General features: G+C 38.6%; 58 protein-coding genes, 1 pseudogene and 1 riboswitch (1 of these 60 cut by a window edge). Of the genes and pseudogenes, 24 read left to right on the top strand and 35 right to left on the bottom strand.

All coding sequences use genetic code 11. The features are described 5' to 3' along the window. The 6 genes from AC1Q6O_RS06785 to AC1Q6O_RS06760 all read right to left on the bottom strand — a co-directional run. Positions 1 to 174 carry the 5' end (the start) of an S-methyl thiohydantoin desulfurase domain-containing protein gene (locus AC1Q6O_RS06785; protein ID WP_089985031.1) on the bottom strand. It extends 870 nt beyond the left edge of the window, so 174 of the gene's 1,044 nt are visible here — the first part of the coding sequence; it begins with the start codon at positions 172 to 174; its stop codon lies beyond the left edge, outside the window. Positions 175 to 190: 16 nt separating this feature from the next. Further along, positions 191 to 1,765 (bottom strand): OPT/YSL family transporter, encoded by a 1,575-nt coding sequence (locus tag AC1Q6O_RS06780; protein ID WP_089985033.1) that lies wholly within the window; start codon positions 1,763 to 1,765, stop codon positions 191 to 193. A gap of 22 nt (positions 1,766 to 1,787) precedes the next feature. Next, positions 1,788 to 2,540, bottom strand: coding sequence for an IclR family transcriptional regulator (locus AC1Q6O_RS06775; RefSeq protein WP_008180206.1), 753 nt, complete (start codon positions 2,538 to 2,540; stop codon positions 1,788 to 1,790). Positions 2,541 to 2,552: 12 nt separating this feature from the next. Further along, on the bottom strand, positions 2,553 to 4,232 hold the full coding sequence (locus AC1Q6O_RS06770) for a hydantoinase B/oxoprolinase family protein (RefSeq protein WP_107921822.1): 1,680 nt from the start codon (positions 4,230 to 4,232) through the stop codon (positions 2,553 to 2,555). Between the two features lie 3 nt (positions 4,233 to 4,235). Next, positions 4,236 to 6,272 (bottom strand): hydantoinase/oxoprolinase family protein, encoded by a 2,037-nt coding sequence (locus tag AC1Q6O_RS06765; protein WP_239354453.1) that lies wholly within the window; start codon positions 6,270 to 6,272, stop codon positions 4,236 to 4,238. A 441-nt stretch (positions 6,273 to 6,713) separates the two neighbouring features. Continuing rightward, positions 6,714 to 8,393: a formate--tetrahydrofolate ligase gene (locus AC1Q6O_RS06760; protein ID WP_492401010.1), complete on the bottom strand. Its 1,680-nt coding sequence runs from the start codon at positions 8,391 to 8,393 to the stop codon at positions 6,714 to 6,716. Between the two features lie 213 nt (positions 8,394 to 8,606). On the opposite strand from AC1Q6O_RS06760, the gene AC1Q6O_RS06755 reads away from it, so the two are divergent. After that, positions 8,607 to 8,807 carry a cold-shock protein gene (locus AC1Q6O_RS06755; protein WP_008180199.1) on the top strand — a complete coding sequence of 67 codons (201 nt, stop codon included), beginning with the start codon at positions 8,607 to 8,609 and terminating at the stop codon, positions 8,805 to 8,807. Positions 8,808 to 8,910: 103 nt separating this feature from the next. Here AC1Q6O_RS06755 and AC1Q6O_RS06750 read toward each other — a convergent pair whose 3' ends face one another. After that, complete coding sequence (locus AC1Q6O_RS06750; protein WP_008180197.1) at positions 8,911 to 9,696, bottom strand: VOC family protein; 786 nt, start codon at positions 9,694 to 9,696, stop codon at positions 8,911 to 8,913. 157 nt (positions 9,697 to 9,853) lie between these two features. Here AC1Q6O_RS06750 and AC1Q6O_RS06745 point away from each other — a divergent pair, with 157 nt between their 5' ends. Beyond that, on the top strand, positions 9,854 to 10,339 hold the full coding sequence (locus AC1Q6O_RS06745; RefSeq protein ID WP_008180194.1) for a flavin reductase family protein: 486 nt from the start codon (positions 9,854 to 9,856) through the stop codon (positions 10,337 to 10,339). An 84-nt stretch (positions 10,340 to 10,423) separates the two neighbouring features. Here the strand turns inward: AC1Q6O_RS06745 and AC1Q6O_RS06740 are convergent, their stop codons facing one another. The 5 genes from AC1Q6O_RS06740 to AC1Q6O_RS06720 form a co-directional block, all read right to left on the bottom strand. After that, positions 10,424 to 10,615, bottom strand: coding sequence for a YezD family protein (locus AC1Q6O_RS06740; RefSeq protein ID WP_225316224.1), 192 nt, complete (start codon positions 10,613 to 10,615; stop codon positions 10,424 to 10,426). Between the two features lie 33 nt (positions 10,616 to 10,648). Next, positions 10,649 to 10,743, bottom strand: a riboswitch (SAM riboswitch). 170 nt (positions 10,744 to 10,913) lie between these two features. Continuing rightward, positions 10,914 to 12,008, bottom strand: coding sequence for a DUF418 domain-containing protein (locus AC1Q6O_RS06735; RefSeq protein ID WP_342532493.1), 1,095 nt, complete (start codon positions 12,006 to 12,008; stop codon positions 10,914 to 10,916). Further along, complete coding sequence (locus tag AC1Q6O_RS06730) at positions 11,992 to 12,600, bottom strand: TetR/AcrR family transcriptional regulator (protein ID WP_239354451.1); 609 nt, start codon at positions 12,598 to 12,600, stop codon at positions 11,992 to 11,994. The genes AC1Q6O_RS06735 and AC1Q6O_RS06730 overlap by 17 nt, the downstream gene beginning before the upstream one ends. A gap of 96 nt (positions 12,601 to 12,696) precedes the next feature. Continuing rightward, positions 12,697 to 13,371, bottom strand: coding sequence for a phosphopantothenoylcysteine decarboxylase domain-containing protein (locus AC1Q6O_RS06725; RefSeq protein WP_089985043.1), 675 nt, complete (start codon positions 13,369 to 13,371; stop codon positions 12,697 to 12,699). Between the two features lie 74 nt (positions 13,372 to 13,445). After that, the gene (locus AC1Q6O_RS06720; RefSeq protein WP_043990703.1) at positions 13,446 to 14,324 is read right to left on the bottom strand and encodes a LysR family transcriptional regulator; all 879 of its coding nucleotides are present in this window, start codon (positions 14,322 to 14,324) and stop codon (positions 13,446 to 13,448) included. Between the two features lie 134 nt (positions 14,325 to 14,458). On the opposite strand from AC1Q6O_RS06720, the gene AC1Q6O_RS06715 reads away from it, so the two are divergent. Beyond that, positions 14,459 to 15,358, top strand: a complete 900-nt coding sequence (locus AC1Q6O_RS06715; RefSeq protein WP_089985046.1) for a DMT family transporter — start codon at positions 14,459 to 14,461, stop codon at positions 15,356 to 15,358. A 226-nt stretch (positions 15,359 to 15,584) separates the two neighbouring features. On the opposite strand, the gene AC1Q6O_RS06710 is transcribed toward AC1Q6O_RS06715, so the two are convergent. Together AC1Q6O_RS06710 and AC1Q6O_RS06705 are read right to left on the bottom strand one after the other, a co-directional pair. After that, positions 15,585 to 16,034, bottom strand: a complete 450-nt coding sequence (locus AC1Q6O_RS06710) for a general stress protein (RefSeq protein ID WP_171365453.1) — start codon at positions 16,032 to 16,034, stop codon at positions 15,585 to 15,587. Positions 16,035 to 16,229: 195 nt separating this feature from the next. Then, positions 16,230 to 16,670 (bottom strand): Dps family protein, encoded by a 441-nt coding sequence (locus AC1Q6O_RS06705; protein WP_008181825.1) that lies wholly within the window; start codon positions 16,668 to 16,670, stop codon positions 16,230 to 16,232. Between the two features lie 234 nt (positions 16,671 to 16,904). Between AC1Q6O_RS06705 and pepF the strand changes: the two genes are divergently transcribed. Further along, a complete protein-coding gene (pepF, locus tag AC1Q6O_RS06700) occupies positions 16,905 to 18,722 on the top strand; it encodes an oligoendopeptidase F (RefSeq protein ID WP_089985048.1) in 1,818 nt (605 codons plus the stop codon). Positions 18,723 to 18,949: 227 nt separating this feature from the next. Beyond that, positions 18,950 to 19,933 (top strand): SEC-C domain-containing protein, encoded by a 984-nt coding sequence (locus tag AC1Q6O_RS06695; RefSeq protein ID WP_089985049.1) that lies wholly within the window; start codon positions 18,950 to 18,952, stop codon positions 19,931 to 19,933. A 68-nt stretch (positions 19,934 to 20,001) separates the two neighbouring features. Here the strand turns inward: AC1Q6O_RS06695 and AC1Q6O_RS06690 are convergent, their stop codons facing one another. After that, a complete protein-coding gene (locus AC1Q6O_RS06690; protein WP_012293843.1) occupies positions 20,002 to 20,193 on the bottom strand; it encodes a zinc-finger domain-containing protein in 192 nt (63 codons plus the stop codon). Positions 20,194 to 20,384: 191 nt separating this feature from the next. On the opposite strand from AC1Q6O_RS06690, the gene AC1Q6O_RS06685 reads away from it, so the two are divergent. The 4 genes from AC1Q6O_RS06685 (at position 20,385) to AC1Q6O_RS06670 (ending at position 23,312) form a co-directional block, all read left to right on the top strand. Beyond that, positions 20,385 to 20,777: a ribonuclease HI family protein gene (locus AC1Q6O_RS06685; RefSeq protein ID WP_089985051.1), complete on the top strand. Its 393-nt coding sequence runs from the start codon at positions 20,385 to 20,387 to the stop codon at positions 20,775 to 20,777. A 257-nt stretch (positions 20,778 to 21,034) separates the two neighbouring features. Beyond that, on the top strand, positions 21,035 to 21,832 hold the full coding sequence (locus tag AC1Q6O_RS06680) for an amino acid ABC transporter substrate-binding protein (RefSeq protein ID WP_090001779.1): 798 nt from the start codon (positions 21,035 to 21,037) through the stop codon (positions 21,830 to 21,832). Between the two features lie 65 nt (positions 21,833 to 21,897). Further along, the gene (locus tag AC1Q6O_RS06675) at positions 21,898 to 22,554 is read left to right on the top strand and encodes an amino acid ABC transporter permease (protein ID WP_089985054.1); all 657 of its coding nucleotides are present in this window, start codon (positions 21,898 to 21,900) and stop codon (positions 22,552 to 22,554) included. 11 nt (positions 22,555 to 22,565) lie between these two features. Continuing rightward, positions 22,566 to 23,312, top strand: a complete 747-nt coding sequence (locus AC1Q6O_RS06670; protein ID WP_342532482.1) for an amino acid ABC transporter ATP-binding protein — start codon at positions 22,566 to 22,568, stop codon at positions 23,310 to 23,312. 30 nt (positions 23,313 to 23,342) lie between these two features. On the opposite strand, the gene AC1Q6O_RS06665 is transcribed toward AC1Q6O_RS06670, so the two are convergent. Next, the gene (locus AC1Q6O_RS06665; RefSeq protein WP_342532481.1) at positions 23,343 to 24,236 is read right to left on the bottom strand and encodes a LysR family transcriptional regulator; all 894 of its coding nucleotides are present in this window, start codon (positions 24,234 to 24,236) and stop codon (positions 23,343 to 23,345) included. A 139-nt stretch (positions 24,237 to 24,375) separates the two neighbouring features. Between AC1Q6O_RS06665 and AC1Q6O_RS06660 the strand changes: the two genes are divergently transcribed. The 5 genes from AC1Q6O_RS06660 to AC1Q6O_RS06640 all read left to right on the top strand — a co-directional run bounded on the left by AC1Q6O_RS06660 (position 24,376) and on the right by AC1Q6O_RS06640 (position 29,043). Next, positions 24,376 to 25,386 (top strand): alpha/beta fold hydrolase, encoded by a 1,011-nt coding sequence (locus AC1Q6O_RS06660; RefSeq protein WP_239354450.1) that lies wholly within the window; start codon positions 24,376 to 24,378, stop codon positions 25,384 to 25,386. Positions 25,387 to 25,462: 76 nt separating this feature from the next. Further along, positions 25,463 to 26,284: a MerR family transcriptional regulator gene (locus AC1Q6O_RS06655; RefSeq protein WP_043990832.1), complete on the top strand. Its 822-nt coding sequence runs from the start codon at positions 25,463 to 25,465 to the stop codon at positions 26,282 to 26,284. 19 nt (positions 26,285 to 26,303) lie between these two features. Then, entirely contained in the window at positions 26,304 to 27,488 is a 1,185-nt protein-coding gene (locus AC1Q6O_RS06650; RefSeq protein ID WP_043990831.1) for an MFS transporter, read from the top strand. A 105-nt stretch (positions 27,489 to 27,593) separates the two neighbouring features. Beyond that, a complete protein-coding gene (locus tag AC1Q6O_RS06645; protein WP_008181814.1) occupies positions 27,594 to 28,172 on the top strand; it encodes a DUF3862 domain-containing protein in 579 nt (192 codons plus the stop codon). 256 nt (positions 28,173 to 28,428) lie between these two features. Continuing rightward, entirely contained in the window at positions 28,429 to 29,043 is a 615-nt protein-coding gene (locus AC1Q6O_RS06640) for a C40 family peptidase (protein ID WP_239354449.1), read from the top strand. Between the two features lie 39 nt (positions 29,044 to 29,082). On the opposite strand, the gene AC1Q6O_RS06635 is transcribed toward AC1Q6O_RS06640, so the two are convergent. Both AC1Q6O_RS06635 and AC1Q6O_RS06630 read right to left on the bottom strand, forming a co-directional pair. Beyond that, a complete protein-coding gene (locus AC1Q6O_RS06635; RefSeq protein WP_089985175.1) occupies positions 29,083 to 30,273 on the bottom strand; it encodes an MFS transporter in 1,191 nt (396 codons plus the stop codon). A 5-nt stretch (positions 30,274 to 30,278) separates the two neighbouring features. Further along, positions 30,279 to 30,677 carry a MarR family winged helix-turn-helix transcriptional regulator gene (locus tag AC1Q6O_RS06630; RefSeq protein ID WP_008181866.1) on the bottom strand — a complete coding sequence of 133 codons (399 nt, stop codon included), beginning with the start codon at positions 30,675 to 30,677 and terminating at the stop codon, positions 30,279 to 30,281. A 163-nt stretch (positions 30,678 to 30,840) separates the two neighbouring features. On the opposite strand from AC1Q6O_RS06630, the gene AC1Q6O_RS06625 reads away from it, so the two are divergent. After that, positions 30,841 to 31,395: a DJ-1/PfpI family protein gene (locus tag AC1Q6O_RS06625; protein ID WP_089985061.1), complete on the top strand. Its 555-nt coding sequence runs from the start codon at positions 30,841 to 30,843 to the stop codon at positions 31,393 to 31,395. A 35-nt stretch (positions 31,396 to 31,430) separates the two neighbouring features. On the opposite strand, the gene AC1Q6O_RS06620 is transcribed toward AC1Q6O_RS06625, so the two are convergent. The 5 genes from AC1Q6O_RS06620 to AC1Q6O_RS06600 all read right to left on the bottom strand — a co-directional run bounded on the left by AC1Q6O_RS06620 (position 31,431) and on the right by AC1Q6O_RS06600 (position 34,334). Further along, positions 31,431 to 31,751: a DUF3889 domain-containing protein gene (locus tag AC1Q6O_RS06620; RefSeq protein WP_008181862.1), complete on the bottom strand. Its 321-nt coding sequence runs from the start codon at positions 31,749 to 31,751 to the stop codon at positions 31,431 to 31,433. Positions 31,752 to 31,839: 88 nt separating this feature from the next. Further along, a complete protein-coding gene (locus tag AC1Q6O_RS06615) occupies positions 31,840 to 31,971 on the bottom strand; it encodes a hypothetical protein (RefSeq protein ID WP_004269370.1) in 132 nt (43 codons plus the stop codon). 22 nt (positions 31,972 to 31,993) lie between these two features. Beyond that, complete coding sequence (locus AC1Q6O_RS06610; RefSeq protein WP_025115069.1) at positions 31,994 to 32,218, bottom strand: hypothetical protein; 225 nt, start codon at positions 32,216 to 32,218, stop codon at positions 31,994 to 31,996. A 128-nt stretch (positions 32,219 to 32,346) separates the two neighbouring features. Next, positions 32,347 to 33,183 carry a type II pantothenate kinase gene (gene coaW, locus AC1Q6O_RS06605; RefSeq protein WP_089985063.1) on the bottom strand — a complete coding sequence of 279 codons (837 nt, stop codon included), beginning with the start codon at positions 33,181 to 33,183 and terminating at the stop codon, positions 32,347 to 32,349. A gap of 416 nt (positions 33,184 to 33,599) precedes the next feature. After that, positions 33,600 to 34,334, bottom strand: coding sequence for an SDR family NAD(P)-dependent oxidoreductase (locus AC1Q6O_RS06600; protein ID WP_008181884.1), 735 nt, complete (start codon positions 34,332 to 34,334; stop codon positions 33,600 to 33,602). A 228-nt stretch (positions 34,335 to 34,562) separates the two neighbouring features. Here AC1Q6O_RS06600 and AC1Q6O_RS06595 point away from each other — a divergent pair, with 228 nt between their 5' ends. Beyond that, positions 34,563 to 35,384 carry a squalene/phytoene synthase family protein gene (locus tag AC1Q6O_RS06595; RefSeq protein ID WP_239354448.1) on the top strand — a complete coding sequence of 274 codons (822 nt, stop codon included), beginning with the start codon at positions 34,563 to 34,565 and terminating at the stop codon, positions 35,382 to 35,384. 331 nt (positions 35,385 to 35,715) lie between these two features. On the opposite strand, the gene AC1Q6O_RS06590 is transcribed toward AC1Q6O_RS06595, so the two are convergent. After that, positions 35,716 to 36,204 (bottom strand): metal-dependent hydrolase, encoded by a 489-nt coding sequence (locus AC1Q6O_RS06590; protein WP_008181459.1) that lies wholly within the window; start codon positions 36,202 to 36,204, stop codon positions 35,716 to 35,718. 161 nt (positions 36,205 to 36,365) lie between these two features. Here AC1Q6O_RS06590 and AC1Q6O_RS06585 point away from each other — a divergent pair, with 161 nt between their 5' ends. From AC1Q6O_RS06585 to AC1Q6O_RS06575, 3 genes are all read left to right on the top strand, one after another. Continuing rightward, positions 36,366 to 37,592 (top strand): ferredoxin reductase family protein, encoded by a 1,227-nt coding sequence (locus tag AC1Q6O_RS06585; protein ID WP_239354446.1) that lies wholly within the window; start codon positions 36,366 to 36,368, stop codon positions 37,590 to 37,592. 385 nt (positions 37,593 to 37,977) lie between these two features. After that, positions 37,978 to 38,604 (top strand): nitroreductase family protein, encoded by a 627-nt coding sequence (locus AC1Q6O_RS06580; RefSeq protein WP_089985068.1) that lies wholly within the window; start codon positions 37,978 to 37,980, stop codon positions 38,602 to 38,604. Between the two features lie 344 nt (positions 38,605 to 38,948). Then, positions 38,949 to 39,434: a hypothetical protein gene (locus AC1Q6O_RS06575; RefSeq protein WP_008181464.1), complete on the top strand. Its 486-nt coding sequence runs from the start codon at positions 38,949 to 38,951 to the stop codon at positions 39,432 to 39,434. 28 nt (positions 39,435 to 39,462) lie between these two features. Here AC1Q6O_RS06575 and AC1Q6O_RS06570 read toward each other — a convergent pair whose 3' ends face one another. Together AC1Q6O_RS06570 and AC1Q6O_RS06565 are read right to left on the bottom strand one after the other, a co-directional pair. Then, positions 39,463 to 40,185 carry a DUF1835 domain-containing protein gene (locus AC1Q6O_RS06570; RefSeq protein WP_239354444.1) on the bottom strand — a complete coding sequence of 241 codons (723 nt, stop codon included), beginning with the start codon at positions 40,183 to 40,185 and terminating at the stop codon, positions 39,463 to 39,465. Continuing rightward, positions 40,074 to 40,526: a hypothetical protein gene (locus tag AC1Q6O_RS06565; protein WP_237068760.1), complete on the bottom strand. Its 453-nt coding sequence runs from the start codon at positions 40,524 to 40,526 to the stop codon at positions 40,074 to 40,076. Before AC1Q6O_RS06565 ends, AC1Q6O_RS06570 begins: the two co-directional genes overlap by 112 nt. Positions 40,527 to 40,668: 142 nt before the next feature. Here AC1Q6O_RS06565 and AC1Q6O_RS06560 point away from each other — a divergent pair, with 142 nt between their 5' ends. Beyond that, positions 40,669 to 41,838, top strand: a complete 1,170-nt coding sequence (locus tag AC1Q6O_RS06560; protein ID WP_043990802.1) for a pyridoxal-phosphate-dependent aminotransferase family protein — start codon at positions 40,669 to 40,671, stop codon at positions 41,836 to 41,838. A gap of 104 nt (positions 41,839 to 41,942) precedes the next feature. Here AC1Q6O_RS06560 and dsdA read toward each other — a convergent pair whose 3' ends face one another. Both dsdA and AC1Q6O_RS06550 read right to left on the bottom strand, forming a co-directional pair. After that, positions 41,943 to 43,271 (bottom strand): D-serine ammonia-lyase, encoded by a 1,329-nt coding sequence (gene dsdA, locus AC1Q6O_RS06555; RefSeq protein ID WP_090001765.1) that lies wholly within the window; start codon positions 43,269 to 43,271, stop codon positions 41,943 to 41,945. Then, a complete protein-coding gene (locus AC1Q6O_RS06550) occupies positions 43,261 to 43,734 on the bottom strand; it encodes a YaiI/YqxD family protein (protein WP_008181474.1) in 474 nt (157 codons plus the stop codon). The genes dsdA and AC1Q6O_RS06550 overlap by 11 nt, the downstream gene beginning before the upstream one ends. 175 nt (positions 43,735 to 43,909) lie before the next feature. Here AC1Q6O_RS06550 and gdhA point away from each other — a divergent pair, with 175 nt between their 5' ends. The 3 genes from gdhA (at position 43,910) to AC1Q6O_RS06535 (ending at position 46,979) form a co-directional block, all read left to right on the top strand. After that, positions 43,910 to 45,283, top strand: coding sequence for an NADP-specific glutamate dehydrogenase (gene gdhA / locus AC1Q6O_RS06545; RefSeq protein ID WP_036124917.1), 1,374 nt, complete (start codon positions 43,910 to 43,912; stop codon positions 45,281 to 45,283). 222 nt (positions 45,284 to 45,505) lie between these two features. Continuing rightward, positions 45,506 to 46,192: a phosphoribosylaminoimidazolesuccinocarboxamide synthase gene (locus AC1Q6O_RS06540; protein ID WP_089985071.1), complete on the top strand. Its 687-nt coding sequence runs from the start codon at positions 45,506 to 45,508 to the stop codon at positions 46,190 to 46,192. Between the two features lie 133 nt (positions 46,193 to 46,325). Beyond that, positions 46,326 to 46,979: a Yip1 family protein gene (locus tag AC1Q6O_RS06535; RefSeq protein ID WP_089985073.1), complete on the top strand. Its 654-nt coding sequence runs from the start codon at positions 46,326 to 46,328 to the stop codon at positions 46,977 to 46,979. Between the two features lie 39 nt (positions 46,980 to 47,018). Here AC1Q6O_RS06535 and AC1Q6O_RS06530 read toward each other — a convergent pair whose 3' ends face one another. The 6 genes from AC1Q6O_RS06530 to AC1Q6O_RS06505 form a co-directional block, all read right to left on the bottom strand. Further along, the gene (locus AC1Q6O_RS06530; protein WP_089985075.1) at positions 47,019 to 48,767 is read right to left on the bottom strand and encodes a methyl-accepting chemotaxis protein; all 1,749 of its coding nucleotides are present in this window, start codon (positions 48,765 to 48,767) and stop codon (positions 47,019 to 47,021) included. Positions 48,768 to 48,994: 227 nt separating this feature from the next. Continuing rightward, positions 48,995 to 50,197: an NAD(P)-dependent malic enzyme gene (locus AC1Q6O_RS06525; RefSeq protein ID WP_089985076.1), complete on the bottom strand. Its 1,203-nt coding sequence runs from the start codon at positions 50,195 to 50,197 to the stop codon at positions 48,995 to 48,997. A 395-nt stretch (positions 50,198 to 50,592) separates the two neighbouring features. Beyond that, a complete protein-coding gene (locus AC1Q6O_RS06520; protein WP_342532464.1) occupies positions 50,593 to 51,423 on the bottom strand; it encodes an MBL fold metallo-hydrolase in 831 nt (276 codons plus the stop codon). A 14-nt stretch (positions 51,424 to 51,437) separates the two neighbouring features. Next, on the bottom strand, positions 51,438 to 51,665 hold the full coding sequence (locus AC1Q6O_RS06515) for a hypothetical protein (protein WP_492401009.1): 228 nt from the start codon (positions 51,663 to 51,665) through the stop codon (positions 51,438 to 51,440). A 71-nt stretch (positions 51,666 to 51,736) separates the two neighbouring features. Continuing rightward, the gene (locus AC1Q6O_RS06510; protein WP_089985081.1) at positions 51,737 to 52,546 is read right to left on the bottom strand and encodes a sulfurtransferase; all 810 of its coding nucleotides are present in this window, start codon (positions 52,544 to 52,546) and stop codon (positions 51,737 to 51,739) included. A gap of 10 nt (positions 52,547 to 52,556) precedes the next feature. Beyond that, complete coding sequence (locus AC1Q6O_RS06505) at positions 52,557 to 56,168, bottom strand: dynamin family protein (RefSeq protein WP_107921805.1); 3,612 nt, start codon at positions 56,166 to 56,168, stop codon at positions 52,557 to 52,559. A 264-nt stretch (positions 56,169 to 56,432) separates the two neighbouring features. On the opposite strand from AC1Q6O_RS06505, the gene AC1Q6O_RS06500 reads away from it, so the two are divergent. After that, entirely contained in the window at positions 56,433 to 56,855 is a 423-nt protein-coding gene (locus AC1Q6O_RS06500; protein WP_089985083.1) for a DUF4183 domain-containing protein, read from the top strand. Positions 56,856 to 57,346: 491 nt separating this feature from the next. Here AC1Q6O_RS06500 and AC1Q6O_RS06495 read toward each other — a convergent pair. Continuing rightward, a pseudogene (locus tag AC1Q6O_RS06495) lies at positions 57,347 to 57,671 on the bottom strand (hypothetical protein); the annotation flags it as partial.

Here is a 57,671-nt window from a genome sequence, read left to right as displayed (position 1 = left end):
CACTAAATCTTGGCCATCTAATTCTGTCAGATCGACTAATTGAGGATCCCCGGCTGCAAAAATTTCCTCCAACAGTTTGAGTCCTTCCTCTAGGAGGCCACCTCCGCCTCCGCCAAGGATTGCACCTCCATACACAGCAGCAATTCCATCCTCATACGTTAATACTTTTGCCATCGAGCATTACTCCTTTCTATTTCCCTATTTTTAGAATAGAAGAGAAGAAGCTGTATAAAGCATCCCCAGCAATAACACCTGCTGCAAAGACAGTCATTTCAGATTCTCTCTTACCTTTCGTCACGTATGTGAAAATAACACGAAGTAAGATACCTGCTAATACCGCCCATCCAGCAATCGGATTGATCAGTAATAAACCTGTAGCAAAAAGAATACCCATTTGTCGTTTCGAGCCACCAATCAATTGGATCAATGCCCCTGGAATTGCCCAAATCATTAGTTGTTTCGCTACATCCCCTGTAACACCAGATTGAATAGTTGCCGCATAAACATGGTTAACAGGCGCTACTAAATCTTGTGCAAAATAGGATTTGTAGGATAGTAAAACAACAATAGCAGAAATCGAGAACGCCAACATACCAGCGATCATTTGCTGTTTACGCCCTTCTTTTTCTAGTGCCGGATCACTACCATTTCCACGCAGAATAAAACCAGTTTTTAAATCATAGCCCATATCCGCAAATGCAACCCCTGTAGCTGCACTATAACCTGCTAACAAAGCAAGAGCTGGTGCAGGGAAGCCTATTAAAATACCAACAATCAATGTAATAAATGCCACTGCAAACGCTGGGAACCAACCCGCATGCATGGCCGCAATACCAACGATCAACTCATGGACAAATGCTGCGATTGTGGCAAAGAGAATAAATCCTATTAACATCCCAAATGACATATGTGTGATAATGCCGCCTAAAACAGCTATTAATAAGGCAATGGCTAAATAAGCAATAAACCCAACACCAAAGGCTTGGCGAATTTCTTTTGCATCTTTCGAATAGATTAACTCTTCTGACTTTTTAATCGATTTTTTATTTAGTAAAGCAAAGGCTACTTGGAAAAGTGCCACAATCCCAGCACCAATCATAACCCCATGCGGGATATAATAAGCATTTAAGTCAACATTAAATAATTGAACCGAATAGCCTCTTAGTAAAAGCCCAATCCCAAACATCGTAAGCGCCCAAATATTACCGATAAACGCTACCCCAAAAGCTGACATTGGAATTTTTAGAACTGATCCCACGATACCGATTAATACACCACCAACTAATACTTTGGCATTTTTACCGCCTTTATCGCCAGCCTTAATTGCTTCAGCTGTCGCAATCCCTGGTGGCCAAGTACCTGCTGCTGGGAAAATTTTTGTATCGAAAAATTTATATAATAATAAAGCATCCACAAACATCGCTAAAATAACACCGATAAACAACGGTAATACTAAATTTTCATAGCCCAAAACGTATGGAATACCAATTGGCAACATTAAGCTACTCGCTGCACTAAATGTTGCGGCTGAAATGGCCGTTTGGATTATATTTTGTCTATGCACCGATTTAAATGCAATGAGCTTGCCAATTGGAATTCTTCCTAGAATCATCGCAAATATTGCCCCTACGATAGATGTATTGGCAGAAATTCCTAAAGTCGTAATCAGCTGTATCCCGATAATGGCCCCAATGACTGATGTTAAAATAATCATTAGTAGCGTTACAGGCTCCAAAGCCCGTGGGTGTAATACTTTATTATTCATACTGTCAGCTCCCCTATTGCTGTTATAGTTTTGAAATATGCGATTGTATCTGATGAACTACTTTCACTAACTGGTCAAGCATATATTTCTCCCTTTGATCATCTATATCGTATACTAACCCAGAAATTGTAAGAGATGCGATGATTTCTTTTTTATAGTTGAATAACGGTACACTGATGCCAAAAGCGTGTTCATTGTATTCACCAACGGTTACACACCATTTATTTTGGCGTATACTTTGTAGCTCTTCCCTTAATGTCTCAAGAAATTCATTATGCTCCTCTTTCGATTGCTTGCTTTGAAAAAATGCTATTAATTCAAGCTGTCTATCCTCTTCTAAAAAGGCGAACATGACTTTACAGGAAGCACCGATGTAAAGGGGTGTCTTTGTTCCTAAAGACACCGCATACTTTACATTTTTATTACTTTCGGCAATTTTTGTTGTGACACCATATTCATTGTCCATATAAGTGAGAAACACCGATTCGTTTATTTCACTTGCAAGATTTTGCATTAATTCATAAATAGTCGAGTGTGGGTCCATTGTATGTGAGAGCACATCATAAAAAAGGAACATTTTGTAGCCTAATTTATACTTTTTCGTGCCTTCATCCTGAATTAAATAACCCGTTTCTGTAAATGTATGAATGGCTCTTTGTACGACACTTGTCGGCATTTTCATCATGCGCGAAATTTCACGAACACCTAATGCATTTTCTGTCGTCGCAAAACACTCTAGTATATCTAATGAGTTTTTTAATGTCTTGACAGTCATTCATTTCTCCCTTTAAGCGTTTTGATAACCGTAGTGCTTTTTTGCTACTTCTACAGAAATATATTCATTTAACACATCACGCTCTATAGCCTCTTTACTTCTTTCAAGTGGATTACCATAGCCACCACCTGTTGCTGTAACTAGCTCAATACGATCGCCTTTTTGCAATTCATAATTGGCTAGTACGCCAACTGGTCCAATTGTGGAACCATCCTTTTTATGAACGATTAAATAGTTATGAGACCCTTCGCCTCCTCCACTTAAACCGAATGGAGCGAATTGGTGTCTCCCTAAGTTGACTGAAACCTTTTGACCATCATTATTGATGGTATATACACGACGTACACCTAAGCCACCTCTAAACTGGCCTGTACCTGCACCGTCACAGTTTAAGCTATATTCATCAATTTGAATGCCATATTTCGTTTCGGCAATTTCCACAGGTAGATTATAAGTTTCACCATCTCCCATACAATATTGCCCGCTTTGACCATCTTCATCATTCGATGCTCCCCAACCACCAACAGATGGTTCAACGATAAGGAATGACTCATCATTTTCAGGATTTTTACCTGTCAGAATAAATGTACAAACGGATTGTAAGTGTCCTGCTGATAATCTTTCTGGTAAATGTGGCGCAAGTGCTTTCCAAATTAAATCTGCTGCCCCAATACGTGCCTCAAAGTTCATGGATACTGGATGTGGGCGCTTAGCAGAGACAATGGAATTTTCATCCGTTAAAATAGTTAAGCGTTTAAAGACTCCCTCATTAATGACATCAATATCACCTAGTAATGCTAGGAACATGACACGCACACTTGCCATTAAACCAAATTTGGAACAGTTTACTGGCACATTCACCGCTGGGTGGGAGCCTCTAAAATCACAAATAAATTCTTCATTACTAATCGTTACTTTCACTTTAATCGGGTATGGTCCGCCCTTTAATGGATCTCCCTCAATAAAGTCCTCCGCGTAAAACTCACCTTTTGGCAAATGCTGAAGCTCTAGCTCTACAATTTTTTCACCCTTGTCCAATAGTTTTTGAATGGACAAGCTCACCGATTCAGCACCAAACTTCTGACAAAGCTCTGTAATTCGCCTTTCGCCTGTTTTTAAGGCCGCTACTTGTGCAAACATATCGCCGATAGATAGCTCTGGCAAACGAACATTCATCGAGATAATCTCATAAATGGCTTCGTTCAATTCACCTTTATGATAAAGTTTAACACCTGGCAGTTGTAGACCTTCCTGATAGATTTCATTAGAATTACTTGTAAATGAACCAGGATCCATGCCCCCAACTTCTGTCCAGTGTGCTTTATTGGCAGAGTAAGCAATGATTTCACCATTATAAAAAATCGGAAGCACTAAGCCAACATCGGATAAATGCGAGCCTCCCCCTACATACGGGTCATTAATAATAATGACATCGCCCTCATGTAACTTTTGTCCATGATCGAATTTTTCAATTACTCGCTGCACCATTGGACTTAGCATACCAATAAAGCTTGTAACACCATTTCCTTGGCTAATTAAGTTACCCTGTGCATCTGTTAAACCGCAGGCATAGTCTAATACTTCATAGATGACGGGACTCATAGAAGAGCGTGCTAGAGCGACAAACATTTCATCCCCTATGGCTAGCAATGAATCCTGAATAATCTCTACAGCAAAAACGTCTTTTTTCATGATTTATTTCCCCTCCATCTCTACAATCAAATTGCCATATTTATCAATTTCTATGGATTGCTTCTCATTGATTACGACTGTAGATGTTGGGTTTTCAACGATAGCAGGACCTGCAATGACATACCCAGGAGCAAGCTTTTGCTGGTCATAAACATTGACTTCAACCCAACCCTTTTCTTTCACATATAAGTTGCGCTTTGTTTTGATACATGTTGACACATCAATATGAGAGAAATCTAATTCTTTAAATTGAACAGCCTCATCTTTTCCATAGATGGTAATGTGTAGATTTACTAATTCAATTGGAGTAGTTGGCAAATCGAATGAAAATTCTTGTTTATGTTTTACATGGAACGCTTCAGCCAATTGAAGAAGCCCTTCATCATCAATCGTGATATTCGATGCGTTCAATTTGACTGCATGCTCTTGGCCTTTATAACGTAAATCATAATTAATTTCGAAATAATAATGCTCTTTCGATAAAGGTGCGTCAGCATAGGCACTTTCAATAGCTTGATCAATATTCGCTTGAATTTCCGCAAGATGCGCGTGATCAAAGCCCATTAAACTTGTTTGGATATAGTCTTGTCGATATTCTGTCATCATCATTCCTAATGCTGAAAAGACAGAAGAGCCATAAGGTATAATGACCTTTTTCATGCCTAATTCCTCTGCTAAATTAATAGCGTGTAGTGGACCACCACCGCCAAAGGCAACCATTGTAAAGTCTTCTGGATCATAGCCTTTACGAATGGAAATGAGCTTCAACGCATTTAACATATTGGAATTCGCAATATCTAATATACCTTGCGCTGCTTCTTCCGCTGAAACATTAAATGGTTTCGCAATCGCTTCAACAAGTGCTTCCTCTACTTTGTCGATAGAAATTGGATTATCGAAGTTTGCTAATGATAATCTTCCTAAATAAACATTAGCATCCGTAATCGTTGGCTGTGTATTGCCTAGCCCATAGGCTACTGGACCTGGGTTTGCCCCAGCAGAATCCGGACCAACCTTTAAGGAACCGAACTGATCCACACGAGCGATAGAGCCCCCACCATTGCCGATTTCAACAATATCTACAACTGGAGTTTTAATTGGATAGCCAGCAAATTTTTCATTTCTTTCAATATAGTAATCTGTCGTAACGTTTACTTTGCCATCTGTAATAAGTGAGCATTTCGCTGTCGTACCACCCACATCAAAGGCAATAATATTGGACTCATTTAGAAGCTCACCTAATTTTGCTGCCCCAAACATTCCTGCTACAGGGCCAGACTCGACTAGATTGATTGGTAACTCCATAGCTTTATCAAAGCTTGTTGTCCCACCATTTGATTGCATAATTTTTAAATGATCCGTAATACCAACTGTGCTCAATTTTTCTTTTAAGCTTTTTAAATAAGCGTGAGCAATGGGCTTCACATATGAATTTAAAACCGTTGTATTTGTTCTTTCATATTCACGATATTCCTTAATCGTTTCGCTTGAAAGTGTAATATACACCTCGGGCCAAATTTTTACTATTTCTTCTTTTAATTGCTGCTCATGAATGGGATTTTTATAGCCATGAATAAGCGAAATGGCAATTGCCTCTACACCTGATTCCTTAAATTGACGGACAATCTCTCCAACTTCGTTCCTATTAAGCGCTTTCATAATATTTCCTTTAAAATCAATGCGTTCATCGATTTCTTGTCGTAAATAACGCTCTACAAATGGCTCTGGCTTTTTATATTTAAAATTATATAAGTCTGGTCGGTTACCACGTGCAATTTCTAAAATATCACGGAAGCCTTTTGTTGTAATTAATCCGACTTTGCCACCTTTTCTCTCTGTTAATGTATTAATAATTACCGTAGAACCATGAATAAACGATTCCATGAGAGAATCCTCTGTTACATGTCGTCCTAATACGTTTAATATCCCATCCTCAAAATGCCCTGGCGTCGTATGCCCCTTGTCAAAATGAAGATTTCCTTTCTCATCTGTATAAACTAGGTCGGTAAAAGTACCGCCAATATCTGTTGCGATTTTCAAGACTCCATCCCTCCGTGTCCCTATAATCGGAACAGTGTTCCGAATTAGAATTAAGTAAATTATATTTAAAATAAAAAGAAAATTCAATGTATTTTTTAAATAAAAATTCATTTGACAATTGCTTCTCTTTGTAAAAATCCGCTTTTTCCTTCCAATAACAGAGAACTATTGATAAAAAATACCAAACACATTTATATAAGGAAGCTTCTCGAGTTTTTAATCGCATGAAAAAAAATCCTAGTTTTCAACTAGAATCGTAAATTTTCTAAAAAAAAATGGCGATGATGAATGTTTCGACAGGTTATCAAGTATAGAAGGAAGATATCAGAATCCTTTTTAGTGGCATTTGAGGAAGGAGATGTTAAAATGACTAGGCTTTTAAATCAGCTAAAAAATAAAAAAAGCTGCACCTCTGTTAAAGGGCAGCTTTTCAACATTTATTTAGAACAATCCTACCGCATGTCCGTCATTATCGACATTCATGCGTAAAGCTGCAGGAGCTTTTGGTAGTCCTGGCATTGTCATAATATCGCCTGTCAGACAAACTAAGAAACCAGCACCAAGCTTTGGAATCACCTCACGAATTGTGACCGTGAAGCCTTCTGGACGTCCAAGTAAGCTAGGCTGATCGGATAAAGAGTATTGCGTTTTCGCCATACAAATTGGTAGAGAATCCCAGCCAAATTTTTCAATTTGAGCCATTTGTTTTTTAGCTTGGTCTGTGAATTGAACATCTTTTCCACCATATACCTTTTGTACAATGGTACGCACTTTTTCTTCAATGGACTCTGTTACATCGTATAATGGTGAGAAGTTGTTTTCTTCTTCCAACACAGCTAGTACTTGTTCAGCTAAGGCTACTCCACCTTTACCGCCCTCTTCCCAGACATTTGTTCGGGCAATACGTACATGATTTTCTTGGCACCAGTTTAGAACGGCCTCTAGCTCTGCCTCTGTGTCTGTAATGAAACGATTTAATGCAATAATCGGTTCAACATCAAATGTACGTACCGTGTCGACGTGTTTAGCTAAATTTTCAATCCCTTGGAGCAGGGCTTCCACATTTTCACCGACAAGTGATGTTTTTGGAACACCACCATGCATTTTTAGTGCACGAATCGTTGCTACGATCACAACGGCACTTGGCTTAAAGCCTGCTTTACGAGCTTTAATGTTCATGAACTTTTCAGCACCTAAATCAGAGCCGAAGCCTGCTTCTGTCACCACAATATCAGCTAGCTTACGAGCAGTTTGTGTCGCCATAATGGAATTACAGCCATGGGCAATATTAGCAAATGGACCACCATGTATAATAGCTGGTGTCCCTTCTAATGTTTGTACTAAGTTTGGCTTAAAGGCATCCTTCAATAATAATGTTAAGGCACCCTCTACCTGTAAATCACGCACAAAAACAGGCTCGCGCTCAAATGTGTAGCCAATTACAATGCTAGCGATGCGCTCCCGTAAATCCTCAATGCTTGTTGCTAAACAGAACACTGCCATAATTTCGGAGGCAACCGTAATATCAAAGCCGTCTTCACGTGGCATGCCTTGAACAGGCCCTCCTAATCCGACAATCACTTTCCGTAATGAACGATCATTCAAGTCCATCACACGTTTCCAAATAATACGTCGTGGATCAATGTTTAAGACATTCCCTTGGTGGATATGATTATCAATAAATGCGGATAAAGCATTATTGGCTGTTGTTATCGCGTGAAGGTCACCAGTGAAGTGTAAGTTAATATCCTCCATTGGTACTACCTGTGCATAGCCTCCGCCTGTTGCGCCACCTTTTACGCCCATTACTGGACCAAGAGATGGTTCACGTAAAGCTACCATCACTTTCTTATTTAATTGATGAAGGGCATCAGCTAGTCCTACAGTCACAGTCGACTTCCCTTCACCTGCTGGGGTTGGACTAATAGCTGACACTAATACAACCTTTGCGTCCTCACCTTGAGCTGTAATTTTTAATGGGTCTATCTTCGCTTTGTAGCGGCCATACTGCTCAAGTGCATCCTCTGGAATACCTGCAGCATTGGCAATTTCCGTAATAGGTTTGATCACTGCTTGACTCGCGATTTCTAAATCTGTTAATGGTTGATTTTTCGTTGTCATTTGGCATCCTACTTTCTATGTTGTTCATTTCCATTATAGTCTTAATTGTGAAAAAAAAGAAAGTCAGATATGCTAGCATTCCGACAATCAATTGACATTTTTGTTCAATTCATGTATGTTCTAAGAGAAAATGCATTTTTTTCACATTTTCTCATTGATAGCACGACTTCTTTAACTTTATCTTACTTTCAAGCGCATTGGAGGCGAATGCTTATGCAACATGGGATCGTAAAGTGGTTCAATAATGAAAAGGGTTATGGCTTTATTGAATGTGATGATGGAGAAGATGTATTTGTACATTTTACGGGCATCCAGGAGGAAGGCTTCCGTACACTTGAAGAAGGTCAAAAGGTTTCATTTGATGTTGTGGAAGGCAATCGCGGCCCGCAAGCATCAAATGTTGTAAAATTATAAGCTAGAATATAGTAAGTGGATGAAGTATTTGAAAATGGCTCAATCCACTTTTTGCATGTTTGCACATAAAAATCCACTTCAACGATTGAAGTGGATTTTTAATTTATTTATTAATCCAATAAAAAGCACCTGGACACACTAATGTTTCCTTTGTTCGGTGTGGATCCTTTAATGTTACACCGATTGGCCCTTCTTTTAAATGACCGAGCGTCATGCTAGATGCTGAGGCTTCCTCATAAAAATCCAAGCGCATATTCGCTAGCTGTAGAGACATAAACTGCTCATGCTGCTCAAACTCGGGTAGTTGTAATACTTTCTGCCAAAGCTGCACCGTCTCCTCCACATCCTTGACAAAAAACTGAATGGATTCCATTGTAATGGCTTGTTTTTCATCAATCGCGCCACTAGCCTTTAATTGAGCCAAACGCTCCTCATCTCCATCTGCCCATTCAATTAAGAAAGGAAAATCCACTGAAAGGCCAGGTCTGCCAAAATGCAATAGCTTCCATTCGATTATCGTGCCGTCTGGTCTTGTGCGGCTACAAGCATCGGGACCATATACTTCATAGCCCAATGCACGCAATCGTTGACCATCGTCTTCAATATTTTTGGTGCGCAAGGCAATTCGTGAAAATCCTTGGCGCTCACGATCACGTTTAAACGTATAATGTAGGGAATATGGGTACAGGGCCGCTTGCTCAAATAAATCACGATCATAAATAGCGATTTGTTCAATATAGCTTAAGCCAAAATAACTTAGCGTATTGTAAGTCCCCCACATCGTGTGTTGACCACCGTTCACTGTATGGACATTTCGTTTATTGAAGAAAACCTTTATATTTTCCGGTGATTCTACTTGATGTACCAGATGATCAAAATATAAAGTCATGGCAATTCCCCTTTCTTTCCCCCATTAGCTTTACCTGGATGTGTAATTGATTTAATATTTACTTAAGAAAAGGAGTTACTATATGGTATGAAAAAAGTGCAATTTACCTACTAACTCCGTTAACTAATTTATTACTAACTATAAAGAGGTGATTTGAATGACAGATCATGTTGCTGCTTTTAAATTGGCATTAGGTAACTATCCTACAGGTGTAACAGTTGTTACAGCTTGTCATGAAACGAATCCAATTGGCTTAACCGTCAATTCTTTTGCATCTGTTTCTATTGATCCACTACTTATTTTATGGTCACTTGATAAAAAATCTCAGCTCCATCCTTACTTTATGAGTGCGGAAAAATTCGCTGTCAATATTTTAGCAAGTGATCAAGAGCAATTATGTACATTATTTGCAAGTAAAGTCCCAGATCGCTTTGCTCAAGCAAAATGGTCTACTTCTTCTTTAGGACTACCGATTTTACATGATACAGCAGCTATTTTACAATGTAAATCCTTTCAGCAAATAGATGCAGGTGATCATACTATTTTTATTGGCCAGGTGCTAGATATTACAAACTCTCAAAAGGAGCCCCTTCTCTATCATCGCCGTCATATCGGTCAGATTCCAAAAAGCTTCTATAGCTAATTGCCATAAAAAAAGGGCCACTTGTAAGCAACGGAAACCATGCTTATTGGTGGCCTTTTCACATCGTTCAACTGAAATGATCCTTTATTTCTTCTGAGGAAATCTCTGCTTTTCAAGCCTATTAATTTGAACAATTACACCATCCTGAATCGTAATATGCACTTCACCAAATTCAAGATTTTGAATGGCCTTTGCAATAGCCTCTAATTTCTTATCTTCTACCTTTGCCGACTGAGCCATACGATACACCCCTTCTTTTTCATCCTTGTTGTACAAAAGAGGCCAATGCATCAAACTGATTGATAGCCCCTCCTATCTCTCAGATACATCGGTTGGAAGTGGCACCTATGTTTCGGTTGCCGAGGCTTCATTGGGCCAAGTCCCTCCACCTATCTTGATAAGAGTACTGCGTTTCTTGAAAATAATTCTATAATTCTGTAATAAGATTGTCAATATAAAATATTAGAAAACCTAGCTGAATACTTTGTAATGATTATTTTAGATTAGAAAACTATCTATATCTAAAGTATTTTATGCCTAATCAACGAGAAATAGATGGCAATCCATTAATTTATTACGAACTCCATTTCCTCATCAAGAATTCAAGGGGACCTCGACGATGTTTAGCTCTCCACCAGACAGAAACAAGCACACATCCTACAAAGTAACAGCAGGCATATAGCATGGAAAAGGTAAGCGTCTGATTCTCCAACTTTTGGCAAACAATTAATATTCCAATCCCAATAAAAACATGGCCGACATAATGCGTTAAAGACAATTGTCCCGTAAAGATCAAAGCTTCAATTACTTTATTTTTACATGTCTCAACAAGATAGATGGAGCCCACGATAAGGACAATTGCCGACGCTGAGTTAGATAGAACATACATCATATTCGGTGGAATCGGTCCCGTATCAAATAAATACAATGCACTCTCTACATCTAATAAATGGATCGTTGTCATCTTAATAAATATCGTTGAAAAAGTCTCCGTCATTATGACTAGCAATAAGCCCATCACCAATAAGATTTTTCGTAATGAACGATTAGTTAAATCTAATGTGCCGATTACCATGCCAATTAGAAAGAAACAAATCCAGGGAAATAGTGGATGATAGCCATTAAACATCAAATTTCTTATAAATCCTGCCGGTGTCCAAAAATCAAGATACTCTAGTAATACATATGTTGGATGCCACCCAGCGAAGTAATTAAATTGAATTTGGAGCCATTGTGAAAGGATGAGGATGACACCGATTATGAACATCATCATTTTCTTGGATTGGGCAATCAAACATGCGGCAACAAACATATACACGCCATAATAATGTAAGATATCTCCTGTCCAGCCTACTGCATATAGGACTATTCCTATCACGAATAACAAAAACGACCTCTTCCACAAAGTAAGTCGATTCTTACGAAGAAGTATTGGGTCCTTAGTCTCTCTAGCCTGACGAGTCATTAAAGCTGTTCCTATTCCTGCTAGCATGACAAATACGGCCGAGGCACGCCCCTCAAATAGATTTTGTAAGGCCATCAACCATGTTGAACCATTCGTTGTAGAACCCGTTATGACTCCAAAATTGACAATGAACATACCAAACATGGCGAGAGCTCTTGCAAAATCAAGACCTTCAATGCGCCGATTATCATCTCTTATTGCCATCTTCGCCTCCTTGGATAACACTATGCACAGCCTCCTTCCAAATAGCTCTGTAGTCCAATTGGTTACCTGTTAACATGAAATTACCGATATTATCATAGACCAAGGCTAGCATCTGTGCCTTTGCTTCTATAGTGGGAGTATCCTCTAGAACCCCTAGCTCCACGCCATATTGTAGGACTTCCACAAAGCTTGTTAAAAAGCTGGTTTCTAGCTCTACTAATTGTTTCTTATAGCTTTCATCGCGAGCTGCTAATAGTACATATTGGTTAAATATTTTATTAAAATAAGGATCCTTGCCCTGCGCCTCAATAGACTTATAGCCCAGCTCGAGTACTTCCTCCTTGAAATTAACGCGAGAAAGCTCTTTATAATCCACAGCGACATCTTGTTGAATTACTTTATACAGTTCATCAAATAAGTAAGTGATTAATTGATCCTTTGATTGAAAATAATAATAAATGGCTGGTTTTGATATACCGACCTCTGCAGCAATCATGGCTAAGCTTGTTTTTTCAAACCCTTTTTCTGCAAACATCACATAAGCAACTTCTATAATCTTTTGAAAAGTTTGTTCCTTATTCCCCATCATCATTCTCCTTTTTTACCGACCGTTAAGTAAATATTAAATGATACTCCTCTTTTAGACAAGAAAAAACTGTGTAGAAATATTTCTCTACACAGTTCATATTTATTGATGTTGTAAATATATCATTAAAGCTTCGGCTGTTTTTTGCTTGCCCATTACTTTCATAGGCAGTCCATCAGCAGGTACAATCCAATGGGGCTCGTCCCCGCCATATAAAGATTGAGAGCTATTGGCTACCATCAATTGAGCATGAGCTGTTTCCATTCGCAGTCGTGCACGTGCTAATAAAAACTCCTCGTCATCGGTCGCTTCTAGCTTAAACCCTACTAGCGTCACATTCGGTTGCCAGCCTTTAATTTGCCCTAAGACTTTTGGCGCCTTTTTAAAATGAATAATAGGTGGCTCATCGGAAGGCATTTTCCCCGCTTCCTCCATCAAATTGCCTGATTGATCATATACTTTATCGATGACCCAATCGGAGCCAGCCGCAGCCATAATAACGATATCTACATGTTCTTGTTGGACAGCATGACGAACCTTTTCTCCTAAATCCTCAATACCTTCAAATCTAATCAATTTCATTTGATCGTGATTCACTGGAAGCTGTGCAAAATAACCATGCATATATACTACATTAGCACCAGCAGCGAGTGCCGCCTCCGCTAAATAACAGCCCATTGTCCCTTTTGATAAATTCGTATGCCCTCGTACACGATCCCATTTTTCAAGTGTTCCCCCACTTGTAATGAGTACGGTTTTACCTTGTAATGTCCCCATCCACTCACCTATTTTCTAAAATATATACACCTACTATTTTACCGTAATGCAAGGATAGGCTTCAATAGATTCCATCATAGTGCATTTTTTTGTTCCATTAACCATGCACTTAAAATTTCCGCAAATTTCTTCGTTACAGGTGATGCATTATGCTTCATCGCAATCCCAATCGTACGGTAGGCACCTTGCTTCAGAGGAATCGCTCTTAAGGTAGGCGGCAAAGTCTGAATGACCAATTGGGGTAAAATACTAATCCCAAGTTGATGAGAAATCATGGAAACAATGCCGACCTCCTCTGAAAGCTCAAAGCGAATATTGGGCTTCACATGATATTGTTCCAACAAAACTTTGACATCATTGGTCCCTTTATAGGAAGTCATAATAAAAGGCATATCTTCCAAATCAACAATATCGATCTCAGACTTATTAAATAGTGGACTTTGATCTGAAACGATACATAATAAAGGGTCCTGCTGTAATTCCGTATACTGATATTGCTCAGATTTTTGACCATTTAAAAAACCAGCCTCTATTTCCCCACTGAGTAGCCATTGTTCAATTTCATAATAATCACCCTCGCGTAATTCCACCTGTATTCCAGGAAACTGATTATCCATAATCCTAATAATTTCTGGCATCCAATTGGAAGATATACTTGAAATAACGCCAATACGCACGTTTCCTCTTGTTACTCCATGAATATGTGCTGCCTCTTGTTGCAATAATTCCTGTGCGTCTAAAACCTGACGCATCGCCCTTAGCATGGTTTGCCCCTCACTTGTCAGTGTGACACCCACTCTACTTCGATGTATGAGCGCAAATCCAAAATCTTTTTCTAAACTTGACACGGCGTGACTGACAGCAGACTGAGTTAGTCCGAGTGCATCTGCTGCTTTTGTAAAGCTTGCTACCTCTGCTACCTTTGTTAAAATCTCATATTTCACTAAGCTCATCAGCAATACCTCTACATACATGAATTTTTTTAATCCTAATCATTATAAACATTCGTTTTACTAATCTCAACACAAGATATATAGTAATTTTTAGTATAAAAACTGTTTTAGTACACAGATGGTAGGTGAACATAATGAGTATCCAAGGAAAAGCAAATGTATTGATGGTTATTGTCACAATGTTTTGGGGACTATCTTATACCTTTATGGTCATGGGGCTTGAAACATTGGCTGTTTATAATGTGGTGGCATTGCGTTGTATCATCGCATTTTTAGTAGCAGGGCTTATTTTTTATAAACGGATGATTAAGGTAAATGGTAAGACTTTAAAATATGCAGCTATCCAAGGATTTTTATTATTCATTGTGTTCGCATTAAGCTTATTTGGCTTACAGTCCACGTCAGTTTCAAATGCAGGCTTTATTTTAAGTCTAACGGTTGTATTAGTGCCGATTTTCAGTAGCTTTATTGATAAAAAATTACCTTCCAGAGCCGTCAGCTTTGCAATTATTTGTACGATGATTGGTATAACAGTATTAACGGCGCAAGGTTCATTCTCCTTCCATAAAGGAGATTTGTTAGTAGCAATCGCTGCTCTATGCTATTCTATTTATTTACTTTTAAACAGTTCATTTACACGGAATGTGGAATCTATTTCATACGGCATTTACCAATTAGGCTTCGCTGGCATTTATGCGCTAATCCTAACATTATTATTGGAAACACCGACGTTACCAAATAATACGACATCCTGGATTGCTATTTTAGGTCTTGGAATCATTTGTAGTGCGTTTTGCTTCGTTGGTCAAACTGTTGCACAACAGTATACTTCTGCTACACATACAGGTCTAATTTTTTCCCTAGAACCTATATTTGCAGCAATGTTTGCGATGATGTTCATCGGTGAAGGATTGACAGTGAAACTCGTTATTGGTGGTAGCTTTATTTTGATTGGTAATTTATTTGCTCAATTAGAGCATTTCCATGTATTGCGCTTTATTAAAAAAGATGCACCAGAAAAAGTAATTCATTAAAAAACAGAGTGATCCACAATGATCACTCTGTTCAAACTATGGGCAACAGCCATTTTTAGTAATACACTAGCTACTAGGGTGTACGCTTTCTGCGGGCGGGGTCGAGCTTTACTTTATTTTATTGTCAAATTGTCAAAGAAAAAAGACTGTAGACAAACTCAAAATTCATTGAGAGTTTGTCTACAGTCTGAACAGAGTGATTCACAATGATCAAACTGTTTTCCTTTTATAAAAATCTTCTAAGTTGCTCAGCCTCATTCAGGCGTTCTTGTCTTAAACGCTCTTCCTGCTCAGCAGCTGTTTCCGGGTGTTGTGATTGTAGCGTATCATAATCATCATCCCGTTCTGCAAATAATACGATACTCCCCTGCTCTACAAGATGAGCATAGTAAGCGATTTGCCCCTCGGAAAGATTAAAGCGTTTTAATCCTTCTGTTACAGCAGAATCACCTGTAAACCAAGATTTAAATTGGTCCACCCAGTTACCAGCCTCATGTGTGTGGACATCATCATCCCATTTCACATCCTCCAACTGCTGGGAGTCTTTCGCAATAATATGGATATCCTCTTTATGGAAACCTTCTGTTCGCATATTTTCTAGAATATGAAGCATTTCGTCCCTTGTATGGGCCACCTCAATTTTTGGATTTTGTTCATTCATCATGTTCATGTTCATGTTCAATTCCTCCTAATTTGTATGGCTTACTAAATAATTACCCTGACTATGGGGAAACAAACTCTTTTTGCCGCTTCGTTACCAAACTGTAATAAATGTTACTATGCTTTTATACAAGTCCTCTTTTTGTCATAAAGAGATAAAAAACCTAAAAAAAAAGCATCCCCAAATTGTCTGGGAATGCTTGTAAACCGTTTATTTGTCGAGGAAGGCTTTTAACATCCAAGTATGCTTTTCAAGGGATTGGTACATCGCATTCAGTAAATCCTCTGTACGGTCATCCCCTTCCTCTGCTGCTAGCTCCATTGTGGAATTCAACGCTTTCATAAGCTTTTGGAAATCCGAAATCGTCGTTGCTACCATTTCCTCCGTCGACTCATTTCCTGTTGCTTCCTCTACATAGGATAGCTCTAGATGTTCTTTTAAAGTCGCAACAGGCTTGCCATCCTTCGAAAGAATGCGTTCTGCAATTTCATCTAAATTCAACGTTGTTTCATTATACAATTCTTCAAATTTTGCATGCAGTGTAAAGAATGCAGGCCCTGTGACATACCAATGATAATTGTGCAGCTTTGTATAAAGTACTGACCATGTTGATACTAGCTTATTTAATTGTTTGTTTAAGTTTTGTGTCATAATTACTTCTCCTCCAATGTGTCAATTGTTCTAGCCTTTAGTATGCGTTACAAATGATGTTGGCTATACACATATTGTTCCCGTCTAGCAATATTTCAAACATACTCCTACTTACTGGATTAAAAAACAGGACTCTTTTCTTTAAGAATATTTCAACTATTCTATTAAATTATTTCACTTTCCGAAATAGTTTCGTTATAATGAAATCACTTATATGTAAAGGGGTGTTTATAAATGGAAGTTTTACCATTACGAAAAGATGTTGCAGTAGAAGAAACGTGGGATTTAACTGATTTACTGAAAAATGATGCAGATTTTGAACCTATTTTAGCGCAGCTTGTAGAGGAGGCTCTTAGCTTTGAACAAACGTATCAAGGCTCCATTACAGATGCGCAAAAAGTTATTGATGTATTAACGGCTTTCGAAAATTTGCAAAAAAGTATCGTTCCAATTGGTACGTATGCGAGCTTAAACCTACAGGTAGATCGAACGGATGATGTAGCCCAAATGCGTGCTGCAAAATTTGGTACAGCTATCGGTAAAATAAGCAGTGCCTTATCATTCGTACGGAGTGAATTACTTACTTTGGATGAAGGGGTACTACAAGAAGCAGCAACATTAAGCCCTCTTTACAAACATTATTTAGAGGAATTATTAAAACGGAAACCTCATCAGCTACATCCAGAAGTTGAAAAAACGCTTGCTGCCTTTAGTTCTACTTTTGATGCGCCATACGAAACATATAATACGACGAAATTAGTAGATATGAATTTTGGTGAATTTGAAGCAGATGGTGAAAGGCATCCGTTAAGCTTTGTCCTTTATGAAAATAATTGGGAGTTTGAGGCCAATACAGAAGTGCGCCGTGCTGCCTTTAAAGCTTTTTCAAGCAAGTTGAGTGATTATCAACATACAACAGCACAAGTTTATAACACACATATTCAACAAGAAAAAACAATGGCGGATCTACGAGGCTTTGATTCCATTTTTGATTATTTACTATTCGATCAAGATGTCGATCGCTCCCTTTATAATCGCCAAATCGATTTGATTTCAAAAGAGCTTGCCCCACATATGCGTCGATATGCAAAATTAATTCAAAAAGCGAATGGCATTGAGCACATGACATTTGCAGATTTGAAAATCGCTTTAGATTCTGCCTATGATCCAAAATTATCGATGGACGAAGCGAAGGAATATGTTGATAAATCATTAGCGGTTATGGGTGAAGACTACAATCACCTAATGGACAGAGCCTTCAAGGAACGTTGGATCGACTTTGCACCAAATAAAGGGAAATCTACAGGGGCATTCTGTTCAAGTCCTTATGGTAGTCACCCATATATTTTAATGTCATGGAATGAACGTATGAATGAAGTCTTTACCCTCGTTCATGAGCTTGGTCATGCAGGACATTTTGCGAATACGTATGCGCATCAATCCTATTTTAACAGTCGCCCTTCCCTATACTTTATTGAAGCACCATCTACTATGAATGAAATGCTGCTAGCGAATTATTTATTAACGCATAATGAAGATGTGCGCTTTAAGCGTTGGGTGATTTCAAATATTGTTTCTAAAACGTATTATCATAACTTTGTCACACACTTACTTGAAGCCGCGTACCAACGAAAAGTATATGAATTGGTGGACGCTGGTGAGTCTGTCAATGCGAATATTTTAAACCAGTTAAAACGTTCGGTGCTAGAAGAATTCTGGGGTGATGCAGTGGATATTACGGAAGGTGCTGAACTGACGTGGATGCGTCAGCCTCATTATTATATGGGCCTTTACCCATACACTTATAGTGCGGGCTTAACTATTTCAACACAAGTATCTCAGCGCATTTTAAAAGAAGGTGATGCAGCTGTTGAAGAATGGTTAGCTGTCCTGCAGGCTGGTGGAACAAAATCCCCTGTGGAATTAGCACAAATGGCAGGCGTTGATATTACAACGGATCAACCACTTCGAGATACGATTGCCTATATTGGTCATTTGGTAGACGAGCTTGAGCGCCTCACACTGGAAATTGAGGCTGTGCAACAATCATAAAATTTCTAGAAAACGGTTCTGTGCTTGCAACGTACAGATCGTTTTCTTTTTTTAGTTCTAAGTGAAAACGTGCATACATATACTTGAATTAGGGCGTCCCTCCACACTTTTTAGATATTTCAAAATAGACAATCATTTTTCTTCATACAAAAGTACCGTTATTATTAATAGTACACAAATTATTTAGCAATATACGATTAACAATTGTCAAAGGAAGTGTTCTAATTATGGTAAAACGTAATGATCCATGCCCATGCGGTAGCGGCAAAAAATATAAAAAATGTTGTGAAGGTAAACAACAAGTAACAGTGGAAACAGTACAAATCGAAGAATTAGAGCGTGTGCTACAAACATTTTACTTAGAGTATCCTGAGCGTAAAGATGTTCGTGCTTATATCGAGCATGTAGGCACATGGCAACCTAAATTAGAGAGCGTGCTACAGCGTGAGCTGATTGAAGCCATCGCTTTAGACGACTTTTTCTTCCATCAAGAGCCATCTATTTGGAAAAGTTATTTAAAGAAAACGAAGAAAAAAGCAGTTAGACCTTCTACAGTAAAAGTACTGGAAGACTGGTCTCACCCTACATTATTTATCGGTACGGTAACTGTTGTTGAGGAAAAATATTTTAAAGCTAGCCATTTACTTACAAATGAAGAGCTTTATATTCGTCGTGAAAATAATAAACCAATTCCGGAAGGCATGCATGTCTTTGCCTTTATTTTACCGGATGGAACGAAGAAATTGACACATTATTTAGCTGTGTCTACATTGATTTTCTTCCCTGAGGACCATTTAAAAGTATTTGAAGAATTCAAGAAAAACTTTGAAGCATCCGAGAAAAAGGTTGGAGCTTTCTTAAAAGAAGAACATCTTGCATTCTGGGAATTACTTGTCTCCAACGGCTATAAAGGGGAAGAATTCACTAATTTTGAAAGCACAGTCCTTACACAAGTAAAAGAATTCTTAGAGCAAAATGATCGTGAAACAGCTCCAATACTTGAGCTATTAGAGGACTATTTAATAGAAGGACAACCTACTGCGCGCAAAGAGGCGGCTATTGCTGCTGGTGCAATTCGTTATGGCCAGGAAAAAGAGCTCTTTGAATCTCTTTCTATGACGGTAAAAGAAATTGCCGCAACTTTTGATATTTCCGCTTCTTCACTTACAAAGTATTACCAAGATTTAACTAGCTATGTCGAAACAAAATAAAACCTAAAAAAGAAGCTACATTTATTAGCATTTGCTGATAAGTGTAGCTTTTTCTAAACGGTGCCTATTTATTTACTGTAAACTTTCAAAAGCTCTTCACCTAAAAACTGTAGCTTTTCTCCAATTGAACAAGCTTCAATACAGAAGCGATGAGCTCCTGGTTTACCACGTTCTTTACGTAATTGCTGAATGACTAAGCAATCTGCGCAATACGTATCATGCAGTTCGTCTATATCCTTCATAACCGTCACTTTATCCATGTGAACTCTCGCTCCTTTCACGTCCAAAATTCACTTCCTACTATTATGAAGCGTTCATTTTGAACAAGCAACTATTTTGTTTATCCACTTCAGCAATTTTTTTCAAGCACATCACGACTAGCACATAGGTGTTTTACAGCGTATCCATGTTGTACAATTATATGGAAGTCAAATAGTAAAGTAGGGATGATATGTTAGAGGTTTATATAGATGCTGCTAGTGCAGGTAACCCTGGTCCAAGTGGCATTGGTATATTTATTAAAGGAGAGGGTCAACATATACAAATTAGTGAGTATATCGGGCTAACAAATAATCATATTGCTGAATTTACTGCTTTAGTCCGGGGACTCGAGGAAGCACAAAAGCTTAATTCTACACTTGTTTCCGTTCGCTCTGATTCTAAAATCGTTGTCGCTTCTATGGAAAAAGAATATGTGAAAAACGAGGAATTTAAACCTTTTCTGGAAAAAGCATTATGGCTCGCCAACACCTTCGATTTATTTTTTATTAAATGGGTGCCTGATTCTCAAAACAAAGCTGCTGATGCCTTGGCACGAAAAGCTATACAAAACAATAATCATTAACCAATGCATGCCACAGGACTGTTTACTATAACAGTCCCTTTTCTTTCCCCTTCTATTCAGATACTTACTATCTCCTGTTCCATTATTTTTATGAAATCAATTTTCTTACAAAGATCATACTAAATTAGCTATAAAATGCATAAAATTTTCTGATTAATCCAAAACGATATTGACATCCATTAGCCTCGGTGATATCCTTTAACACATTAGTAGTTTAGCAAACGAAAGCGATAGATTTATATAGGGGGAAATAAAGGATGAAACGTATAATCACTTTAGTTATGATGCTAACAACTGTAATTGTTTTAGCAGCATGTGGCACATCAAAAGAAAAATCAGCAGAGAAAGACCAATCTTCAGCTGATCAAGAAACCATCATTATTGGTATTGACGATAAATTTGCACCAATGGGCTTCCGTGATGATAAAAATGAAATCGTGGGATTCGATATAGATTTAGCACGTGCGGCAGCTGAGCATATGGGCGTAGAAGCTGAATTCCAACCAATCGACTGGAAAACGAAAGAGGCTGAATTACTCAGTGGACGTATTGATTTAATTTGGAACGGTTATACCATTACAGATGAGCGCAAAGAAAAAGTATTATTTACAAAGCCTTATCTTGAAAACTCTCAAGTGGTTATGACAAAAGCAGATTCTAAGATTATTAAATTAAATGATTTAGCAGGCAAAGAAGTAGGCATTCAATCTCTTTCTTCTGCTGCAGATGCATTAAATGGTAACCCTATCCATAAAGAAGTGAAAACCATTACAGAATTCTCGGATAACGTTTTAGCTTTATCAGACTTAAAAACAGGTCGTGTTGATGCCGTCGTAATTGATGCTGTTGTAGCAGAATATTACATGACACAAGAGCCTGATACATTTAAATTATTAGAGGAATCACTTGCTCCCGAACAATACGGTATTGGTGTAAAACCAGGGAACGAAGCATTATTGGAAAAACTGCAAGCTGCATTTGACAAAATGAATGAAGATGGTACAGCAGCTGACATTTCAACAAAATGGTTCGGTGAGGATAAAGTTTTAAAATAAGGACAGGATATTTATTGTAAGAGTTTCCTCTGCGAAACTCTTACTCTTTTTGGAGGGACATCACTATGGCAGATTACTGGCAAACTATGATATGGCCGATGCTAGAAGGCGCGAAAATGACAGTTATACTGTTTTTCATCGCCATTCTTATATCGATTCCATTTGGCTTTTTACTAACACTCGCAGTGAAAAGTCGTATTAAACCACTTTCTTGGCTTGCACATACGTATATTTATATCATGCGTGGTACGCCACTATTACTACAATTATTATTAATTTGCTTTGGTCTACCTATGCTGCCAGTAATCGGTGAATATTTAGTATTGGATCGTTTTGTAGCCGCATGTCTTGGCTTTATTTTAAATTACGCTGCCTACTTTGCTGAAATTTTTCGTGGTGGTTTACTCGCCATCGATAAAGGACAATATGAGGCAGCACAAGTACTCGGTTTATCAAAATGGCAAACAACAACACGTGTCATTTTGCCACAAATGTTTCGCGTAGCATTACCAGCTTTATCGAATGAATCGGTTACGCTAATTAAGGACACAGCCCTGCTCTATGCTGTAGCTGTTCCAGAATTGCTACATTTTGCACAAACAGCCGTCAATCGTGACTTTACGATTGTACCTTTCTTTATTGCTGGTGCTATTTATTTAATCATGACGCTGATCTTGACCGTATTCTTTAAATGGCTAGAAAAACGTTTTATATTTGAATAGAGGTGATCTATATGGCATTGATGGCAGTAACAAACTTAAAGAAATCTTTCAATCAAGTGGAGGTTCTTAAACAAATTTCATTTTCAGTGGAGAAGAACGATGTCATTGCGGTGATTGGTCCCTCTGGATCTGGTAAAAGTACAATGCTTCGAAGCTTAATTCATTTAGAAGAAATTGATGGTGGTAGCATTTTAGTAGATGGTGATTATCTTGTGCAGGACGGCGTTTATGCCAAGCCTCAGGAAATCAAAAACCTGACAGCTAAAATGGGGATGGTCTTTCAACATTTTAACCTATTCCCCCACTTAACAGTCCAGCAAAACCTTGAAATGGCCCCTCTCTTATTAAAACAAGAATCAGCTGAAGCCATTTCGAGCCGTTGTCTAGATTTATTGAAAAAAATTGGACTTTCCGAGAAGGCAAACGCCTATCCAGCTAATCTATCCGGTGGTCAAAAGCAACGAGTTGCAATTGCCCGTGCTTTAATGATGAACCCTCAAATTTTATTATTTGATGAGCCAACGTCTGCCTTAGATCCAGAGCTGACAGGAGAAGTATTAAAGGTCATGAAAAGCTTAGCTGAAGACCATATGACGATGATTGTCGTTACACATGAAATGGGCTTTGCGCGAGAAGTAGCCAATAAGGTTGTCTTTATGGATGATGGACAAATTATCGAATCCGACCACCCAGAAAACTTCTTTACGAACCCACAAAATGAACGGACAAAGGCATTTTTACAAAAGAACCTAAACTAAAAGGCGAGCAGACGTAACTGCTCTCCCTTTTTATTTATTATTCACAAAGCTGTCTCGTGCCAAATTTAAAAAAGCATGGATGGCAGGCGAAATCCACTTTTCTTCATGCCAAAACATTTGGGTGGCAAACGATGTGGCTGTCATATCCCATGGCAACGAGACCAGCTCCCCCCTACTCAATTCTGCTGTCACAGCCATTTCAGGTAAGATCGCGATGCCCATTCCGATTTTCGCACATTGTTTAATGGCCTCCGCACTGTTAAATTCCAATTCGGTAATTCCGCCCATACCCTTTTGTGAAAGACTCCGTTCAAAAAATGTGCGATAGGAACACCCCTTTTCCGTCAGCAAAAAGGTCTCCCCATTAAAATCTTCAATGTCCAATTCAGTACGTGAAGCTAAAGGATGATCGGGAGCTACCAAAATATAAAAGGGCTCATCCTGCATTTTTTCTCCGCAAAAGCCCATCTCTTTTTTGTCCTCATCGAGCATAAAAATAATGTCCGCGTCCCCTTCTCGCAAACTCTGTTTTAAATTCGAATGAGACAACGGCCGAAATATGAGCCGAATTCCTGGATAACGTAAGCGAAACAGACGCAAAACAGCAGGCAGACGGTACGTGCACAACGTTTCATCTGCGCTAATGACCAACGTCCCCGTCATTTCGCCCGATTGCTTAACGGCATGCTCTGCTTCTTCAATTTCATCCAATATACGGACTACATAATCTAGAAAACGTCTACCGGCATCGGTCAGAATTACTTTTTTCCCTAATCTATCCACCAGCTTAACACCGAGTTCTTCTTCTAATGCCTTCATTTGCATCGTAACCGTTGATGGAACATAGTTTTGCACTTCGGCAGTACGGCTAAAACTGAGGGTCGAAGCAAGTGTATAAAAGGTCTTTAATTGACGCAATTCCATAGTAAATTTCACCCCGTAATTCAAAAAAAATGAACATTTTATTCAAAAACGTTTCTTTGACTTAACAATAGCATTCTCGTAGAGTAATGACAAGAAAGGCCATTTAATCCATCTTTAATTACGAAAGGGAGTTTTTCACATGAGAGATTATGAACTTTATGAACTGGGAGACATTCAGCTACAATCAGGTGACATACTGCCAAATGCAGTTCTCGCCTATAAAACATATGGGACACTCAATGCAGAAAAGAATAATGTTATTGTTTATCCCACATGGTTTGCAGGTTTGCATACCGATAATGAATGGTTAATCGGAACTGGTAAGGCACTGGACCCAGAGAAGTATTTTATCATCATACCGAATATGCTTGGCAATGGATTATCCTCTTCTCCAAGTAATACACCAGCACCCTATCATCAAGCAAATTTCCCTCTCATTTCGATTTATGATAATGTGCGACTACAGCACCAATTGGTTACTCAAAAGTTTGGTATTACCAAAATAGCACTCGTAGTCGGCTGGTCGCTAGGGGCTGTACAAACCTTTCAGTGGGGAGCAAGCTACCCTGATATGGTCGAACGAATCGCTCCATTCGGAGGGACTGCCATGACCAGACCCCATGCCAGGATTGTATTTGAAGGTATGATTGCTGCCCTTCAAGCTGATTCTAGCTGGAAAAATGGTTTTTACACCGAGCAACCTAAAGTGGGATTAGCTGCCATGGGACGCGTCTATGCAGCTTGGGGCTTCTCACAGGCTTATTATTTAGAACAGCTCTATCAGCAAGAAGGCTATGAAACGCTGGAGGAATATCTCGTAGATTACTGGGATCAAGTGTTTTTAAGCTTTGACGCCAATGATCTAATCTCCATGCTACGTACTGGCATTACTGGGAATATCAGTGCCAATGCGACGTATGATGGCGATTTCGAGCTTGCATTAAGCAAGATTACAGCTCGTGCATTGGTCATGCCAGGAAGTACAGATCTTTTCTTTCCTCCAGAGAATAATAACTATGATGCACTACATATGCCAAATGCCCGCTTCCTCCCTATCGAATCGAAATGGGGACATTGTGCAGGGATTGGACAGCATGAGCCAGATTCTGAATTTATAGATCAAAACCTAAAAATGTTCCTGCTTGAATAAAAATTATTTTGCTCTTGACTTTCCCCTGCACGGGAAACTATATACTTCCATTATGATAGAGATTGGAGGTGATATTTTGTTTAAAATTAGTGTGTTTTCTAGGCTAAGCAAAGTATCCTTAAAAACATTGCGCTACTATGATCAGATTGGTCTATTAAAGCCAAGAAAGGTGGATCATGAAACCGGCTATCGTTACTATTCGGCAGACCAGCTACTTGAAATCAATCGTATTTTTATTTATAAGGAATTAGGATTCACTTTGCCACAAATCATTCATTTGCTCCATGAGGATATTACATTCAAGGATATTCAAGGGATGTTTAAGCTAAAAAAAAGTGAAATCCAACGCATTATTGATATGGAACAAGCCAAGCTTGCTCGGATTGAGGAACGTATGCAGCTTTTAGAAAGTGAGGGGCAAGTAGAAACCGTACAAGAAATCAGGATCAAGGCTGAAGATACCCAGCAGTTCCTTTCTTTGAAGGCGCACGGAAGAGAAGAAGACATTCCGGATCTATTTCGGACATTTAATCACATATTACTAAAGGAAACTCGCCAATTGACTCAAAGTCCTCAGGTCGTTTTATGGAAAGAAATAGAGGACCCAGAAGATGAGTTCGAATTTGAAGTCGGTTATTTTTTAAGCCGGGAGCTTCCATCGTATCCAGATACATTTCAATTACGAACACTTCCCTCTGAGCCGATGATGGCAACCATGACCTTTCGCTCGGATTCTCATTTTGCTAGTACAGCCTGTGTAGATTTAGCTAAATGGATTGAAAAAAACAACTATCAGATTAAAGAAAACGAACCTGGTAGGGAAATATATTTACCGTTATCTACGTCACAGAATGCACAATTAATGGAAATACAAATTCCCATTATAGAGAGAAATTAAAAAGGCGGAGGGAATTGAGTTGAAAAATAATATGATTATCTATATTTTAGCATTTGTTGTTTTTCTAATCGGAACTGTTGAGTACATTATTACAGGAGTAATTGAAATGATTGCCGTGGACTTTGGAGTAACCGTTTCTGAAGCTGGGTTATTGGTGACTGTATTTGCCCTCGCTGCGGCCATTATCGCTCCGATTCTAATCGCCCTCACAATCAATATGGACCGTAAAAAGTTACTCATTATAACTATAGGTGTGTTTATTGTCAGCAACGTACTAATGTTTATAAGTCCTGCTTATGAAGCAGCACTGTGGATACGAATTATGCAAGGGGTTAGCGGAGGAATTGCTACAGTGGTAGCCATGGCAGTAGCTACACGACTAGTTGAAAAAGAAAAAAGAGGCCGTGCAATCGGGATTATTTTGATGGGTCTAAGTAGCTCACTCGTGCTTGGTGTTCCGATCGGTACCTTTTTTAGTGAAATGTTTGGATGGAGAGTTTTGTTTATTTTGATCGGTTTATTAACGATTCTCCCATTGCTAACTGTTTATAAAAGGGTTCCAGCAATCAAAGAAGAAGAAACTGTTACCCTTAGAATGCAGCTCTCTATTTTAAAAGACCCAAAAATTCTCACTGCCCTGGCTATTACTATATTTTATATCGGTGGATACGCTACTCTATTCACGTATATTACGCCCTTCTTGCAAGCCACATCCACCCTTTCCATAACTGAAATTAGTGGCATTCTATTTCTAGCAGGAATTTGTAGCTTCATGGGATCAAGAATGGGCGGACAATTAGCAGATACAAAAGGTTCGAAATTCACCATTTATTTCGGACTGTTCTTACAGGGAGTAACCTTACTTTTATTCACGCTAGCGGGCTTCCATCTCTTTGTGTTGATCTTAGTTCTCATGATATTCATGCTAGCAACATGGAGTATTTCCCCTGCTCAGCAGTTATTTTTGGTCACCTTGGTACCTCGAAATCCAGATATTGCCCTAAGCATCAATACGTCCTTTATTCAATTTGGTTTTGCGCTAGGCTCTGGATTAGGCGGGCTTGTCATCAGCCATACCTCCGTCCTAAATTTGAATTGGGTAGGATTGGGTGCAGTAATCATTGCTTTATGTCTTGCCATCATGCTATTCAGAACATGGAATAATGGAATTGAAACCTCCATTGTGCCTAAAGAAAAATATTAATTAACCCTGATATGCTAGATAAAAATAGGTTGTTTTTTACATAATGACAATACCTTCCATTATTGATACAATTTAATAATACTTTTAATTAAAGGGGAATTCATTATGAAGAAAAAACTCATTTTTAGCACGGCACTATTATTAAGTCTTGGCTTAGCTGGATGTGGAGAGACCGCTACAAAGGATGAATCAACAAATGATTCTAAACAAGAAGCATCCGCACCAGCTGCAAAAGAAGAAGGTAAATTGACAGAAGAAAAATTCAAACAAATTAAAGATGGCATGACATACGAAGAAGTTGTAAAAATTGTTGGTGCCGAGGGCAATATTATGTCTGAAACAGGCTCAGCTGGTGAACCTCACCACACTGTTATGTACGAATTTGAAACAGATGGCGTCATGTCATCTTCTACAATGATGTTCCAAGGTGGTAAGTTAATCAATAAAGCACAATTCGGTGTTGAAACGTCTGATATCCAAATTACTCTTGACCAATTTAACAAGCTAGAAAATGGAATGACAAAAGAACAAGTATTCGATATCCTTGGTGGCGAAGGTGCGGTTCTTTCTGAATCAGGGGATATCGTTATGTATACTTATAATGGTAAATCCTTAGGTGCCAATGCCTCGTTAATGTTTCAAGGTGGTAAATTAATGAACAAAACTCAATTAGGATTAGAATAAAATCAAACCAGGTACTCATTTGAGTATCTGGTTATTTGGTTTTCTCCCTTCTTATTTAAACCATTTGTTCTCCGATTAGATCAAACTTCAGCAGGTCATTGTCTCCCCCCATCTAGCCCTAAATCATCAGAAAAAAACCATGTTCATCCCATTGTAAAAAGTCTTTGTATTGTTATTTTATTGACATCTAACTGTAATAATATGATGTTAAAATCAATTTCGTATTAAATTTTAACATTATAGGAGGAAAGAAAGCATGAAGAGCAGTAAAAAGTATAGATGGGGCATGAAATTAGCGGCATTGGCATTAAGCGCATCCGTACTTTTTTCAACAGTAGAATCAGCATCAGCTGCGACCTATACCGTTCAATCTGGTGATTCCTTATGGAAGATTGCCAATCATCACGGTGTATCCTATCAAACATTGATGAACTTAAATCATTTATCGTCTTCCAATATTTATGTTGGACAAAAATTAACGATCCATCAACAACTGTCTACCACACCGAACGCGTCGTCCAAATTACTTCAGGTCGCCAAGCAACAATTAGGTGTCAAATATACATTTGGTGGGGTAAAACCGAGCACAGGCTTTGACTGCTCAGGCTATATCACCTATGTCTTTAATCAAGCTGGTAAGTCAACACCACGTAAAACGGCAGCTGGATTTTATCAGTCCGCTAAAAAAGTAAGTTCACCTCAAGTCGGAGATATCGTGTTTTTTGCTAATACATATAAAGCAGGAATTTCTCATGCCGGCATCTATATTGGCAATAATCAAATGATCAATGCTAGTAATGGAGGCGTTACTATTGCTAATATAAATAACGCCTATTGGAAAAAACATTTCGTTGGCTATGGTCGTTTATAATAAAAGCAAAAAACAGTTGGGTGTGTCCCAACTGTTTTACTATATATTCACTACTTTTTTCGGCTTTATCTTTGCAAGACGTAGGAGATAAATGATAAAGACCACTCCTAATAATCCGGCTCCTGATAAGTAAACAGAAGCATACCCTGCCTGTACGGCTACCATTCCTAATATATAAGAACCTAGGGCAATTCCAAGATCAAACATCGTGAAATAGGTTGCTGTTGCGTAACCGCTTCGTTGGATGGCTGTTGATTGAACGGCTAAAGCTTGTAAGCTAGTTGTTACTGCTCCGTAGCCAAAGCCTACAAAAATAGCTGCACTCAAAAATAAGATAGGTCCTTCAACGAAGGCTAACATGATAAGTCCGATAGCAAAAGAGATAATACCAGGAAGTATGACAAATTGAGGCCCCTTTGTATCATAAATTTTACCTGTATATGGACGTGTAATTAACATAGCTGCTGCAAACATGGCATAAAAAAGACTGGCAACTGCCATTAAATCTTTCTGCTGTGCATAAACCGATAAAAATGATAAAACACTTGCATAGGAAAAAGCTACTAAACTAGCGATGGCTGCAACGGGCAAAGCCTTACGCTCAAATAAATCGTGGAAGGTGAACGTTAATTTCCCTTTATGTGTTGGCTGCGGTAAATCGTCGGTATTAACCGTTAATGCTAAAATGCCCCCAGCTAATATACAAATACTCATGATAATAAATAACACGTTAAAAGTGCTATATTGAATTAATAAGAGGCCGATAAATGGCCCAATGACAACAGCTAGATTGGTAGACATCGTGAAATACCCTAAGCCTGCCCCTTTTCGCTTAGCTGGTACAATATCTGCAGCTAATGATCCTGCGGCTGTTGTAATAATACTAAAGAAAATCCCCTGAATAAAACGAAGACCAAGTAAAAGTCCAAATGGATGTATGAATAAATATAAAACAGTACAAATAAAATAGCCGGCTATGGATAGCACTAGCAATTTTTTTTTTCCAAACACATCTAATAATTTACCTGAAAATGGACGCACAATAATCGCTGAAAGTAAAAAACCTGACAATAATAAGCCAGCTTCCTTATCCGTTTGGTGTAGTTCACCGATGGCATAAAGCGGCAAAGTCGTAACTAGCCCATAGAAAACAAAAAAGACTGAGATATTTGTTAAAAAGAGACTAATGAACCGCTTTGTCCATATTTGTGTATTTTCCTCTTGCTGCATGTCAATCAACCTTTCATTTTTTCCAGTAATATCATAAACTGCTGCTGTTCCTCAGCCGTCAGTGATCCTACCATTTCTTCCTCAAACGCTAAAATCGTTTCTGTAATGGCTGGTAAGCGCTCATTGGCCTGTGCAGTTAAGGTTACAATTTTTTCACGCTTATCCTCCCCGTCTAATCGTTCCACCCAGCCTAAAGTTTCTAATCGTGTGATAGCTCTTGTAATGCTTGGTGCCTCTACATTTAAATATTTCCATATTTGCGTTAAGGTCATAGGCCCGTTTTTATGTAAACAATATAAAATGGTCCACTGTGAGCTATATAAATGATGCTGCTTCAAAACTTCATTTAAGCAGTTCGTTAAATACCGGCTTTTTTGGAATAAAGCATGGAATATTGGATTCATCTGGTCTACCTCCTAAAATTATTTACCTAGCTAAATAAACTATACGCTTCATTTTTTTCTTTGTAAAGTAACTAATTTGGCAAAGGTCGTTCTATGTTTGCAGGAAATTTTTTGCATATGTCGAATTAAGCAAGGAGATTCACAATGAAAAGGAGATGGAATCATGGGGAAAAAGGTTTTAATACTAGCAGGAGATGCAGTAGAAGCTTTAGAGATTTTTTATCCTTATTATCGTTGTCTTGAGGCAGGTTTTGATGTCACAATTGCTGCACCATCCGCAAAGAAATTACAAACTGTCTTACATGACTTTGTAGAGGGCGTCGATACGTATATTGAACGTCCTGCCTATGGCTTAGAGGCACATGCTTCTTTTGCAGATGTTGATCCATCACAATTTGATGGATTAATAATTCCAGGTGGTAGGGCGCCAGAATATATTCGTTTAAATGAGCATGTACCAACACTTGTTAGCCATTTCTTTGAAACCAATAAACCGATTGCCGCTGTTTGTCACGCAGCACAAATTTTTGCAACCATCCCCGATATACTAAAAGGGCGCGAACTAACAGCCTATATTGCCTGCAAGCCTGAAGTCCAAATAGCAGGAGCCACTTACATTGATGCCAATCTTCACACAGATGGAAACTTAATAAGCGGACATGCGTGGCCAGATTTACCAGGGCTTATGCGTGAATTTATTCAAAAATTAGAGGGATAAGCATTGAGGATGCCTAAACATAGGCATCCCCTTTTTTATGACTGGCTTTCCTGTAATTCAATTTTTTCTACTTCTTGCGTTGAGGTAAGATAGCTAATTCTTACATGAACTCCAAATTCTTTGTCAGGTTGCTTCAGCCAAAGCTTAAATTTTTCAATGGTTGACGCCCCATGTACTTCCTTGCCCTCATGTAAATAATCCACAATCTTGGCATGAGGATACTTCCCCTTCACTTCTTCTACCGCCATCTTTCCCCACTTCGCATAGGCAGGTGTTTCTTGCTGTGCCAAAACCATCTCAGGGATATGTAATGGCACGGCAAACAGAAGTCCAAGCATTACATACACTTTTTTCACAGAAAACCCTCCTCATTAGACGGTATAGAATGATGAACCAAGTAAAAAATAAGAGCTCCAAAAGCTTTTACTTATGGAGCTGAAGTGTTTATTGTTTTGGCTGTTGAGGATTATTATGAATGACTTGGTTGAACTCTGCTGAGTATTCTTCCCGATCATTCTTTTTATGTGTATCCTCTTTCTTTTTCTTTTTAAAGCTTGTTTTTCTTTTCTTCGCCATTGCTTACACCTCCAAATAATAATTAGCTTTTTTTATTGGATTGTTGATTTTTATCATGATTCGTTTTATTGTTTTTATTTTTGGCCTTCGCATCAAATTCTGCCGCGAACTCCTCATTCAAGTTGTCATTCGGGTTGTTATTATTACTATTACTTCTATCGAGGTCTTTGCTTTTGTAGGTGCCAAAAGGATTATGCGTTCTGGCATTCATTGTTTTTTTGCTGTTTTTATTATTTCGGTTGCCCACAGATATCACCTCCTACCTATAATTTGCTCATGTACTACCGTTTATATGAGGTCTTTTTTTCGGGCATTTTTGTAAAAAAAAAATGAACACCACTAACTCCCGTTAGTCATGTTCATTCTTATCTGTCTTTAAACAATTGTATATTCCGTTATATTCAATAATGCTCCCACAGCTCCAGAAAAGCCATGATCATTAATAAAGACAGGTGTATGCTTTTTCGTGCGTGTATAATTGGCAATTACGCGGGTAAGATGCTCATTATTGCTGAGAGTCGATCCAATATAGACGATATGCTGTGTATTTTTTTCCTCGGCATATTGAATACTTAATGTTGTAATCACTTCGCCAACGAGTCCCTGTACAGTGGCAATAATATCCTCAGCAGGATGCTTCAATGATTGTGTAATGCCCACTTTACCAAAATTACTAGCAGTTAAATGACCATCAATCGGTGTGTCCATTCCTTGGTAAATGTCCTTGACCAATAAATCGATACTTTCTCGATTACCGTTAGCAGCCATTTCACGAATTTCATTATAGTCTGTAATGCCTGTTGTAAGCGCTGACAATCCTATTAATGTACCGCCACCAACGCCTGTCCCACCAACGCGTATATGTGTATTATCTTCCATATAATGTATAGAAGTTCCTGTTCCGATATTAGTAATCATACTACGTTCAAACAAGTAGCCTTCTTTATTTAATAAAAAACGAACACCTTTTAATGTAGCTTCAAATTCTACTATATAATGAATCGATTTCATCGTTTTAATGACATCAAGTAATTGTTCTGTACGTCCCCCCGTAACACCAATATCCTCAATATCTGGATGATCAATAATCCAATTTTTCACAGACAGCAAATCATTTGACGGGAAGGTTGTTAGAATAAGTTCATTGTCTTCATCTAAATAAGCAACCTTTGTCAATGTGCCACCTGCATCAATACCTATAGCCTTTGGCATACTATTCTCCTTTGTGTTTATTACGTAATCTCATCTACCTAATGACCATTACGCTAGTAGTCAGGCAACTATTTAAGTTTCATGCCTTCATTGGTGTCAAGGATTTTGCAAGGAGTTTTTTGTGTGCCAAAATCCTGACTAACTAGTTATTATACGAAACCATAATGCTTCGTACAGTCCCCCAAATCTTGTAATGACATTTTCGCCCTTTCTAAACTTTAACGCTGTTGAAATGATTGTGCAATAACTTCATAAACAATCATGAAAAAAACACGAAAATTATCAAAATTTTTCTAATCAACAGCGGGATCTTGACGAATTATAATACTTTAACATCATTCTACTAAAAAAACAAAAAAAGTGAAAATGCACTGCTTGAACACAGGCATTTCCACTTTCTTATTCTTTACTATTAATTAACGAGCTGAATAACCACCATCAATAACTAACTCAGCACCTGTAATATAAGAGGCTTCATCGGATGCTAAAAATAAGATTGCATTTGCTACTTCTTCTGGTTGACCAAGACGTCCCATTGGCGTAGTTTTTACTAACATATCCATAGCTTCTTTTGCTTCCGATAATTTTGCTGTCATCGGTGTTTCAATAACACCTGGGAATACCGTATTGACACGGACATTGAAAGCACCAAGCTCGGAAGCTGCTGCACGAGCGATCGCACGTAAAGAACCTTTAGATGCCGTATATGCATTGAAGCCTGCACCAATAATCGCCGTGTAAGATGATGTATTAACGATTGAGCCCTTTCCTGCTTCCTTCATATATTTAGCTGCATGTTTTATGCCAAGGAATGGACCAAAAGCATTGATATTATGCATGATTGTCCAGTCCGCTTGTGTAATTTCATCTGGACCTTTTTCGGAAGAAATACCAGCATTGTTAATTAAAATATCAATACGGCCATATTTTTCGACAATCGCTTTTGTCACTTCTGCCCAGTTTTCGTCAGAAGAAACATCTAATTTCATACCCTCTACATTTTCTAGCTCTGAAATTTTCGCTAGGTTCTCCTCGTTAATATCCGCTGCAATGACTGTAGCCCCTTCTTGTGCAAACAATTTTGCCATCGCTGCCCCCATTCCAGATGCTCCACCTGTAATCATTGCGATTTTATTATTTAAACGTCCCATTACTTTATACTTCCTCTCACTTGAAATTTGTCTGTCGTACTAGTATAAACCGACACTTTTAGACCACAATAAAAGTATATGTCTAAATAGTTTACTATTAAACTATATCATTTTTAGTAACCGTTTTCAAAGAATATCTCCATAATCATGAACAATCTGTTTTATCTTTCCCCATTTTTACGATACGATATACTATAGATGTGGAACCATTTGAACGGAGGAATACAAGTGAAAGATCAAAAAAGACTTTATAAAGAGGCGATGCAAGTTTTAAAAGACACAAGTCGCACTTTTTATATACCTATCACTTTCTTAAAAAATGATTTAAAGGTATCGGTAGCAGCTGCCTATTTAGCAATGCGCGCCATTGATGAAATAGAAGATCATGAACAGCTTTCCAATGATGTAAAGTTTGATTTATTATCAGTAACTAGTGACCTTTTAAAGGACACATTTAATGATGAGGCATATCAAGAATTGTTAGCGCCTTATGCGGCACAGTTACCTGAGGTAACCCTCCGCTTAGCAGATTGGCTAACATTCTGCCCTGAGGAATCACGAAAAATTGTCCAAGCCTCTACAAGTGAAATGGCCTTTGGTATGGCGAAGTGGTCTAAAGCTAATTGGCAGGTGCATACACGCGAGGATTTAGATGATTATACATACTACGTAGCAGGGCTTGTTGGGACAATGCTGTCTGAGCTTTGGGCGTGGGGTGCAGACATTCAAACAGATCGAGATTTAGCAATTGGCTATGGTCGAGGTCTCCAGGCTGTCAATATTTTACGCAATCAGCATGAGGATATGGATGAGCGTGGCGTAAGTTTCGTTCCTGACGGCTGGACACGCGAGGACTTATTTGCTTATGCAGAGGAAAATCTCGCAAAAGCTGATCTTTATATGAAAGATATTAATAAACGCACCGTATTATTATTTTGTCGATTACCACTTGCATTAGCGCATAAAACATTGAAAGCCATGCAAGATGGTCGTGAAAAAATTACACGAACAGAGGTTGAACAAACGGTCGAAGAGGTACAGGCTGACTGATGAGTGGCCTGCATTTCTAGCATAACCCAATAAGATGCACAACCTATAAAACCCCTGCATGAGAATTTTCTCGTACAGGGGTTCCTTTTTGAGCAGCACTTATTATAAAGGTTTGCGTTACGCAAAGGTCAATCGCTAGTTTCAGGTATTTTTTAATGAAAAACCTCCATAAAAATTATGGACAATCCCCCATTGTTTTAGCATACTTTCAAAGCTTCAACTCACAAAAAAAAACAAAGCAGCTTACAAAAAAATACTCCCCATAGATAAACAGATGTTTTTGTCTGCCTACCTAATGGGGAGCATCTTACACTCTTAGGGGTTTCTTTGCTTAAATAGTAGCAAGAAGTTGCACAATAATTTCATAGCTAAAAAAGACTGAGAGCATTGTTAACAATGTAAACACTACTTTTTCAACTTTACTACCTGTTTTTGTAGTAAGTGGTAGACGCACCGAAATGGATACTGGGAAAAATAGTTTAACACCCTTTTTGGTCCCCATATCCAGTAAAACATGACTTGCCATCCCTAATAAAATACCTATTGTAATGGATTTATACGGTATAAATGTATGTAGTAGCATCCCCATCAAAAATAAAAACAGTAAACTATGTGTAAAGGAACGATGTCCAAACAACGAATTAACCATTTTTGAAATGATGGGAAGCTTCCTTCCGATTTTGCTACCACCATGGCAAATATCTGGAAGTAATGCACCGATAACGCCTGCCCCTACCAAAACAAGCGGATTATCATTAGAAATTTGTGCAAAGGCTAAACTTGCTGTAATGCCCCCAACAATATGGGTATTCCCTTGCATAAATTACTTCCACCCTTCTTACGCATTTTGCGAACCTTCTTAATGTAACATACATATGCCCAAAAGGGAACATACATTCCGAACGTACGATCTAAAATATTTTCATCCAATAATTGTATAGCCATAAAATATATGGTTAAAAATAAGAATGGAGGTTATTTATGAAAGCGTATAGAGGACAACTACTTATTATATTGGCGATGGGAAGTAGCGCATGCCTTTGGTATTTTGCTACACCGCTGACACCCATTCATCCACTGAACAAGCTTGCCCATATTATTGGAGGCTTAGCGATTACAGGACTCTTCCTTGTGTTTCTTTTCTCTACAAGAATGAAAATATTAGAGCGCTGGTTCCATGGGCTAGAGCGCCTAAATTTTTATCATAAAGTTTTGGCCATGTTTTCACTTGCGTTCATCATTATCCATGGACAATTGCAAAAAATGGTTCCCGATGAAGATCTGCCACAAACATCTTTTCGTGAATGGGCGAAAGAGCTTGGTGAGTTCGCACAATATGGCTTTATTATTCTGATCGCCCTCGCATTCCTAGCAAAATTTTTAAAATATGAGCATTGGCGTTGGCTACACCGCTTATTGCTGCTTCCTTATACATTGGGCATTTACCATACTTATTTTTCGAGCGAATATGATTTATTACAGCCTTCAGCATTAGGTATTTTCACAGCTCTTACGACAACCATTGGATTTATGTCTGCCCTGTATATGATGACTATGTATCAAGATATGTTCTTCCCGTATAACGGAACTATTTCCAACATTCAAAAATTGAATGCCCATGTTATCGAATTAGAGCTAACCCTCACGAAAAAACTTCATTACCGCCCTGGACAATTTCTCTTTCTAAAAATCTTTCAGGAAGGCATTGAAAAAGCACCACACCCCTTCTCTATTTCTGGTGGGGATGGAGTAACAATTAGGGTGACAATCAAAGCTGTCGGCGATTTTACAAAGCAGGTCTACAATGAAATACAAGTGGATACCCCTGTTGCCATTGATGGTCCTTTTGGTCATTTTGACTTTGCCAAAGGAGCCAATCAACAACTTTGGATTGCTGGGGGCATTGGCATTACGCCATTTATCGCCTATTTGCAAACAAAGCCAACTAAGAAAATCGATTTATATTATTCCTTTCATGGTGTAGATAATATTGTTTATAAAGATTTTTTACTGGACTATGCGCAATCCAATGAGCAATTTACGGTCACTTTTATAGATACATCTCAGGTGGACAGACTTTCTTTTGTCCAGCTGACCATACCAGCTCATACAAGTATTTATCTATGTGGACCCGAAAAAATGATGAAGCACTTCAAATCGTCCGCTCCTACTAGCCATATAGAATGGGAGGCATTTAAATTAAGATAGTGAGGGTTGCCCTTCAGACTGTAGACAAGCTCAAAAAAGTTGAGTGGATCTATAGTCTTTTTTAGCGATTATCACTACGGCTGGACAGTTTCGAGCTACATCCCTCCCATCAGAAAATATCCCATCTATCCACGACCTCAACTACCACTTTTCCCACAGGATTCCCCATCCTTCGTTCCAATACATATTTTATTCTATCAAAAGCATGAAAAATGCAGTTGTTGCTTCTTGCAAATTTTGAGCTTGATGCGTCATGACATTTAGGCGATCACCACCTCATCAAAAATCCTATATTCAAGACTCTTTAATTCGAGCAATTTACTTGGAATTTGAAATCATTTATCGTATAGTAAAAACGCATCTTATAATGAAGGAGTCAAAATAAATGACAGTGACAAAAAGCAATTTATATAAAGTTATGCATGACCGTAAATCTGTTCGTAAATACGACGAAAATTATAAAATTCCTCAAGAACAACTAGAGGAACTACTAGTAGAAGCCACTTCTGCACCATCTTCAAGTAACTTACAGCCATGGCGCTTTATAGTCATTCAAGATGAGGCAATGAAAAAAGAGTTACGTGCCATTGCTAACAATCAAGAGCAAGTGGAAACTTCCTCAGCTGTTATTGCTGTCCTAGGCGATACAAAAATGTACGAAAATGCTGAATCGATCTTTACAAAAAATTTCGATCTTGGTTATATTAATGAAGCAACAAAGGATTTAATGATTAATAATTCAATGAACTTATATTCTCAGCTTCCTCAGGAGGTTTTAAAGAATATCGTTACATTTGATGCTGGACTCATTTCCATGCAGATCATGCTTTTAGCAAAAGACATGGGCTATGATACAGTACCAATGGGCGGCTTCAATAAAGAAGCCTTCACCAAACATTTTGAATTAGCGGATCATATCGTACCCGTTATTTTAATTGCGATTGGTAAAGCAGCAGCCCCTGCCTATAATTCTTCACGTATTGAGCTAGAGCATATCGCCAAATTCATGTAATACATGTAAAATTGTCACCTTTCTATATGGGAAGGTGACTTTTTTCTGAATAAAATGGCATGTCAGATACCACTACAAACATAGGATAGTAATGTTTGTGAGCAGTACAAGGTGAAAAACTTTAAAAATGATTCTCCTAAACTAGCATATTCATTTTCCCAAGGATATTTTTTGCATTTCTTTCATTCATTACTCAAAAAATCATCATAAAAGAATGAATAAAAATTTTCTTTCTAGTACATTTGTGCCGTTTCTACTAAAAATTACATATAAATGGTTGTAGATTAAACATAATAGGATTGGTATCATTAGGAGGTATTTTCTTAAGAAGGGAGGTTTTTCTGATGGACTATAATTATTATAACTCTGATTTGGATGCAGCCATGGGAGGCTTATTTATTATCGTAATTTTAGCATCTCTAGTTCTTGGGCTAATCGCCTACATTATTAGTGCACTCATTTATTTTATGACATCTAAAACAAATGGTTTTGGAGATGTAGCCTATATTGCTTGGATTCCTATCATTAATGTATACAGCCTTTTCCTACTGACTGCCGGTGGAGATAATCGAGAATCGATTCGTGCAACAGCTCTAAAAAATACCCTTATTTATGCAGGCTTGTTTATCGTTTCGTTTATACCAGTTATCGGTTTACTCGCATCTATAGGTATGGTGGGCTTTACATTGTATTTCACATATCGCCTATTCTATCGCTGGTGTGGTGAAACTGGTAAGGCTGTACTTTACACGATTCTAATGGTTATTACAGGCGGGTTGTTCTTTGCTATTTACGGTTTAATGCGAATGAACAGACCATTCGCTGTCTAGTTCACTATCCTAAAACCTCTTTAAGTCTTCAGACTAAAGAGGTTTTTTGGCATATTTTCACATAATAATCCCACATAGATTTAGGAATACCTTTTAATGCTAGGGTGCCATTATAGATTAAATATCGAATTCTATATTCTAAATAAAAGATGTTTGGCGATTCATCCATTCTAGCAAGTAGCTCTAAAAGAAATGTTCCAGTTTGAATAAAATCCACATGTCCCTGTTCCTGATGTATTTCTTTTAGCCTCTTCACGATGAGAGAGTCATAAAAATTTTCAGACACCTCTTGAATATGCTGTTGCTCCCATTGACGAAGCACTGCCGTTGATTCTGCCAGACCTTCCCATTGCTGTAGAAATTTTAGACGTTCTTTTACTGATAATCTCTTTTTTTCATACAGATTTGGATTCCACTGACGTTCGATCACTTGCTGTCCATTTGTATGTATAAGAAATATTTCATTGTGTTGATCACGCAATAAATAGAGGAAAAACCGAAGCCCACATTGTTCTTCTATATTGTCCCCACACCAAATATAGATAGGTAGGTGACTCGGAATATCCCGTATCTCTCGAATTGCCTCTTTTAATTTATTATGACCAACAAAGTTATCCACCTCATCATTACTATTTTCCATTAACCACTTTTGGCGGCATGCTTGTCCTCTTTCTTCATCAAGCTTCCACAGCGGTCCGATAGACAAATCCTCTGGAAAGCCAATGACATATTTAGGCGGAGCAAGTGCCACTCGTAAGGAGCCTGCTGCAATTCTGAGCAAACAATATGTACAACTTGGGCAGTTGTTGTCATCATACTCTTTCTTTGAAGCTGAATATAATCATTAATGGTGTCTACCAAATGACTAAGGTGTTCCGCCGCAACCCAAAAAGACCATCCCTCTTTAGGATCACTTTGTTCATGCCGAAATGTTGTAAATGGCTCTGATGGCAGAAGCTCATACCCCTCCCATTCTCCCTTTTCCACGACATTTGCTAATGTGATGTAATCGAGTGTTTGAATTTTATATACAAGCACCTGATTGCGTTCGTACAAAAAATAGATAAATGGATAGTGCTTCATTGTTTCCATATTCTTGGTCTCCTTTTCAATTTATAGAATCATGACAATCTCTTCCATTATTTATTAAAAAAGCAGCTAGCCTATACAAGAAGTATGTTATTATTATAGTTAGAAAATTTTGAATTTCTGTCAAGTAAAGGGGATTGATAATATGTATGAAAATATTTTAAGACATCCGGGACCAACACCGATTCCAAAGAGAGTTCAATTGGCAATGAATCGAGATATTTTTAGTCATCGGAGTCAAGAATTTGTGGAATTATACCGGGAGACGATTGAAGCCGTAAAGCCTGTCTTTGGCACGACACAGGACATTTTACTCTTGCCATCAGGCGGGACAGCTGCACTTGAAGCTGCGGCAGTCAATACGGTTGCGGCCGGTGAAGAAGTTGTGGTCATTACTGTTGGGGCATTCGGTGACTATTTCGTTTCCATTTGTGAGCAATATGGCTTCCATGTACATAAGCTCGAAAAAGAATGGGGACAAGCTTGCACTCCTGAGGAGCTACGAGCATTTTTACAGCCATTACAAAATATTAAAGCGGTTTTCGTCACATATAATGAAACATCTACAGGCATTTTAAATCCAGTCGCTGAATTAGCACAAGTGATTCATGACGAAACTGATGCTCTCGTTATCGTGGATGGCGTAAGCTGCATCGGTGGCGCGCCTGCTGAAATGGATGCTTGGGGTATTGATATTCTCGTGACAGGCTCGCAAAAAGCGATGATGCTTCCGCCTGGACTCTCTCTTGTTAGTGTGAGCGAAAAAGCTTGGCAAGTCATTGAAGACAATCAAACGCCAGCATATTATTTAAATCTATTAAGTTATCGTAGTTGGGCAGAAAAGGGGATGACGCCAAATACTCCTGCTATCACGCTTATTGATGGCCTGCATGAGGTTTGTCAGCTAATTGAACAGGAAGGCGGCTTCTCACAGACCATTGCCCGTCACGAGCTGATGAAAAACATGGTACGTAGTGCTATGAAAGCTTTACACCTCGAGCTCTTAACTGAAAATCAATACGCCTCCCCTACCATTACGGCTATTAAGGCACCAAAGGGGATTGAGCTTGGTGAATTTTTATCGCACCTTAAGCAGCAATATCACTTAGATTTTGCAGGTGGTCTTGGTCATCTACAAGGTAAAATTTTCAGATTCGGCCATATGGGCTATTGCTTCCCAAGTGATATACTACAAGCCGTATCCTTATTGGAGGCGGGGCTCCAAGACTTCGCTTATGACTTCCAGCCAGGCGCAGGCGTCCTTGCAGCTCAAGAAGTATATTTAGCAGCTCAACGTAAAGCATTGCAACGTTAATAATAAGAAAACAGGTGAAGAATTTTTCTTCACCTGTTTTTGCGCTTTCGAATAACTTGATTGGGGCAAGACTTTCCCTGTTCGAACAAAAAGTATCATCATTTTCAAACTAAATCTCTGCTCTTAGCCAAATACGTAGCACGCATGCTGTCTGGGACCATACTGCCACCTGTTGCCCACACAAGATGGGTTGCCTGCGCCATATGCTTTGTTAGTCCGCGCTGAGCTAAATAGTGTTGACCTTTTTGGGACAAGCGAATAGCGCCAAACATTCCTGCATGTGCAGATGGCTCTAAAAATAGTTTTTCGCTATCGATAGCTAAACCTAAAGAGGTAAACAACTCTTCATCTGTCACTGTATAGCAGCCACTTATATACGTCTCCATTACTTTTCCTACAAACTTGGAGGCGCGACCCACTGCAAGACCATCTGCTTCGGTTTTATTATCTAATTCTATATCCTCTACACTGATAGCATCATGAAGTCCAGTCATTAAGCCTAGCGTCATACAAGGTGAGGCAACAGGTTCTGCGAAGAAAATATGCACATGTTCGCCAAATATTTCTCGTAATCCGTAGGCAACACCGCCTGGTCCTCCCCCTACCCCACACGGTAAATACACAAACAATGGATGTGTGACACTGACTGGTATGTTCATGTTTTCTAATTGCCCTTTTAAACGCAATGCTGCGACTGCATAGCCTGCAAATAGATCCTTTGAATTTTCATCATCAATGAAATGACACATAGGATCTAATTCTGCTTCTTGACGCCCCTGTTCAACGGCAACACTGTAATCAGCCTCATATTCAACTACCGTGGCACCTTTCTCCCTAAGTAAAGCTTTTTTCCACTCCTTGGCATCACTCGACATATGTACAACGACATTAAAGCCGAGCTTCTTGCCTATAATGCCGATACTTAAACCTAAATTTCCAGTAGAGCCAACCGCAATGGTATATTGCTGAAAGAAGGACTGAAACTCCGCTGATGCTAGTCGTTCATAATCATCTGTTACTTGAAGCTTCCCACTTGCTAATGCCAGCCTTTCAGCATGCTTTAAGACCTCATAAATGCCTCCCCGTGCTTTGATGGAGCCTGAGATAGGTAAAGCATGATCCGATTTTAAAAGCAACTGACCTTCTATCAACACGCCATATTTATTTTCAAGCGCACTTTTCATAGCAGGAATTTCTAGAATGTCTGATTCAATTAATCCATTACTTTCCTCAAGCTCAGGGAATGCCACTTTTAAATATGAAGAAAAGCGTTGTAACGTTTCCTCTGCCTCCTTTACTTCTTGCATAGTAAAAAGCGATGTTTCCGGCTGTTTCACCCAATTTGTATTTTCCCAAAGTACAGTATTTTTAGCAGCCATCGATTTTAACAGTGGAAATTGCTCTAAAAGATCATGCTTACGTTCATTTTTCACCTGTAGAGTCCTCCATTTTTTGTGCAAAAATCGCTCGTTCACAAATTTGTCGAAATTTCATTTCAAACGAAATATTGTTTTCTTGTGTCCTTTTTTTAGGGCCCTTGGTGCGTCCACCTGCTCGACGAATTTTTTGACCGACATGGCGCATATCGAGCAGGCGTTCGATATTTTCATTAGACATTTCTCGTCCATTTTGATCAATTGGATACCCTCCTCTTGCTAAAACCATTGCCGCTAGCCCATAATCCTGTGTTATGACAATATCGTGTTTTGAAAGCGCGTTCACTAGCGTAAAATCAACCGAATCAGGACCTTTCGGCACCATAATTGTTATTACATTATCACGTTCTACACGATGGGATGTATCGCAAAATAAGATAGTTTCAATCTCAAACTCAGATGATACAGATAGCGCCAAATCCACTACTGGACAGGCATCAGCGTCTATAAGAACCTTCACAATAAGGCATCATTCCTTTCTCATAATTAGATGAATACTATCACCTAACATTATTTTAAAATATCATTTTCCCGACCCCTCTTGCTCAATTTTTCACAAACTAAAAAAGTATTTTATTGAATAGTTTGAAAAATAAATATACGATACACCTATCAACTAAATGGGGGTTTTTACTATGACAATCACAACTGTTAGCAATGAACAATTAGCTAAAGAATACGTAGATGGCGTATTCGAGCAACTTAAACAACAGAACTGTCATCAAGCGGAGTTTCTACAAGCAGCTGAAGAAATTTTCATTTCATTAGTACCTGTATTCGTCCAACATCCTGAATATATTAAGGCCAATATTTTATCTCGTATTGTTGAGCCTGATCGCATCATTTCTTTCCGTGTCGCTTGGCAAGACGATACGAACCAAGTGCAAGTAAATCGCGGGTATCGTGTACAATATAGCAATGTCATGGGGCCTTATAAAGGCGGCCTACGCTTCCACCCTTCGGTAAATGAATCCATCATTAAATTCCTAGGCTTTGAACAAATCTTTAAAAATGCTTTAACAGGGCAACCAATCGGTGGTGGTAAAGGTGGGTCTAACTTTGATCCGAAAGGTAAGTCAGATTCAGAAATCATGCGTTTCTGCCAAGCCTTCATGACTGAATTATACCGTCATATTGGTCCAGATGTCGATGTTCCTGCTGGTGATATTGGTGTAGGTGCTCGTGAAGTAGGTTATTTATGGGGACAATATAAACGTCTAACTAAAGCTAGTGAATCAGGTGTATTAACTGGGAAAATCCCTGGCTATGGTGGGTCCTTAGCACGTAAAGAGGCAACGGGTTATGGTACAGTTTATTTCGTCAATGAGATGTTAAAAGATGCGAACGATTCATTTGAAGGAAAAACAGTGGTTGTTTCTGGTTCTGGAAATGTTTCAACGTATGCGATTGAGAAAGCACAACAATATGGCGCAAAAGTAGTTGCTTGCTCTGATTCCGCAGGCTATATTTATGACCCAGAAGGCTTAGATTTAGATGTCATTAAAGAAATTAAAGAAGTTAAAGGTGATCGTATTTCAACTTACGTAAGTTACCGACCAAATGCTACTTTTACAAATGGCTGCACTGGCATTTGGACGATTCCTTGTGACATCGCTCTACCATGTGCTACTCAAAACGAAATTAATGGTGAGTCAGCTCGTACATTAATTTCAAATGGGGTCAAAGCAATTGGCGAAGGTGCCAACATGCCTTCTGATCTTGAAGCAATTAATGAATTCTTAAATGCTGGTGTATTGTTCGGACCAGCAAAAGCAGCGAATGCTGGAGGAGTTGCTGTATCTGCTCTTGAAATGGCACAAGATTCAAGTCGCGTATTTTGGTCATTTGAAGAAGTAGATGCGAAACTTCATCAAATTATGAAAGATATTTATTCAGATAGTAAAGCTGCTGCTGAAAAATACGGCTTCCCTGGCAACTTAGTTATGGGAGCAAACATCGCTGGCTTTATTAAAGTGGCAGATGGAATGCTGGCTGAAGGCATTTATTAATTATTAATAACTGTCCTAGCTATCTAGCATAAATCCTCCAGCGAACTTACGAAGCATTTCAAAACACAAGGTGATGACGATTATTCGTTATCACCTTGTGTTTTTATTGTAAATTAGCAATAAACGATAGAAACAAACACACAAAACGAACATTTTTAATATTAAACATTTAAAATATTCGTGTTATAATTTTAGAGTACTATGAATATTGGAGGTCTATTTGTGGAATTAATGTATACAGGGAAAACGAAGAATGTGTTCAAATTAGAAGATGGTCATTATTTATTAAAATTTAAAGACGATGTAACAGGTGAAAACGGCGTGTTCGACCCAGGCGCTAATACGGTTGGCTTAACAATTGATGGTGCTGGCTTAGCGGGTTTACGCTTAACTTCTTATTTCTATTCTAAATTAAATGAACAAGGTGTTCCTACTCACTATGTAGATGCCAACTTTGATGATGCAACAATGACTGTAAAGCCTGCAACAGTTTTCGGAAACGGTTTGGAAGTAATATGCCGCTTTAAGGCTGTTGGTTCCTTCTTGCGACGCTACGGTGCCTATGTGAAGGAAGGCCAAGATCTTGATGCCTTTGTGGAAGTTACCATTAAAGATGATGATCGCCAAGATCCTCCGATCTCTGAAGATGCATTAGCTATGTTAAACCTGTTAACACACGAAGAATATGCCATTTTAAAACAACGTACAATTGAAATTTCTAAATTTGTTGGAACTGAGCTTGCTAAAAAGGGCTTAACGCTTTATGATATTAAATTGGAGTTTGGCCGTGATGCCCAAACTAACGAAATTTTATTAATCGATGAAATTTCTGGTGGTAATATGCGTGCTTACAAAGGTGAGCAATACATTGAACCATTAGAGCTTGAAAAAATGATGTTAAGTCACTAATAAGAGCCGCCTTTGTGCGGCTCTTTTGTTATGAAAATAACTTATTTTTACTTTCTACGAAACTTTTCACTGTATCACTCGTATACTAACTATGCGTAACATGCAATTATTCTATTATTTTGGAGGTAGTTTGATGGAAAACTTTAATGACACACAGAAAGAAGAAAGGCCAAAGGTGAATCCGTTTATATCCGTTTGGTTACATCCAAAGCAAACCGCTCGCTATATGATTAACGAAAAATCAATCGGCTTTGCTATTTTGATTATGTCCATCGGTTATATCGGTTCTATCATGTCAGGGCTGACGGATTCGGAGTTTTTCACTGACCTTTCCCCTTGGTTATTGGCTTTACTGTGTGTAATCTTTGCTCCAATCGCTGGTATTATCGGGACAGCTATATCTGCTCTAATCACATGGCTATTTGGTAAACTATTTAAGGGTACTGGCACGTATTCAGACTTATTTAAAGGGCTGAGCCTTACAGCTGTACCATTTATAGTGCTTATTCCATTTTATTTAATATGGTTATTCACTTCACCAGAATCTTTACTAGATCCAAACTTTATGGGCTCACTTCCATGGATTTTTTGGCCAGCTATTTTAGCTTCTATTGTTGTAACTATTTGGTCTTTCGTCATTTCAGTCGGTGTGGTAGCAGAAGCACACCAAATCTCTAATTGGATGGCCTTTTTCACTATCTTTATTCCTGGAATTATTTTATTCATCTTGTTCTTCGTTCTTTTCTTCATTATTCTCGTTGGGATTATTGGTGTTGGCATGATGTAAAAAAATCTCCCCTCTCATTTAAGAGAGGGGGAGATTTTTTTATAGTTTAAATTGGGCAATCAATGTCTTTAATTCTAAAGCTAATGTTGATAATTGGGCTGATTTCCCCGCCATAACCTCCATTGAGCTACTTGTCTGTTCTGTTGTCGCCGTCGTTTGCTCCACACCTGCCGCAGATTCTTCTGCGACCGCAGCGATTTCTTGAATAGCGCTATTCATTTTTTGACCATCTTCAGTTACTTTTGATAAATTACTGGAAATCAATTGAACACTTTCCACTACATCATTAATAGAATTACTAATCGTCGAAAACGTTTCACTCGTAGCTTTAATTTGATTGGTACCCTCTTTTACTTCCTGATAGCCATCCTCTAATGAGCTCGTAACGACATCAAAATCTTGCTGAATATTTGTGACAATCGATGTAATATCATTGACAGAAAAGGCTACTTGTTCTGCAAGCTTACGTACTTCATCCGCAACTACCGCAAATCCTTTGCCATGTTCCCCAGCTCTAGCAGCTTCAATCGCGGCATTTAAAGCTAATAAATTCGTTTGATCGGCAATATCTTTAATGACCACCACCAATTTTGAAATTTCCTGTGCTTGGGCATCTAAATTTTTTACTTTCTCTACGGCATTTTGTACTATGCCATCAATCTTACTCATTTGAGAATTCGAAGATGTCATGAGCTGACTTCCTTCATTGGTTAAGCCTAATACTTCAACAGAAGATTGATGAATATGCTCCCCATGCTGATTTGTTTCACGTAAATCAGCAGTAAAACGTTCCATCAAGGACGTTAATTCGTTAGAATGATGCGCTTGTCCCTCTGCACCAGATGCTAATTCATTCATCGTAATTGCTACTTGCTCAGCACCCATATTCACTTCATTAGCTGATTGTGATAGCTCCTTACTGGATGTATTAATTAAATCAGACGCTTGAGCAATATTGTGTATCATGTCCTTCAATTTAGCTTGCATTTGATTCATAGCGTTTGCCAGTTTGCCAATTTCATCTTTTGAGCGAATCGACATATTTTCTTGCGTCAAATCACCCTCCGCAAATCGCTCCATCGCTTGGACCACTCGGTTTATTGGCTTAGCCATACTACTCGCGTATTGCCAAATTACAAATAGCCCGATCATAATAGCCACGCCAATCACAACAAGCGTTAATTTCAAAATACTCTCCGCGGGCTTATTAAAGTCTGCTAAATACGTACTGGCACCAATGACCCATCCCCAATACGGATCCGTTTCTGCATAGACCCCTTTTTCTTCTAGTTGATCAGAATTTGGTAATGGCCACGAATACGAGGCAAATCCACCACCTTCATTCCCCTTCGCAATGATTTCCTGCATATACTTAACCCCATTGTCATCTTGCTCATCCCAGACATTATTTCCCTCGATATTTGGATGCGCAATAGAGTTCCCCTTTTGGTCCACAACAAAAATATAACCACTCTCACCTAGTTTAATATTTTTATTAATAGGTCGCTTTCCATCACTATCCATTTCACCTAAAATAGCGACCTTCACTTTCTCTTGCGCTTCATCTAAAGATAAATTGCCTGCCTCTACCTCTTGATTAAATTGTTCAATCATGGCAATGGTCATTTCCACACTGTTTCTTAAATTTTCTTTTCCCACCGACTCTAAATTTGATTTACTTTGTTGATAGCTTAGATAGCCTAAGGTAATAAGGGGAATCATTAAAAGCAATAAAGAGAAAGCAATCAGCTTGGCTTTAATGGACCGGAATTGAACGAATGTTTTCATGTATTTTATCTCCTCTTTTATAGACTAAAGACCCATTTTTCTTTAAAAATATTACAACATTATGTATTTATACTTTACAATCAATTGCACGATTTATTACCTTGTACTCACCAATTTTATTACATAAAAAACTAAACAACAACATTTTTCGAGCAAATTCGATAAAAAATGTAGAAAAGCATATCTTTGCTTTTCTACATCTGCTGTATTTCAATATCTTTTATTTGTTAAACTGATAGCGCAGTAGTTTGTTGGAATAGTTCCGACACGCCAGATTCGACCGCTGCTCCGCTAACTGCACGAGAGACAATTGCAACGACACGCTCATCCAAAGATTTCGGAACAATATATTCCTCCGCGAGCTCCTCGTCACTCACAAGAGAAGCAATTGCTTCCACTGCAGCAAGCTTCATAGTTTCATTGATATCCGTCGCACGTACATCTAATGCACCACGGAAAATGCCAGGAAAGGCAAGGACATTGTTAATTTGATTTGGATAATCCGAACGACCTGTACCCATAACTCGCACTCCCCACGCCTTAGCATTTTCATACGTAATTTCTGGATTTGGGTTAGCTAATGCAAAGACCACCGGGTTTTCATTCATAGATGCAATATGCGCCTCTGATAATAGATTAGCTACCGAAACACCGATAAAGACATCTGCCCCAACGAGCGCGTCACTCAACGTACCATGTATTTTCTCTGGATTTGTTAAATGAGCAACCGCCTCTTTAATCGGATTCATCCCTTCTTTACGTCCCTCATAAATAATACCTTTTGTATCACACATAAAAATATTTTTATAGCCCATTTGCACAAGAATTCGCAAAATAGCGATCCCTGCTGCACCCGCGCCATTGATGACAACCTTCATTGTGGCAATATCCTTTTGCACAATACGATTGGCATTAATCATAGCGGCACCTACTACAATTGCTGTCCCATGCTGATCATCATGGAATACCGGGATATCACATTCCTGACGTAGCCGATCCTCAATTTCAAAACATCTAGGTGCTGAAATATCCTCTAAATTTACCGCCCCAAACGTAGGGGCAAGCGCCTTCACAATGCTGACGATTTCATCCGTACTTTTTGTATCTAAACATATTGGAAAAGCATCAACATTGGCAAAACGCTTTAACAAAATCGCTTTCCCTTCCATAACTGGTAATGCAGCTTTAGGCCCTATATCGCCCAATCCTAAAACTGCTGTACCATCTGATACAACTGCCACCATATTCCCCTTCATTGTATAGTCATAAACCAACGATGGATTTCTTTCAATTTCCACACACGGTGCGGCCACTCCAGGTGAATAAGCAAGACTTAGATCATAAGAATCCTGTACCGGTACTTTTGAAATCACCTCTAATTTACCACTATAGTGTGCATGCATTTCTAATGCTTTCTTCATGACATCCATTCCATCCCATCCTTTTCCCTTTGTTTTTCATTATATTTTAGAATCATATTACTTTGTGAAAATATAGTCAATGAATTTTCTGTCAATTTATTTCTTCTTTCGAAAATGCATTGTTACAAGACTTCTTATACATTTTTCTGTCAAATTAAGCTTTTCACAATCAATTATTTCGAAATAATTAACATCCTATAATGAGTAGTGGAAAATGTACAACTATCGCCTTTCAAGCTGTTCAATATTTCACATAGTATTTTTCTTGTGTAAATGAGAATTTTTTCACAAACTTATGTAAGCGTATCCATTGAGCCAATTGAGTTTGTCACAATTTATCCACATTTTTTCACAAAGTTTTTTATTATTGGTGTTACAGCTTTTAAGCCCAACAAAAAAGAGCCCTATTGCAAGGACTCCTGTGTAAAGTGACGGATAAAAGCATTGATTATATGTTTAGAGGACCATTGATCGCCAGACACTTTAACAATGGGATATTCTCGAGGGAAAATACTGGACGTCATCTCCTCTACTGAATAACCTTGTTGAAACAAGTGACGAACCTTCTCTTCCATTTCTTCAATATACGCTATTTTTTCTAGTATTCTATTTCGTCCATTGGCTAAATAGCCTGCATGACAACAATAAATTTCTTTAAAGTCATAGTTTAATAATTTCTTTAAGGAAGCTAAGGTATGTACAATATTTTCTTCATCGAGTACTACCTTGGTTTTCGTTTGAATGTATAAATCTCCCGTGAACATAGCACCTGTTTGGCGATTATAGAAAGCTAGGTGATCTGTCGTATGTCCAGGTGTTTCAATAACATCCCAGATAGCTGTTTTCGTCTGCAATGTAGTCCCTATCGGCTGCGCTAGAAAAGCCGGCCGCTCCCCCCATAATGCTTGACGATACAAAGGATAATCCCCATCCTGCGTACAAGTCTGAAGAGACTTACCATGAAGATAAATAGGTACATCCCATTGTTGCTGAAGCCACGCGGCATTACCCGCATGATCCTCATGCGCATGAGTTAAGGCAATTTGCTCCATTGGCAAGTCTTTAAAGAAAGATTGAAACTCCTGTGCCAGCGAATTAGAGCCTGTATCAATTAATAAACCATCTACAAAAAAACTATACACACTCATACCAAAGCCCTGAATTGCTACCTTTCCAAGTGCACATTGTACATCACCGTGGTGTTGAACAACTATGCTCGTCTCACGTTTAAACATCCACTTTCCCCCTTTTAAAAGAGTGTAGCATAAAATGAATGGTGAGTCATTTTGACTTTTTTGGCTCTATCCGTCGGTTTTGGCTTTCTATCCGCCAGTTTCAGCTTTCTATCCGCTAGTTTCAGCTTTCTATCCGCTAGTTTCAGCTTTCTATCCGCTAGTTTCAGCTTTCTATCCGCCACTTTTGGCATCCTATCCGTCACTTTCTTCTTTCTATCCATCACTTCCCCACTTCTATCCATCACTTTCCCCCGCACCCGATCCACCTCTCCAAAAAAAACGCTCACCTAAGTGAGCGTTTTTGCTGTGATCCTTATTCATTTGTACCTTTTTCAACATCGTATTGTGTAATCCAATCACTAAAGCTACCTACATATAATTGGATGTTTTCATAGCCTTCATCCGCTAATACGGCATAGAGTGGGGATGCGGTTACACCACTGCCACAGTAGACAACTACATGTTCATCTGGAGCCACTTTTTGACGCAATGCATCATTGGCCTGCAACTGACCGTCCTTCTTTAATTGCTCCCAGTCAAAGTTTTTCGCGGTTGGTATGTGGCCCGCTACTTTATCTAATGGCTCAACTTCCCCACGGTAACGCTCAGCCGCACGAGCATCTAGTAAAGTCGCTTTGACTTCACCGTCCACAATTGCCTTTACCGCTTGGCGTGGAGCATAAAGCTCATCCTTCCAGACAAAATCAATAAAGGTTGGTGGGTATTTAACAACATCTTTTGTAAATGGTATTTTCATTTCCAATGCAGATGCGCCCCCATTAACAATGACCACATTTGGGAAACCAGCATACGTCAGCATCCACCAAGCACGTGGAGCGAATGGTGCTGCTCCTTGATCATAGATAACGATTTGATCTTCATAACGTAAGCCTAATTCTTGAAATATCGACGTCAGTTTTTCTTTGTTCGGCATTGGGTGACGACCGTCTTTACTGTCCATATCAGATAGCTGCTGCTCTAAATCAATATAGATTGCTCCTATTGCATGACCTTCTTCAAATGCTTTTTTTCCAGCTTCTTTGTCTTGTAAATCAAAACGAGCATCGATAAAACGGACACCATCAAACTGAATTTCATCCACTGATTTGAACACTTTTCCCATAGGAATCACCTCATGCGTATTGTAATTGTGCGTAAATCGCTTTCCAAGAAGCTAAACGGCTTTCTTCTTGAAGCGCCAATCTTTCTGTTTCTATTTGCTCAAGCGCTTGATGATAAATATATAAACGTAATTTTTCTGCTTCCTCTGCAATAAATGTAATCGCCCATGTCATGAGAGAAACTTTCTGTGCATCTAAATAATCCTGTGCATCTGGTTTTGTCAATGTTTCTAATGCCTCGCTCAGCTTCACTTTTTCATTCTTCTCAAAGAAAGCTTTTTGATTGCGGAAGTGAGATTTTACGCTCGCATATTTCGAAATCTCACCAAATGGACCTTCAAAATCAAGTAAATTTGGCTCAGAAGATTCAAATGCTAAGAACGAGAAGCTACGGTTAAGCTCTTTTAGCTCACGTACTTCATCTTTAAAGCGATGCTGCATTTTCTTGCTAATAAACTGTGATAAACGGAAGTTTGTAACACGCATTTCCTGTGTAAAGTCGAAACGTAAGCTTTGCATTACTTCCTTCAATGCATGCTCCAATGCCTGCTGTGCTGGCATTGCCGCAAATGTTGAAGGATTATACCCTTCCTTAAAGAATTCAGGGTAACGATAGTAGACACGCTGTAGAACATAATAGAGAAGCTCATCAAGCTCTTGCTTTGTCTCACTTTCCAGCATACTTGTATTCAGCACACTAAACTTCGATTGAACATGCTTTTCAAGTACTGTTAATTCCTCTAAACGCTCATCCTTACGTTTTAGGTTTTCCTCTGTTTGCGCAATTAAGTCCGCTAAACGTTGCTCTGTTTTATCAACTTCCTCCGCAAGAGCCTGCACTGCTAATGCACTCAATTCATCATTTAAGAATGTATGGAAGTCATTTTCAAACGGTGGCATACCAGATACTAAGTCTGAACCTTCTACCTTTTCATTTAACGCTAGAAGACTTGATACACCGTACAGTCGTGGGAATCGAATTCCAAAACGCTGTAATTCTTGACGAACATAGCCTTTTACATCTTCCTGCTCCTCATCTGTTGTCGCTAAATCAATTGCATTTACAATAAAGAACATTTTATCCAGTTCAAATGCATCTTTTACACGACCAAGCTGAATTAAAAACTCACGGTCAGCTTTGGCAAATGCATGATTATAATACGTAATAAATAGAATGGCATCCGCATTCCGAATATATTCAAAAGCTACACCTGTATGTCGAGCATTAATGGAGTCTGCTCCTGGCGTATCCACCAATGTAACGCCCATGCGTGTTAATGGACTATCATAATAGAAGTCGATATTGTCTACAAAGCATGATTTATTTTCTTGTGCAACAAATTTTTCAAATTCAACGCGATCCACTCGAATAATAGTTCCAAGCTCAGACTTGAATGATGGATACCCCTCTTTATAGGCACGAATAAATGATTTGTGCACATTTAAACGCTCATCTGTCAACTGGACAGCAAGCCCTTCGTCAGCACGATTATACGCTTCCTCCAATGAGTGGACAGATAAGCCAATCGCTGCATACGACCCTTGAATATCCTCTAACATTTGTTCAGCTGTTTTAAGCTGGACATCGGCCGTTTCATGAGGATGCTCTGGTGTAACTGGACGAATTTTATTGATAGCTGCGGTTGTTGGGTTTGGCGATACAGGTAATACCTTCGCTCCCATCAATGCATTCGAGAAGGATGATTTTCCAGCACTAAAAGCCCCAAACAAAGCAATCGTAAAGTCTTTTTTCTGTAGGCGTTCTACTTTATTTTCTAGATATTGAGCAACTTCAGCAAAACCTTGTACTTCTTTTACAGCATTGGCGGTATGCAGAGCACGATTAATCACACCATCGATTGGCAGACTCGTCGCACTAACAGTTTGCTGCGCTTCTTCCTGCTGAATGACTTGTTCTTTTGGTTGTAGCATGGACTCATCAAACAAACGAATCTCTGCTAAATCCTGTTTAAAGGAATTTTCCCAATTTGTTAGCTGCTCATTCGCAACCTTGCGGATTTCATTGCTCGCTTGATGCATAATGGTCGCACTATATTGTTGGTAGCCTTCGATTTCAAGTACAGCCTTAATAGCATCCACTTTATCCTGCATGCCTGCCATCTTTAACTTCGAAGGAGCCGCTGTTTCAGTTGCCACCGCTTCTAATGTTGTCGCCTGTGCTTTTTTCCAGCTATCTGTTTCCTGAATAAAATAGCGCTTTGTTGCCTCTGCCACACGGTTGGCAAAGTTTAATACTGCGTCACCTGTTAACAATGCTCCTGTTTGAACTTGCTGTTCAATTAATGCAAAAGGCAAATCAAATGGATAAGCATCAATAGCTGACGCACGTTCTTCATTTAAGGCACCGACGTCCTTCAATGCATTTTTCATAAGACCCTTTAAATGCCCTGTAATTTGCGCATGGACAACATTTTGATAGGCACTATAAGCATCTTCTTTACGACGGTTACGCTCTTCCTCTGTTTTTTTCTTCGCAGTAAAGAGCCCTCCTACCTTAAAGCCCTCCTGCATACTTTCTAAATAAAGACGTAAGCGATCACGTAAGTCAGCTGGCATAATGGCAGCATTGGCAAGCAATTCTTTTCGCTGCTCCTCAAATGTTTCGTTCCACGCCTCGACAGAGAACAGCTCTACCTGACGATTTAACTTGTTGTATTGCTCTAAAATATCTTGGTGGTTTGCCCAGTCATCTGCACTTAAAATCTCTTCATCTAACGCTAGACGATCCTCTTTTTCTTCTATTAAATAATTGTCATGCTCGCTTTGTAATAAACGCAATGTATTTGTTGCTGTTTGGACAAGCTGATCCTGCCAATCGTTCATACTATCCATCACAATTTTCTTGACGGCTTCAAAATCGTTATGTGGGTGGTCAGGCTCTCTCAATGATGTGAAAAATACACCTTTCGGCACAACGCCCCACGCCGCAAAGGAATTATGAACAGTTGCTTTAAACTCTTCAAAGCTCAACTCATTTTCTTTATGCTTATCAATCATATTAACAATCAAATAAACATTTGGATTATATTTCATTAATTGCTTCGTGAATTGAAAATTCAACTCCGATTGCACATGGTTGTAGTCCATTGTATAGAATACGATATCGGCAATATGGAGTGCAGATTCCGTCGACATACGGTGTGCATCATCTGTGGAGTCTACTCCAGGTGTATCCATCACGGTAACGCCAAACGGTAGTGTTGACGCACTATGACCAATTTCAATTTGAGATACCAAATCCCCATTTTTACTAAGCTCTTTGACCGTTTTAAAATCATAGCCTGCCTCAAATTTAACAGGCTTTTCATTGTGCATATAAACAATCGCAAAGTCTTCCTCTGATTTATGCACTTTAACAATATTTGCACTTGTTGGAATCGGACTTGATGCTAATAAATTCTCGCCAGACAGCGCATTAATCATACTCGACTTCCCGGCTGAGAAATGGCCTGCAAACCCAATCACATACTCTTTTTGCTGAATTTTACGAGCAAAAAGTGATGTTTTATCCATGCGCTCCGTATCACCATTATGCTGATATATTATGTATTGCAAAGCGGCTTGCTTTAGTAGCCCCTCCAATTGTTGATCAAAATCTTTCATGAAACCAGTAACCCCTTTTTCGTTAATTATTCATAATTAGTATTCTACCTTATTCAACTAGCAAAGTATAACACTAATTTACGGTAAAAAGCATGTATGCCAACGCTTCTATCCAACTAGTATTTATGAAAAAAGCATGGTTGTCTGAAATAATCTTTATCGAATGATAGATGCTCAACTAGATTGAATTTTATTTTCTTCATATTTTATAGTAACTGAATTCGAGGCAAAGGTTAAATTTATAAGAATGGAGTGTGATAACACATGGTCAACCCTAAGCATGGTCAAATAAGTAATAAAAGCTGTGATTGTAGCAATGAGGATCGATTTATTTGGCCCCGTATAAAAGCCTCTTATGGTCCAATCGTCCCTCCCACCGAAGTTGTCCCAGAAGGAGTAGTCATTCCAACGATTAACAGATATTTTTACATTTTAACAAGCGATCTTGATTTAACAAACGGAGCAATCCTACCCGCTACTCTCTTTTGGAATGATCAGACAGATCCCATTACTGAATTCGTGATTTTTTCACCAAATGGCTATGTCAATTTGTATATTAATGCTGTTATGCAAGAGGGCGGTATTTATACACTATCAAACACGGCCTTAACCATTACTCCTTACGATGGCACATTATTTAGAGGAACGCCCATCATAATTGAATCATTAGGCTTCACCATAAAATAAAGACCATAATGGGCGTAAATGAATGGCATTTCTATAGTCAATTATTTTTTGTAAGGAACGGGTATTTCTAACAGATAGCTGTTAAAAGTTTGTTTCTTAGTTAGGACAGCTGAAAAAAACCGAAAGCTCCAATCCATCATCTATTAGATTTGGGTTGAAGCTTTTTTTACGTGACTATCACAAAAGGGTTTTAGGGAATGAGTATGATTATAGGGGAAACAGCAATTCATATTTGTCGGAACGCTGCAAACAGTAGATTTTCTTATAACGTTCACTGATGCAATGAACTAGTTGCATGATTGTCTTATTATGCGAAATTAAATATCCTACACATTAAAAAGCACCAATACATGTAAAAAAACTACGAATGTATCGGTGCTTCTGTATTCTTATTACTATATTGTCACTTTTACTTTTATTTCTTATATATTAGGTTGCCTGTTACTTGGTTTATAATGGAGAGTTTCTCTACTTTTGAGGTTTCTTGAAAGTTACTTTACAGGTTTACTTGCTGGCCCACTCACTTTATTTTTATCATCCTTCAACCCTAGCGCTTCATCAAGTTGCTTCATCGCTTCTTCTTTCGTTAGTGTACCCGCTTCTACTTGGTCAAAAATGGTTTGCACCTTTTCTTTTGAAATTTCATTAGCATTCGATGGTTTACTTGTAGGTTTTTTATCTCCGTTCAACCCTAGCACTTCATCAAGTTGCTTCATCGCTTCTTCTTTCGTTAGTGTACCCGCTTCTACTTGGTCAAAAATGGCTTGCATCTTTTCTTTTGAGATTTCATTAGCGTTCGTTGGTTTACCTGTAGGT

The organism is Lysinibacillus sp. GW823-FHT06C08, assembly GCF_058795135.1.
This window is presented reverse-complemented; position numbering and strand designations above follow the sequence as displayed.

Bases quoted from the DNA above. Each gene is read 5' to 3' on its own strand.
- AC1Q6O_RS06780 (WP_089985033.1), bottom strand. From the start codon at position 1,765: ATGAATAATAAAGTATTACACCCACGGGCTTTGGAGCCTGTAACGCTA.
- AC1Q6O_RS06775 (WP_008180206.1), bottom strand. From the start codon at position 2,540: ATGACTGTCAAGACATTAAAAAACTCATTAGATATACTAGAGTGTTTT.
- AC1Q6O_RS06770 (WP_107921822.1), bottom strand. From the start codon at position 4,232: ATGAAAAAAGACGTTTTTGCTGTAGAGATTATTCAGGATTCATTGCTA.
- AC1Q6O_RS06760 (WP_492401010.1), bottom strand. From the start codon at position 8,393: ATGACAACGAAAAATCAACCATTAACAGATTTAGAAATCGCGAGTCAA.
- AC1Q6O_RS06755 (WP_008180199.1), top strand. From the start codon at position 8,607: ATGCAACATGGGATCGTAAAGTGGTTCAATAATGAAAAGGGTTATGGC.
- AC1Q6O_RS06750 (WP_008180197.1), bottom strand. From the start codon at position 9,696: ATGACTTTATATTTTGATCATCTGGTACATCAAGTAGAATCACCGGAA.
- AC1Q6O_RS06745 (WP_008180194.1), top strand. From the start codon at position 9,854: ATGACAGATCATGTTGCTGCTTTTAAATTGGCATTAGGTAACTATCCT.
- AC1Q6O_RS06735 (WP_342532493.1), bottom strand. From the start codon at position 12,008: ATGGCAATAAGAGATGATAATCGGCGCATTGAAGGTCTTGATTTTGCA.
- AC1Q6O_RS06730 (WP_239354451.1), bottom strand. From the start codon at position 12,600: ATGATGATGGGGAATAAGGAACAAACTTTTCAAAAGATTATAGAAGTT.
- AC1Q6O_RS06725 (WP_089985043.1), bottom strand. From the start codon at position 13,371: ATGGGGACATTACAAGGTAAAACCGTACTCATTACAAGTGGGGGAACA.
- AC1Q6O_RS06720 (WP_043990703.1), bottom strand. From the start codon at position 14,324: ATGAGCTTAGTGAAATATGAGATTTTAACAAAGGTAGCAGAGGTAGCA.
- AC1Q6O_RS06715 (WP_089985046.1), top strand. From the start codon at position 14,459: ATGAGTATCCAAGGAAAAGCAAATGTATTGATGGTTATTGTCACAATG.
- AC1Q6O_RS06710 (WP_171365453.1), bottom strand. From the start codon at position 16,034: ATGAACATGAACATGATGAATGAACAAAATCCAAAAATTGAGGTGGCC.
- AC1Q6O_RS06705 (WP_008181825.1), bottom strand. From the start codon at position 16,670: ATGACACAAAACTTAAACAAACAATTAAATAAGCTAGTATCAACATGG.
- pepF (WP_089985048.1), top strand. From the start codon at position 16,905: ATGGAAGTTTTACCATTACGAAAAGATGTTGCAGTAGAAGAAACGTGG.
- AC1Q6O_RS06695 (WP_089985049.1), top strand. From the start codon at position 18,950: ATGGTAAAACGTAATGATCCATGCCCATGCGGTAGCGGCAAAAAATAT.
- AC1Q6O_RS06690 (WP_012293843.1), bottom strand. From the start codon at position 20,193: ATGGATAAAGTGACGGTTATGAAGGATATAGACGAACTGCATGATACG.
- AC1Q6O_RS06685 (WP_089985051.1), top strand. From the start codon at position 20,385: ATGTTAGAGGTTTATATAGATGCTGCTAGTGCAGGTAACCCTGGTCCA.
- AC1Q6O_RS06680 (WP_090001779.1), top strand. From the start codon at position 21,035: ATGAAACGTATAATCACTTTAGTTATGATGCTAACAACTGTAATTGTT.
- AC1Q6O_RS06675 (WP_089985054.1), top strand. From the start codon at position 21,898: ATGGCAGATTACTGGCAAACTATGATATGGCCGATGCTAGAAGGCGCG.
- AC1Q6O_RS06670 (WP_342532482.1), top strand. From the start codon at position 22,566: ATGGCATTGATGGCAGTAACAAACTTAAAGAAATCTTTCAATCAAGTG.
- AC1Q6O_RS06665 (WP_342532481.1), bottom strand. From the start codon at position 24,236: ATGGAATTGCGTCAATTAAAGACCTTTTATACACTTGCTTCGACCCTC.
- AC1Q6O_RS06660 (WP_239354450.1), top strand. From the start codon at position 24,376: ATGAGAGATTATGAACTTTATGAACTGGGAGACATTCAGCTACAATCA.
- AC1Q6O_RS06645 (WP_008181814.1), top strand. From the start codon at position 27,594: ATGAAGAAAAAACTCATTTTTAGCACGGCACTATTATTAAGTCTTGGC.
- AC1Q6O_RS06640 (WP_239354449.1), top strand. From the start codon at position 28,429: ATGAAGAGCAGTAAAAAGTATAGATGGGGCATGAAATTAGCGGCATTG.
- AC1Q6O_RS06635 (WP_089985175.1), bottom strand. From the start codon at position 30,273: ATGCAGCAAGAGGAAAATACACAAATATGGACAAAGCGGTTCATTAGT.
- AC1Q6O_RS06630 (WP_008181866.1), bottom strand. From the start codon at position 30,677: ATGAATCCAATATTCCATGCTTTATTCCAAAAAAGCCGGTATTTAACG.
- AC1Q6O_RS06625 (WP_089985061.1), top strand. From the start codon at position 30,841: ATGGGGAAAAAGGTTTTAATACTAGCAGGAGATGCAGTAGAAGCTTTA.
- AC1Q6O_RS06615 (WP_004269370.1), bottom strand. From the start codon at position 31,971: ATGGCGAAGAAAAGAAAAACAAGCTTTAAAAAGAAAAAGAAAGAGGAT.
- coaW (WP_089985063.1), bottom strand. From the start codon at position 33,183: ATGCCAAAGGCTATAGGTATTGATGCAGGTGGCACATTGACAAAGGTT.
- AC1Q6O_RS06600 (WP_008181884.1), bottom strand. From the start codon at position 34,334: ATGGGACGTTTAAATAATAAAATCGCAATGATTACAGGTGGAGCATCT.
- AC1Q6O_RS06590 (WP_008181459.1), bottom strand. From the start codon at position 36,204: ATGCAAGGGAATACCCATATTGTTGGGGGCATTACAGCAAGTTTAGCC.
- AC1Q6O_RS06585 (WP_239354446.1), top strand. From the start codon at position 36,366: ATGAAAGCGTATAGAGGACAACTACTTATTATATTGGCGATGGGAAGT.
- AC1Q6O_RS06580 (WP_089985068.1), top strand. From the start codon at position 37,978: ATGACAGTGACAAAAAGCAATTTATATAAAGTTATGCATGACCGTAAA.
- AC1Q6O_RS06575 (WP_008181464.1), top strand. From the start codon at position 38,949: ATGGACTATAATTATTATAACTCTGATTTGGATGCAGCCATGGGAGGC.
- AC1Q6O_RS06565 (WP_237068760.1), bottom strand. From the start codon at position 40,526: ATGGAAACAATGAAGCACTATCCATTTATCTATTTTTTGTACGAACGC.
- AC1Q6O_RS06560 (WP_043990802.1), top strand. From the start codon at position 40,669: ATGTATGAAAATATTTTAAGACATCCGGGACCAACACCGATTCCAAAG.
- gdhA (WP_036124917.1), top strand. From the start codon at position 43,910: ATGACAATCACAACTGTTAGCAATGAACAATTAGCTAAAGAATACGTA.
- AC1Q6O_RS06535 (WP_089985073.1), top strand. From the start codon at position 46,326: ATGGAAAACTTTAATGACACACAGAAAGAAGAAAGGCCAAAGGTGAAT.
- AC1Q6O_RS06530 (WP_089985075.1), bottom strand. From the start codon at position 48,767: ATGAAAACATTCGTTCAATTCCGGTCCATTAAAGCCAAGCTGATTGCT.
- AC1Q6O_RS06525 (WP_089985076.1), bottom strand. From the start codon at position 50,197: ATGGATGTCATGAAGAAAGCATTAGAAATGCATGCACACTATAGTGGT.
- AC1Q6O_RS06520 (WP_342532464.1), bottom strand. From the start codon at position 51,423: ATGTTTAAACGTGAGACGAGCATAGTTGTTCAACACCACGGTGATGTA.
- AC1Q6O_RS06515 (WP_492401009.1), bottom strand. From the start codon at position 51,665: ATGGATAGAAGTGGGGAAGTGATGGATAGAAAGAAGAAAGTGACGGAT.
- AC1Q6O_RS06510 (WP_089985081.1), bottom strand. From the start codon at position 52,546: ATGGGAAAAGTGTTCAAATCAGTGGATGAAATTCAGTTTGATGGTGTC.
- AC1Q6O_RS06505 (WP_107921805.1), bottom strand. From the start codon at position 56,168: ATGAAAGATTTTGATCAACAATTGGAGGGGCTACTAAAGCAAGCCGCT.
- AC1Q6O_RS06500 (WP_089985083.1), top strand. From the start codon at position 56,433: ATGGTCAACCCTAAGCATGGTCAAATAAGTAATAAAAGCTGTGATTGT.